Annotated in this window: 55 protein-coding genes and 7 pseudogenes (1 of these 62 running past the window's edge); 47 read left to right on the top strand and 15 right to left on the bottom strand. The window is 34.2% G+C overall.

Features of this window, described 5'->3' with window-relative positions; translation table 11 throughout:
- From AC1M36_RS07410 to AC1M36_RS07400, 3 genes are all read left to right on the top strand, one after another.
- Positions 1-238, top strand: partial view of an ABC transporter permease gene (locus AC1M36_RS07410; RefSeq protein WP_479845695.1) — the 3' end only. 2,102 nt of this gene lie to the left of the window's left edge; the window shows 238 of its 2,340 coding nt (coding positions 2,103-2,340); its start codon lies off the left edge, out of view; its stop codon occupies positions 236-238.
- A 12-nt stretch (positions 239-250) separates the two neighbouring features.
- Complete coding sequence (locus AC1M36_RS07405) at positions 251-1,018, top strand: ABC transporter ATP-binding protein (RefSeq protein ID WP_336453909.1); 768 nt, start codon at positions 251-253, stop codon at positions 1,016-1,018.
- A 156-nt stretch (positions 1,019-1,174) separates the two neighbouring features.
- Positions 1,175-1,585, top strand: a complete 411-nt coding sequence (locus AC1M36_RS07400; protein ID WP_336453906.1) for a VOC family protein — start codon at positions 1,175-1,177, stop codon at positions 1,583-1,585.
- A gap of 638 nt (positions 1,586-2,223) precedes the next feature.
- On the opposite strand, the pseudogene AC1M36_RS07395 reads toward AC1M36_RS07400, so the two are convergent.
- Together AC1M36_RS07395 and AC1M36_RS07390 are read right to left on the bottom strand one after the other, a co-directional pair.
- Positions 2,224-2,688 (bottom strand): annotated as a pseudogene (locus AC1M36_RS07395) (hypothetical protein).
- A 464-nt stretch (positions 2,689-3,152) separates the two neighbouring features.
- Positions 3,153-3,725, bottom strand: a complete 573-nt coding sequence (locus AC1M36_RS07390) for a DJ-1/PfpI family protein (protein WP_431613340.1) — start codon at positions 3,723-3,725, stop codon at positions 3,153-3,155.
- A 1,748-nt stretch (positions 3,726-5,473) separates the two neighbouring features.
- On the opposite strand from AC1M36_RS07390, the gene AC1M36_RS07385 reads away from it, so the two are divergent.
- The 22 genes from AC1M36_RS07385 to AC1M36_RS07280 all read left to right on the top strand — a co-directional run bounded on the left by AC1M36_RS07385 (position 5,474) and on the right by AC1M36_RS07280 (position 25,867).
- Positions 5,474-5,956 (top strand): MarR family winged helix-turn-helix transcriptional regulator, encoded by a 483-nt coding sequence (locus AC1M36_RS07385; protein WP_336454043.1) that lies wholly within the window; start codon positions 5,474-5,476, stop codon positions 5,954-5,956.
- A gap of 175 nt (positions 5,957-6,131) precedes the next feature.
- On the top strand, positions 6,132-6,869 hold the full coding sequence (gpmA, locus tag AC1M36_RS07380; protein ID WP_336454042.1) for a 2,3-diphosphoglycerate-dependent phosphoglycerate mutase: 738 nt from the start codon (positions 6,132-6,134) through the stop codon (positions 6,867-6,869).
- A gap of 193 nt (positions 6,870-7,062) precedes the next feature.
- Complete coding sequence (locus AC1M36_RS07375) at positions 7,063-7,803, top strand: type II toxin-antitoxin system SpoIISA family toxin (RefSeq protein ID WP_336454041.1); 741 nt, start codon at positions 7,063-7,065, stop codon at positions 7,801-7,803.
- 122 nt (positions 7,804-7,925) lie between these two features.
- Positions 7,926-8,054 (top strand): hypothetical protein, encoded by a 129-nt coding sequence (locus AC1M36_RS07370; protein ID WP_033671175.1) that lies wholly within the window; start codon positions 7,926-7,928, stop codon positions 8,052-8,054.
- Between the two features lie 70 nt (positions 8,055-8,124).
- On the top strand, positions 8,125-8,301 hold the full coding sequence (gene spoIISB / locus AC1M36_RS07365) for a stage II sporulation protein SB (protein ID WP_479845694.1): 177 nt from the start codon (positions 8,125-8,127) through the stop codon (positions 8,299-8,301).
- A 242-nt stretch (positions 8,302-8,543) separates the two neighbouring features.
- Complete coding sequence (locus AC1M36_RS07360; RefSeq protein ID WP_336454040.1) at positions 8,544-9,479, top strand: ATP-grasp domain-containing protein; 936 nt, start codon at positions 8,544-8,546, stop codon at positions 9,477-9,479.
- A gap of 251 nt (positions 9,480-9,730) precedes the next feature.
- Complete coding sequence (locus AC1M36_RS07355; protein WP_336454039.1) at positions 9,731-11,197, top strand: aminoacyl-histidine dipeptidase; 1,467 nt, start codon at positions 9,731-9,733, stop codon at positions 11,195-11,197.
- A 195-nt stretch (positions 11,198-11,392) separates the two neighbouring features.
- On the top strand, positions 11,393-11,671 hold the full coding sequence (locus AC1M36_RS07350; protein ID WP_336454038.1) for an ArsR/SmtB family transcription factor: 279 nt from the start codon (positions 11,393-11,395) through the stop codon (positions 11,669-11,671).
- A gap of 111 nt (positions 11,672-11,782) precedes the next feature.
- Positions 11,783-12,166 carry a VOC family protein gene (locus AC1M36_RS07345; protein WP_336454037.1) on the top strand — a complete coding sequence of 128 codons (384 nt, stop codon included), beginning with the start codon at positions 11,783-11,785 and terminating at the stop codon, positions 12,164-12,166.
- A gap of 1,074 nt (positions 12,167-13,240) precedes the next feature.
- A complete protein-coding gene (locus tag AC1M36_RS07340; RefSeq protein ID WP_207994510.1) occupies positions 13,241-13,492 on the top strand; it encodes a hypothetical protein in 252 nt (83 codons plus the stop codon).
- A gap of 199 nt (positions 13,493-13,691) precedes the next feature.
- The gene (locus AC1M36_RS07335; RefSeq protein WP_336454036.1) at positions 13,692-14,417 is read left to right on the top strand and encodes an ABC transporter ATP-binding protein; all 726 of its coding nucleotides are present in this window, start codon (positions 13,692-13,694) and stop codon (positions 14,415-14,417) included.
- Entirely contained in the window at positions 14,414-15,433 is a 1,020-nt protein-coding gene (locus AC1M36_RS07330) for an ABC transporter permease (RefSeq protein WP_336454035.1), read from the top strand. The genes AC1M36_RS07335 and AC1M36_RS07330 overlap by 4 nt, the downstream gene beginning before the upstream one ends.
- A 24-nt stretch (positions 15,434-15,457) precedes the next feature.
- Complete coding sequence (locus AC1M36_RS07325) at positions 15,458-16,111, top strand: TetR/AcrR family transcriptional regulator (RefSeq protein WP_336454034.1); 654 nt, start codon at positions 15,458-15,460, stop codon at positions 16,109-16,111.
- Positions 16,112-16,115: 4 nt separating this feature from the next.
- Entirely contained in the window at positions 16,116-17,084 is a 969-nt protein-coding gene (locus AC1M36_RS07320; protein ID WP_479845693.1) for a YbgA family protein, read from the top strand.
- Between the two features lie 215 nt (positions 17,085-17,299).
- Positions 17,300-18,445, top strand: a complete 1,146-nt coding sequence (locus AC1M36_RS07315) for an acyl-CoA dehydrogenase (RefSeq protein ID WP_336454033.1) — start codon at positions 17,300-17,302, stop codon at positions 18,443-18,445.
- A 14-nt stretch (positions 18,446-18,459) separates the two neighbouring features.
- Positions 18,460-19,797, top strand: coding sequence for an acetyl-CoA carboxylase biotin carboxylase subunit (locus AC1M36_RS07310; RefSeq protein WP_479845692.1), 1,338 nt, complete (start codon positions 18,460-18,462; stop codon positions 19,795-19,797).
- A 27-nt stretch (positions 19,798-19,824) separates the two neighbouring features.
- Entirely contained in the window at positions 19,825-20,040 is a 216-nt protein-coding gene (locus AC1M36_RS07305; protein ID WP_002056745.1) for an acetyl-CoA carboxylase biotin carboxyl carrier protein subunit, read from the top strand.
- A 22-nt stretch (positions 20,041-20,062) separates the two neighbouring features.
- Positions 20,063-20,974 (top strand): hydroxymethylglutaryl-CoA lyase, encoded by a 912-nt coding sequence (locus AC1M36_RS07300; protein WP_336454031.1) that lies wholly within the window; start codon positions 20,063-20,065, stop codon positions 20,972-20,974.
- A 4-nt stretch (positions 20,975-20,978) separates the two neighbouring features.
- Positions 20,979-21,767, top strand: coding sequence for an enoyl-CoA hydratase (locus AC1M36_RS07295; protein WP_336454030.1), 789 nt, complete (start codon positions 20,979-20,981; stop codon positions 21,765-21,767).
- 2 nt (positions 21,768-21,769) lie between these two features.
- Positions 21,770-23,311 (top strand): acyl-CoA carboxylase subunit beta, encoded by a 1,542-nt coding sequence (locus AC1M36_RS07290; RefSeq protein WP_336454029.1) that lies wholly within the window; start codon positions 21,770-21,772, stop codon positions 23,309-23,311.
- Positions 23,312-23,359: 48 nt separating this feature from the next.
- Positions 23,360-25,300, top strand: a complete 1,941-nt coding sequence (locus tag AC1M36_RS07285; protein ID WP_479845691.1) for an AMP-binding protein — start codon at positions 23,360-23,362, stop codon at positions 25,298-25,300.
- A gap of 159 nt (positions 25,301-25,459) precedes the next feature.
- A complete protein-coding gene (locus AC1M36_RS07280; protein ID WP_336454027.1) occupies positions 25,460-25,867 on the top strand; it encodes a hypothetical protein in 408 nt (135 codons plus the stop codon).
- A 378-nt stretch (positions 25,868-26,245) separates the two neighbouring features.
- On the opposite strand, the gene AC1M36_RS07275 is transcribed toward AC1M36_RS07280, so the two are convergent.
- Positions 26,246-26,923: an ArsR/SmtB family transcription factor gene (locus AC1M36_RS07275; RefSeq protein ID WP_336454026.1), complete on the bottom strand. Its 678-nt coding sequence runs from the start codon at positions 26,921-26,923 to the stop codon at positions 26,246-26,248.
- A gap of 95 nt (positions 26,924-27,018) precedes the next feature.
- Between AC1M36_RS07275 and AC1M36_RS07270 the strand changes: the two genes are divergently transcribed.
- From AC1M36_RS07270 to AC1M36_RS07255, 4 genes and pseudogenes are all read left to right on the top strand, one after another.
- Positions 27,019-27,639 carry a flavin reductase family protein gene (locus AC1M36_RS07270; protein ID WP_336454025.1) on the top strand — a complete coding sequence of 207 codons (621 nt, stop codon included), beginning with the start codon at positions 27,019-27,021 and terminating at the stop codon, positions 27,637-27,639.
- A gap of 92 nt (positions 27,640-27,731) precedes the next feature.
- A pseudogene (locus AC1M36_RS07265) lies at positions 27,732-27,830 on the top strand (DinB family protein); the annotation flags it as partial.
- Between the two features lie 45 nt (positions 27,831-27,875).
- On the top strand, positions 27,876-28,406 hold the full coding sequence (locus AC1M36_RS07260) for an AAA family ATPase (protein ID WP_336454024.1): 531 nt from the start codon (positions 27,876-27,878) through the stop codon (positions 28,404-28,406).
- 170 nt (positions 28,407-28,576) lie between these two features.
- A complete protein-coding gene (locus AC1M36_RS07255; RefSeq protein WP_479845690.1) occupies positions 28,577-29,344 on the top strand; it encodes a glycosyltransferase in 768 nt (255 codons plus the stop codon).
- Between the two features lie 60 nt (positions 29,345-29,404).
- On the opposite strand, the gene AC1M36_RS07250 is transcribed toward AC1M36_RS07255, so the two are convergent.
- The gene (locus AC1M36_RS07250; protein ID WP_336454022.1) at positions 29,405-30,415 is read right to left on the bottom strand and encodes a D-alanyl-D-alanine carboxypeptidase family protein; all 1,011 of its coding nucleotides are present in this window, start codon (positions 30,413-30,415) and stop codon (positions 29,405-29,407) included.
- A gap of 339 nt (positions 30,416-30,754) precedes the next feature.
- Between AC1M36_RS07250 and AC1M36_RS07245 the strand changes: the two genes are divergently transcribed.
- Positions 30,755-32,122, top strand: coding sequence for a short-chain fatty acid transporter (locus tag AC1M36_RS07245; protein WP_336454021.1), 1,368 nt, complete (start codon positions 30,755-30,757; stop codon positions 32,120-32,122).
- A gap of 182 nt (positions 32,123-32,304) precedes the next feature.
- The gene (locus tag AC1M36_RS07240; protein ID WP_336454020.1) at positions 32,305-32,622 is read left to right on the top strand and encodes an antibiotic biosynthesis monooxygenase family protein; all 318 of its coding nucleotides are present in this window, start codon (positions 32,305-32,307) and stop codon (positions 32,620-32,622) included.
- 151 nt (positions 32,623-32,773) lie between these two features.
- Here AC1M36_RS07240 and tatC read toward each other — a convergent pair whose 3' ends face one another.
- From tatC to AC1M36_RS07220, 4 genes are all read right to left on the bottom strand, one after another.
- Positions 32,774-33,502 carry a twin-arginine translocase subunit TatC gene (gene tatC / locus AC1M36_RS07235; protein WP_420792379.1) on the bottom strand — a complete coding sequence of 243 codons (729 nt, stop codon included), beginning with the start codon at positions 33,500-33,502 and terminating at the stop codon, positions 32,774-32,776.
- A 71-nt stretch (positions 33,503-33,573) separates the two neighbouring features.
- Entirely contained in the window at positions 33,574-33,777 is a 204-nt protein-coding gene (locus AC1M36_RS07230) for a twin-arginine translocase TatA/TatE family subunit (RefSeq protein WP_336454018.1), read from the bottom strand.
- A gap of 184 nt (positions 33,778-33,961) precedes the next feature.
- Positions 33,962-35,377, bottom strand: a complete 1,416-nt coding sequence (locus tag AC1M36_RS07225) for an amidohydrolase family protein (protein ID WP_479845689.1) — start codon at positions 35,375-35,377, stop codon at positions 33,962-33,964.
- 111 nt (positions 35,378-35,488) lie between these two features.
- Positions 35,489-36,709 (bottom strand): amidohydrolase, encoded by a 1,221-nt coding sequence (locus AC1M36_RS07220; RefSeq protein WP_336454016.1) that lies wholly within the window; start codon positions 36,707-36,709, stop codon positions 35,489-35,491.
- 201 nt (positions 36,710-36,910) lie between these two features.
- Between AC1M36_RS07220 and AC1M36_RS07215 the strand changes: the two genes are divergently transcribed.
- Positions 36,911-37,792, top strand: a complete 882-nt coding sequence (locus tag AC1M36_RS07215; RefSeq protein WP_336454015.1) for a LysR family transcriptional regulator — start codon at positions 36,911-36,913, stop codon at positions 37,790-37,792.
- A 417-nt stretch (positions 37,793-38,209) separates the two neighbouring features.
- Here AC1M36_RS07215 and AC1M36_RS07210 read toward each other — a convergent pair whose 3' ends face one another.
- Entirely contained in the window at positions 38,210-39,367 is a 1,158-nt protein-coding gene (locus AC1M36_RS07210; RefSeq protein WP_336454014.1) for a sensor histidine kinase, read from the bottom strand.
- A complete protein-coding gene (locus tag AC1M36_RS07205; protein ID WP_336454013.1) occupies positions 39,357-40,052 on the bottom strand; it encodes a response regulator transcription factor in 696 nt (231 codons plus the stop codon). Before AC1M36_RS07205 ends, AC1M36_RS07210 begins: the two co-directional genes overlap by 11 nt.
- Before the next feature lie 169 nt (positions 40,053-40,221).
- On the opposite strand from AC1M36_RS07205, the pseudogene yqeK reads away from it, so the two are divergent.
- The 6 genes and pseudogenes from yqeK to AC1M36_RS07175 all read left to right on the top strand — a co-directional run bounded on the left by yqeK (position 40,222) and on the right by AC1M36_RS07175 (position 43,974).
- Positions 40,222-40,865 (top strand): annotated as a pseudogene (gene yqeK, locus AC1M36_RS07200) (bis(5'-nucleosyl)-tetraphosphatase (symmetrical) YqeK).
- A 29-nt stretch (positions 40,866-40,894) separates the two neighbouring features.
- A pseudogene (locus AC1M36_RS07195) lies at positions 40,895-41,053 on the top strand (DUF3885 domain-containing protein); the annotation flags it as partial.
- 33 nt (positions 41,054-41,086) lie between these two features.
- On the top strand, positions 41,087-41,791 hold the full coding sequence (gene mtnN / locus AC1M36_RS07190; protein WP_336454012.1) for a 5'-methylthioadenosine/S-adenosylhomocysteine nucleosidase: 705 nt from the start codon (positions 41,087-41,089) through the stop codon (positions 41,789-41,791).
- A gap of 31 nt (positions 41,792-41,822) precedes the next feature.
- Positions 41,823-42,458, top strand: coding sequence for an SDR family oxidoreductase (locus tag AC1M36_RS07185; RefSeq protein WP_479845688.1), 636 nt, complete (start codon positions 41,823-41,825; stop codon positions 42,456-42,458).
- Between the two features lie 26 nt (positions 42,459-42,484).
- A complete protein-coding gene (locus AC1M36_RS07180; protein ID WP_479845687.1) occupies positions 42,485-43,333 on the top strand; it encodes a GNAT family N-acetyltransferase in 849 nt (282 codons plus the stop codon).
- Between the two features lie 170 nt (positions 43,334-43,503).
- Positions 43,504-43,974: an SRPBCC family protein gene (locus AC1M36_RS07175; protein ID WP_479845686.1), complete on the top strand. Its 471-nt coding sequence runs from the start codon at positions 43,504-43,506 to the stop codon at positions 43,972-43,974.
- An 879-nt stretch (positions 43,975-44,853) separates the two neighbouring features.
- Here the strand turns inward: AC1M36_RS07175 and AC1M36_RS07170 are convergent.
- On the bottom strand, positions 44,854-46,539 hold the full coding sequence (locus AC1M36_RS07170; protein ID WP_479845685.1) for a M3 family oligoendopeptidase: 1,686 nt from the start codon (positions 46,537-46,539) through the stop codon (positions 44,854-44,856).
- A gap of 17 nt (positions 46,540-46,556) precedes the next feature.
- A pseudogene (locus tag AC1M36_RS07165) lies at positions 46,557-47,475 on the bottom strand (DMT family transporter).
- Positions 47,476-47,599: 124 nt separating this feature from the next.
- Here AC1M36_RS07165 and AC1M36_RS07160 point away from each other — a divergent pair.
- The 4 genes and pseudogenes from AC1M36_RS07160 (at position 47,600) to AC1M36_RS07145 (ending at position 50,503) form a co-directional block, all read left to right on the top strand.
- Complete coding sequence (locus AC1M36_RS07160) at positions 47,600-48,973, top strand: aminotransferase-like domain-containing protein (RefSeq protein WP_479845684.1); 1,374 nt, start codon at positions 47,600-47,602, stop codon at positions 48,971-48,973.
- Positions 48,974-48,994: 21 nt separating this feature from the next.
- Positions 48,995-49,177: pseudogene (locus AC1M36_RS07155) on the top strand (hypothetical protein); the annotation flags it as partial.
- A gap of 18 nt (positions 49,178-49,195) precedes the next feature.
- Complete coding sequence (locus tag AC1M36_RS07150; RefSeq protein ID WP_479845683.1) at positions 49,196-50,074, top strand: SDR family oxidoreductase; 879 nt, start codon at positions 49,196-49,198, stop codon at positions 50,072-50,074.
- Positions 50,075-50,269: 195 nt separating this feature from the next.
- A complete protein-coding gene (locus AC1M36_RS07145) occupies positions 50,270-50,503 on the top strand; it encodes a DUF3947 family protein (protein WP_336454005.1) in 234 nt (77 codons plus the stop codon).
- A gap of 27 nt (positions 50,504-50,530) precedes the next feature.
- On the opposite strand, the gene AC1M36_RS07140 is transcribed toward AC1M36_RS07145, so the two are convergent.
- Positions 50,531-50,746 carry a spore germination protein gene (locus AC1M36_RS07140; protein WP_336454004.1) on the bottom strand — a complete coding sequence of 72 codons (216 nt, stop codon included), beginning with the start codon at positions 50,744-50,746 and terminating at the stop codon, positions 50,531-50,533.
- A gap of 349 nt (positions 50,747-51,095) precedes the next feature.
- Between AC1M36_RS07140 and AC1M36_RS07135 the strand changes: the two genes are divergently transcribed.
- A complete protein-coding gene (locus AC1M36_RS07135) occupies positions 51,096-51,500 on the top strand; it encodes a CHRD domain-containing protein (RefSeq protein ID WP_420792378.1) in 405 nt (134 codons plus the stop codon).
- 349 nt (positions 51,501-51,849) lie between these two features.
- Positions 51,850-52,404: an undecaprenyl-diphosphatase gene (locus AC1M36_RS07130; protein WP_479845682.1), complete on the top strand. Its 555-nt coding sequence runs from the start codon at positions 51,850-51,852 to the stop codon at positions 52,402-52,404.
- Positions 52,405-52,598: 194 nt separating this feature from the next.
- Here AC1M36_RS07130 and pdxR read toward each other — a convergent pair whose 3' ends face one another.
- Positions 52,599-54,038 carry a MocR-like pyridoxine biosynthesis transcription factor PdxR gene (gene pdxR, locus AC1M36_RS07125; RefSeq protein ID WP_479845681.1) on the bottom strand — a complete coding sequence of 480 codons (1,440 nt, stop codon included), beginning with the start codon at positions 54,036-54,038 and terminating at the stop codon, positions 52,599-52,601.
- A 148-nt stretch (positions 54,039-54,186) separates the two neighbouring features.
- Between pdxR and AC1M36_RS07120 the strand changes: the two genes are divergently transcribed.
- The 3 genes from AC1M36_RS07120 to AC1M36_RS07110 all read left to right on the top strand — a co-directional run bounded on the left by AC1M36_RS07120 (position 54,187) and on the right by AC1M36_RS07110 (position 56,458).
- Positions 54,187-55,104 carry a DMT family transporter gene (locus AC1M36_RS07120; protein WP_336454000.1) on the top strand — a complete coding sequence of 306 codons (918 nt, stop codon included), beginning with the start codon at positions 54,187-54,189 and terminating at the stop codon, positions 55,102-55,104.
- A gap of 225 nt (positions 55,105-55,329) precedes the next feature.
- Positions 55,330-55,860: an isochorismatase family protein gene (locus AC1M36_RS07115; protein WP_479845680.1), complete on the top strand. Its 531-nt coding sequence runs from the start codon at positions 55,330-55,332 to the stop codon at positions 55,858-55,860.
- A 133-nt stretch (positions 55,861-55,993) separates the two neighbouring features.
- On the top strand, positions 55,994-56,458 hold the full coding sequence (locus AC1M36_RS07110) for a GNAT family N-acetyltransferase (RefSeq protein WP_336453998.1): 465 nt from the start codon (positions 55,994-55,996) through the stop codon (positions 56,456-56,458).
- Positions 56,459-56,818: 360 nt separating this feature from the next.
- On the opposite strand, the pseudogene AC1M36_RS07105 reads toward AC1M36_RS07110, so the two are convergent.
- Positions 56,819-57,170: pseudogene (locus AC1M36_RS07105) on the bottom strand (helicase-related protein); the annotation flags it as partial.
- Positions 57,171-57,671 lie beyond the last annotated feature (501 nt).

Raw genomic sequence — 57,671 nt, 5'->3', positions numbered from 1 at the left:
GATTTTGATTTCACTAATTGGCATTGTATTAGGAACATTTATAGCGGGTACGTTTGGAGAAAAACTTGTTAGTGGATTTGGTTCGTTCATGGGTGCCTCAAATATCCAGTTTGTTATTAATCCTGTCATTTCTTATATTTTCTGTCCATTATCGCTTGTGATAGCTGTAACGATGACAACATTTATAAGTAGTATGACAATGAAAAATACAGGCGATTTAAAAAGAATGGGAGACTGAGAGGTGAATGGAATGAAAAGCATTTTACAAGTGAGTCATTTAAATAAAGTGTATTCATTGGGAAAAACAGATAAACAACATGTGCTTAAAGATATTAATCTAGAAATCAAAGAGGGGGAATTTATATCTGTTATGGGGCCATCTGGCTCTGGAAAATCAACATTGCTTTATACGATTAGCGGTATGGATAAAATGACTTCAGGAAGTGTGGTATTTAAGAATAGAGAAATCTCTAGTTTATCTGAAGAAGAATTATCAAAACTGCGTCTTCATAAAATGGGCTTTATTTTTCAGCAAAGTAACCTGCTTAAAAATCTAAATATTTTTGATAATGTTATTTTATCTGCCTATCTAGCAAAAAATGAAAGTCGAAAAAAGATAAATAAACGGGCGAGTGAATTGATGAGAAAGACAGGAATATCAGAGTTATCAAATCATGATATCACACAGGTATCAGGGGGACAGCTACAAAGGGTATCTATTTGCCGTGCACTAATCAACAATCCAGATATTGTTTTTGGTGATGAGCCAACGGGTGCTTTAAATTCAAAGGCGACTCATGAAATAATGGATATTTTAGCTGACATCAACCGTTCTGGAACTACGATTATGTTAGTAACCCATGATGCAAAGGTGGCTGCTAAGACGGAACGAGTACTTTTTATGATGGATGGGAGTATCGCTGCTGAAAAGTATCTTGGCAAGTATAAAAAAGAAAAAACTGACATCAAAATACGTGAAGAAAAGTTGCTAACCTGGCTTGGATACATGGGGTTTTAACAATAAAAATGGGAAGGTATGTATTTGAACAAAAAGAAGGAATTAAATTAGTTGACAATTCTATACTTTTCAAAGAGAATACAAGAAAGGGAATGTACGTTCGTTTCGCTAACGAGCAATTTCATATGTATCTATATAAAAGGAGGATACTTCTAATTGAAGAATTCTAAACAAAAAATTACTACTTTTTTAATGTTTGACGGTAATGCCGAGGAAGCAATGAATTTATATACTTCCTTATTTGAGCAGTCAGAAATTATAGCTATTTCTCGTTATGATGTAAATGGACCAGGCAAAGAAGGAACTGTCAGGCATGCTGCATTCACATTAAATGGGCAACAGTTTATGTGTATCGATAGTAATATGAAGCATGACTTTACATTTACTCCTTCAATGTCGCTATATGTAAATTGTGATACAGAAGAGGAGATTGATGAAGTTTTTCATAAGTTAGCAGAAGAAGGAGAAGTTCTAATGCCGCTAGCAGCTCATCCATTCAGCAAAAAATTCGGTTGGGTTAATGATAAATATGGTGTTTCTTGGCAGTTATCTCTTTCTGCAGAGTAGGTCTTCTTTTGTAAATAAAAACGTATCCTCAGTATAATGAGAGATACGTTTTTTATTTTTTTAGGATGTTGCTTATCAATCGATTTGTACGTTCTACTTGTCATTTTGGTTAATCTCTTGACCCGTTACATTTTTGATTGATAAGTGTTGCACAAAAAGATTTAGTGAAGAAGATTGTAAGAATCGAATGGATATGAAGTAGTATAAAATTTGAATTTTATTTGAAAAGGAGAACAATATAGCTAAGAAAATCCGTTTAATACGAACAATGGTAATTGAATACGTTCCGGATCCAAAACATTATGAGGAAGGCATGACAATTGAGGAAATGGCAAAATTTGATGCTGAAAGTGATGATTTAGAATCCATTTTTACAGAATTAGAGTCCGATGTGGTTAAGTGGGAGATTATTGATAGCGAAAAAGCTTAGGGATCCATGAATAACAAAAAACTGAACAAAAGCGTTATTTTATTATAGGAAAATAGGTGACTCAGCAATTGTGCCAGCCGAGTCACCCAGTACTATCGATCCAAATAATGTTCTTTTTCTATATGTAGTTATATTGATTTCCTAATGGCTAGCTCCAAAACTTCAGTTAAAGAACAAAGAAAATTATTTTAGAGAGTATTAGATTTTATTATGTTAATGCTACAACAGCAAGAGTTAAGCCTAATGTATTTAATGGATTAGAATATGGTCCTACATTAACAGTAAGAGTACTTGTTATACCTGGAGGTGTAGTAAAAATTGCGGGTGCTGATACAGAAGTGAATCCTGCAGTATATCCTAGAGAAGTACCTGAGCCAATGATTGCATTATTATTAAGATACATAGTGATACCTGCAGAATTACCTCCTGATTGAATAATAACTTGCACTTCATAGATTGCCAAATAGGTTCTTCCACCTTCAAGTAAAACAGTTGTTGGTGGTGTGAATGAGATTGCCGTACCATTAGAATTTACCACGGTATCTAGTGGAATCGCAGAATTTACAGAAACTATTGTTGGGATAGTTTAAACAACATTTAAACTATTAGCCGTGGGGGATGGACAAGAGCAAGGTTTGTGAATTTTAGAATTGTTATCATTTTGGTAATTCACAAATAATCAAACTCCTTTGTGTAAGTTGATTTTTTATCCCATATAAAACGTAGCTTTTTTGTGTATCTATGTTATTTTTAATAAGTTTGTAAAGATTAGCCGAATAGTATTGGTCAGTCAACTCTTAAAAGTATTTGATACTCTAGGGATTTCAAAGTACATCCAATAAATATATATGAATGTTTTTTCAAGGACATTACTGTAAGTTAGGAAACGTAATAAAATAGTTATTTGAATAAGAAAGTGTTTATGTAAGAAAGAGCGTGCAACAGCTCACGCTCCTTCAAGAGGAGATTCGGTGCCTTTAGAATCATTTCTCTCTCCATACACTCTACGAATGTTTGTGGAAAGTGTGCAAGAAATTGATTTAGAAGAAGTGTTTTCTATATATGCAAGAAATTAATACAAAAACGCTATTTTATAAAAAAATCAAGTCAGAAATAAATATCTGACTTGATTTGAAATTAAAAATATAAACCTTTGCCCACTGGCTGAACAGTTTCTAGCACAGTATCAACCATTTCTTCATTAATTAGGGTTCTTATAATCCAAGCTGAGAGGTCTTGTGCAGCAAAGCAACCTGCAGCAGTCGAAATATTGCCTTCGTTTACGAAACTTTGTTCAATAACGTCTACATCAAATTCTTCAAGTTGTTCTACTACGGATGGATATGTAGTTGCTTTTTTGCCAGTTAACAATTTTTTAGCTCCTAGTAGTAGTGAACCAGAACACATAGAGCCTATTAATTGTCTTTGAGGATCTACATGGATGTTATTAAGATATTTTTGATTTTTATATAAATCTTGTACACCCTTACCACTTGCAAATATTACAGCGTCAGCAGAAGGGATATCGGGTATGCTTCCTGTCATGGGTATACGTAAACCAGACATGGATACATGAGTTTTTTCTGTTCCTAATAGTTGGACCTCCCAATCAGAAATACCACCAACTAGACGTACACGATTTAATAAATCCCATGGTAAAAAAACATCTATATCAGTGAAGTTATCGAAACAGACTATTGCAATTTTCATTCTCTAACCCTCCGTAATCGAAATGTTGAAAACATTCAAATTATAACACTTTCAAGTATATTTAGTGAGGTTTAAGTTTTTTACTAACTATAGTAGATAGGAAAAAGTGTATTGGATTGTAGAGAAACACCACAAAAATTTCATTTTAAACAAAAGAGCAGCTAGCAAAAGCTAACTGCTTAACGACTCCAAGGGGGTTGGAGAAAGATTATTGTATCTACATTATTGACGGAATATTCCTTAAACAAACATAAGGATATATTTTTAATAGTTATATTTTAAAACGCGTTTAATTTAAGGTTGATTCCAAAAAAGAGAAATATTAACAAAGTACCAAGTTATTAAAAGAGCGGTTCCTATGAGAATTCCTATGAGAACACCTATAAAAATCTTTGTCTATATATTCTTCATCAATAGACCTCCTTTATGAAGAATATTAACATTTATCGGAAATTTGAACAAAATAATCCTTTGTGCGACACGTTTCCCTATAAGTGTATAAACAAGAAATGGGAGGGTTATCAAACTTGATAACAACAACTGATTGACTGAAAGTAGGAATGAAAGCCGTCAGGTTGAGCTGAAACTATTTATCTAATACTCCTACATGCAAGGCGTGATAGTAGTTACAAATTGTATGAAGCTAGGTGAAGTCGACTGAACAAAACCTAAGTGAGAAATCATATGGTAATGGATAGGTCGGGATGCTACAAAATATCTATGGTGAGAATGTCCTAAATAACGGACTGGCGAACTTGCGAATGTACGGGTCTAAATTATTAATACACAAGAAATGTGTATGTCGTCAATGACGATGTTATCTACCGAAAAGTAAGATTAAAGGATATGAAATTCGGAACATCTAACGATGAGGGTGTAAAGATAACAGGCTTACAGTAAGCGCCTAAGGATATATGTACAGCTAAGTCAAATCGGAACGTGGTAAGCAAGAAACTGTCACCAACGCCTACTAGCGGACAGATGCATATAAGGTTCTAACGAACCGAAATTGCTTCATTCTTGTGAAGGTGGGGATACAGTACCGACGAAGCATGTAACGAATGTGGAGGGATAGTCCCTAGTCTTGTTCTTTGAAAACTAAATCAACTGGATGTAACTCACAGGGTCGAGTAAGATAATGTGACTTTTCGTAAGAAAAGGGAATGAATACGTTGGTGAGTACAACATTGTTTGTAATCTAGTTGCTTTAGTATAAAAGGATAAGATGGGGCGCTGTATGCGATGAAAGTCGCACGTACAGTGCTAAGCGGGGGAAAAGATGGAGATAACTTCAAAGTCTTACCTATCGCAACGAATATAGTCCGGGTAGAAAATTAGAAGACGCCAAATCATTAGAGTGGTATGAACTATGGATAGTGCTCTTTTTATTTTAATAAAAGGACATGTGTGGAATGAAAGTATGAAAAGGTTAATTAGGTGAATGGAAAAAGCAAAGCAATCAAGTAAAAAAGAAAAGTTTAAGCACATGGAATATCGAGAATTTGGCATAGAGCATTCTAAAATTGAAGGTAAGTGATGTGAAAGGTAGTTCAATTTGCGAAAAGAAGAAAGTTAAACAAAAGTATATTGAAATTACGGCAGCATGAAAGAAGGTGCGTTGTTGATACATCAAAGATGGGTTCAATCCCTAAGTTGTTTCATTAAATGATTCTCCTTTTTAAGTTGAATAGACGATCTAATATTCCCAAGATAAATTGTGGTATAATTTACATATAGGGGGAAAGTAGATGACACAACATAAAGAAGAACAAATGAATCAGGCGCTTGCATTGTTTTATTTTGCATATAAAACATTTACAGAAAAACCAGATGAAATTATAAAAGAATATGGTATACAGCGCGTACATCACCGAATTTTATTTTTTATTGCTCGCTTTCCAGGGCTCAGTATAAATGAATTGTTATCTCTGTTAGAAATAAGTAAACAAGCTCTTCACGGACCACTTCGTCAGCTTCTTGAAAAGGGGCTTATCGAAAGTAATGAAGCAGAACATGATCGTCGTGTGAAACAACTTGTCCTCACGAAAGAAGGAGCAGAGCTAGAGAGAAAACTAAGCGACGTGCAAAGAAAACAAATGGGAAGTATTTTTTCAAAATTTGGTGAAACGTGTGAAGAACATTGGCATCAAGTGATGACAGAACTAGCAAATAGTCGTTTCGGCTTTGATGCATGGCTCTCCAAACGTGAACAACTCGTTGATCAAAAATAAGGAAATGATTCATTCCTCTGTTTTTAAAGTTTGAAAAAGAATTGGTTTTATCTATGTATTTTGGCAACTATGAGGGAATCATAGAATACATGGATAAAAAATAAACATTACTAGATACTTTATGACGTGTACGTATTGTAAAATTTAAATTGTTATTTCCGAAAGGGGAATTATGATGATAAAACTTGTACTTATTCGTCACGGACAAAGTTTATGGAATCTTGAAAACAGATTTACGGGATGGACAGATGTAGATTTATCAGAAAATGGATTAAACGAAGCACGAGAAGCAGGTGCAATATTAAAAAACAATGGATATATATTTGATGTTGCGTATAGTTCTGTTTTAAAACGGGCAATTCGAACACTTTGGATTATTCTGCATGAAATGGATCTGGCTTGGGTTCCCGTACATAAATCATGGAAGTTAAATGAGAGACATTACGGTGCGTTGCAAGGATTAAATAAAGATGAGACAGCAAAGAAATATGGAGATGAACAAGTTCATATATGGAGACGAAGTACGGATGTGAGACCGCCAGCTCTTACTGAAGATGATCCAAGGTATGAAATTGCTGACCCAATGTATAAGCTGCTTAAAAAAGAAGAATTTCCCCTTACAGAATGTCTAGAAGACACAGAAAAAAGAGTGTTGGATTTTTGGCATAAGGAAATCGCACCAACATTAAAATCCAGTCAAAAAGTAATCATTTCATCGCATGGGAATACAATTCGTTCGCTTGTAAAATATTTAGATAATTTATCGAACGATGGGGTAGTATCATTAAATATTCCAACGAGTATCCCTCTTGTGTATGAATTAGATGAAAATTTACAACCTATTCGTCATTATTATTTAAGCATGGATGGAGAAGTACCTGAAGGTGTAATTCCAAAACATATATCTTTGTAAAAAATATTTTTGGGAATTTGAAATGCAGGCTTGTCTGCATATACAATGTAGATTCATTATAAAAGACGTGGATTTCTTTTTAGTATATGCGGCGCTGCTTACTTTAGAAGGTTGTCCATGTCTTTTGTCATAATGAGAGAAAGTTGAGCATGTAATGATATCGTGAGAAGTTTTTGAATGGAGGGTGATGTGATTGACAGTCTCTAACATTCGAATTGGTTTGTTTTTTCTTGTACTAGTTTTTTTATTTCTTATCTTCTTTTATTGGAAAAATGAAGAGGTGTACGAAGAAAAAAAGCAGCTTATTCGAAAAACATGGTATGGTGTGTTTATTACTTCAGTCACAATTTATTTCATGGTGAAAGGAATTGATTTAACCCTCTGGAAAAACATTTTAATGTTCGTTGCGATGGTTATATTTGTCGATATTGCCTTTATTTTAACTCCAAATATTTCGGAGATATGGGGAGCGAAGTTTAGTGATATCGGAAAGACTGTTCAGTCCATTAAACGATCATTAATCGCTTCAAAAGCAAGGGGAGAGATTTATACGACAATCATTCAAAATGTAAACCCCACAGCATTTGGTACGATGGAGTGGAGAGCAGAGGCTGAGTATGCACAAAGTTTAAATGTATTTCTTGATACGTATGCTGAAAAAATTGGAGCAAAAATCGTTGTCTTTGTGACAGCTGATGAATTAAATACAAATTTCCGTGGCATTCGCTCTCAGTTTAGTATCACAGTACCTTTAGAACATATAGCGCAATTAAATGAACAAAAAGCTGTTCAAGTAGAAAATGTCGGTATCATACCAGCGAAAATAGTAAAAGATGTTTGTATTGTTATTGATGGTCAAAAGAACAATCTTCAAGATCGAGATTTTGAAAATGTATATAATTTAACGATTCAGCATAGTTATTTTAGTAAATAGGACAGAAGCAAAAGTTTCTGTCCTTTCTTTCATACATAAATATGGACAAAGTTCGTGAAAATGAAACATAATTGAATAAATTTGGACAATCATCCCAACACTAGCAGGTAGAGGTGATTGTAGTGGAAAAAGAATATAGCAATGAATTTTTCAAAGAAGAAACAGAGGATACAACAGATTTCTCTTTAATAAAAGGAGATACAATGCAACAAGTAGAAGAGTTAGAAGAAGAATTAAAAAGAAAAGGATAACGTCTGATTTATATTTGAGATATAATGAAGAGAGAAAGATTGTATCTTTTTTATAAAGGGGGAGGAAAAAATGCAAGAAATGAAACAACAAAAACTTGCTTTTTTTAAAGAAAAAAAAGCAGCATCGAATACAGATTTCTCTCTTGTGAAAGGTGCATTAACAGAAAATATTAATCGACTAGAAAAGCTCATGAATCATGATGCATCAAAATATATGCAAGGGAAAAAATTAAAAGAAAATGTATAAAAGCATTTTCTTTTTTTATTTCTTTTTCATTCCTGCTCCGAATTCCTCAAAATCTAGTAACTTACGAAGTACATAAAGGAGCTTTGATCTGATGGACTTTGTTATCTAGTAAAAAACGAAAGGCGCTTTGTATTGTTTTTCGCTTTTTTGTATTAAGATTAAGTTGTCTTAAAATTAGTATTTTGCAGATTACTAAAAATAGTATAATGAATACAATCACATTTTAGAAAGAAGGTATTCCCTTGAAAAAGATTTACGTTATTCATGAAAACGCAGAATGGACAAGACATCTAACGAGAAGATTGGAAGAACTCGGTCTTCCTTATGAAGAATGGCATTTAGACAAAGGGAATGTGGATCTTTCGTCTGTTCCGCCGCAGGGCATATTTTATAACCGTATGAGTGCTTCTTCTCATACAAGAAATCACCGCTTTGCACCAGAGTTTACGGGTGCTGCCCTTGCTTGGTTAGAGAGGTATAATCGAAAAATATTCAATGGAAGCAGAGCATTGCAGCTTGAAGTAAGTAAAGTCGGGCAATATATGGCACTGAATGCACAAGGAATCCGGACACCTAAGACAATTGCAGCTGTTGGTAAGGATCATATTATAGAAGCGGCAGCGCAATTTGAAGGACGTCCATTTATTACGAAGCATAACCGTGCTGGAAAAGGATTAGGCGTTCAACTGTTTCAGTCTGTTGTTTCTTTACAAGAATACGTAGAAAGTGCAGCATTTGAAGAGCCAGTAGATGGTATTACATTAATTCAAGAATACATTCAATCTCCTGAGCCTTACATTACACGTTGTGAGTTTGTAGGTGGGAAATTTGTATATGCAGTTCAAGTCGATACATCAAAAGGCTTTGAATTATGCCCAGCTGATGCTTGCCAAATTGGTGATTTGTTCTGTCCTGTTGGAGAGAAAGTCCCGGAAAAACCGAAGTTTCAAATTATTGAGGGCTTTGATGACCCAATTATTCAAAAATATGAGGCCGTTTTGGCTGCAAATGATATCGCAATTGCTGGCATTGAGTTTATTCGAAATGCCGATGGTGAAATTTTCACTTATGACATTAATACAAACACAAACTACAATGCTGACGCGGAAGCAGTTGTTGGAAAATACGGTATGCTAGAGATTGCGAAGTTTCTTGGTAGTGAATTAGAGAAAATATAATAGTTAGGAAGAAAGCTGCTGATGAAGCAGCTTTTTTGTAAGTTCCATTCGGGCGTAAATTGGTAATGAGAGGTTTTCTGTAAAATACATAATCATTCTCCTTATTCTGTTGAATTGGTATAGGAGAGTCTTGATTAGTAGGAGCGATAGCTCTACATCTTTAATAAAAAGTAACATGATGAAGCGTGGTATAATGATAACGAATAGAATGATTTAAAATTCAAAGATGTATTTAAGAGAGGAGCTTCACAATGTATTCTAATTTAGAACAATTAACAAAGCACCCGGTATTTTACCACTTTGCAGAAATTTCAAAGATTCCAAGAGGATCTGGTAATGAAAAAGAAATTAGTGATTTCCTAGTGAAATTTGCAAAAGATCGTAATTTAGAAGTTGTACAAGATGAAGCTTTAAACGTAATTATTAAAAAGCCAGCAACTGACGGTTATGAAAATGTCCCAGCAATTATTATCCAAGGTCATATGGATATGGTTTGTGAAAAAAACCAAGCAACTGTTCATGATTTTGAAAAGGATGCAATTGAGCTACGAATCGTTGGGGACATGCTGTATGCAAATCAAACGACTTTAGGTGCAGATAATGGTATTGCGGTTGCTTATGCATTAGCACTATTAGATTCGGCTGATATTCCGCATCCAGCTCTTGAGGTTGTGATTACAACAGAAGAAGAAACGACGATGGGTGGAGCCTTTGCTGTTGATGCAAAGCACTTTGATGGGAAAATATTTATTAATATCGATTCTGAAGAAGATCATAAATTATTAGTGAGCAGTGCAGGCGGAGCGAAAGCAGTTGAAACAATTTCTGTTGATTGGGAAGAAGCACCTGCTGAATTAGAAGCATACCGTTTATATGTTGGAGGACTAAAAGGCGGTCATTCCGGTATGGAAATTGATAAACAACGAGGAAATGCGAATAAAGTGTTAGGGCGCGTTCTTCATGATTTATCAAATGAGATTTCATTTAACATAAGTGACATTCATGGTGGATTAAAAACAAATGCGATTCCACGTGAAAGTGTTGCAACAATTTTATTATCTGTAAATGACGTAGAAAAGGTAGAAGAGAAAGTAGAAGAATGGACACGTATTTTCCAAGAAGAGCTACGTGCTGTAGATCCTGATGTACATGTTTCTCTTACAAAATTAGAAGAAAAAGTAGAAAAAGTATTTGCTAGAACAACACAAAGTCAGCTTATTTCTTCTTTATTCCTAATTCCAAACGGTATTCAAAGCATGAGTATGGATATTAAAGGACTTGTAGAAAGTTCAACAAATTTAGGTGTTATTGAAACATTACATAATGAAATTAAATTACGAAATGAAGTAAGAAGTTCTGTAAGTAGTTTAAAACAGCACATTACAAATGAGATTAAGCATATTGCAGAATTGGTTGGAGCAAAGTTCGAGAAGGAATCAGAGTACCCAGAATGGCCGTACAATCCGAAGTCACCAATTCGTGAATTATTTGAAAACGTGCATAAAGAAAAATACAATAAAGACGTTGAAATCTTTGCGGTACATGCTGGTATTGAATGTAGTGTATTTGTTCAAAAAATGCCTGAATTAGATGCGATTTCATTTGGACCAGATATTTTCAACGTTCATACACCAGATGAGCACATTAGTATTTCATCAGTTATCAATAACTGGGGATTCTTTGTTGATGTAATGAGAGAAACGAAATCTTTAGCATAAATAAGAATGAGCTGAACTGCCTAAGGAGGTTCTTGGGCAGTTTTTTGTTGAAAATCAGTTTATATTTCTGTAATGGTTCCAAATTACAATTATGTGACTTTAACTTGTTAAGATTGCATAATACGGTTCCTTTATCATGTAACTTTACAGTTGCTTATTGTTGACGGCAACCATATAGTTGCTTATACTTGATATATGAATTGGGACAAAGACGCTATATTCAAAGCACTTGGCGACTCGACTCGGCGGCTTATATTAGACGAACTATCCGAACGTAACGAGCTGACGTTGTATGAACTTACGGCACGTCTTATTATGAAGCACGACCTTTCCATTTCGCGACAGGCGATTGCTAAACATCTTACTACATTGGAAGATGCGGGGCTCGTAGAATCAATGCGAAAGGGAAAATATCGAGTACTTATGTTTAACAACGAACCACTTAAAAACTTACTGAAAGGATGGATAGAGTAATTTTATAATATCGTAACAGGACTTGCTGACGAATATGTGGGTTGTTTTTGCGGAAAACCAGACTGTTAGTACAGTACATGCGTCACAAATAAAAAAGGAGGCAAAAATAATATGAAAATCGTTGTTACTAGTATATTTGTACAAGATCAAGACAAGGCACTGGAGTTTTATTCAAAAAAGCTAGGGTTTGTAAAAAAGGAGGACGTTCCCGTAGGAAAATTTAGGTGGATAACGCTTGTTTCTCCTGATGATCAGGGCGGTACTGAGCTTTTACTCGAACCGAATGAACATCCTGCCGCAAAAGAGTATCAAAAGAAAATATTTGCTGAAGGCATCCCAGCAACAATGTTTGGCGTTACAGATATTAATAAAGAGTACGAACGATTATTGGAAAAAGGCGTGAAGTTTACTATGGAGCCGACAAAAATGGGCGAAGTCACAATAGCTGTCTTCGACGATACATGCGGCAACTTTATCCAGATAGTGCAGAAGTAACTTCATGACGAAGTAACCTAGTACTAAACGAATTTATTGGCAAGTTTTAAGTTAGGTGAAGTGTTTTTTATTAAAAAATAAAAAACCTTATGTTAACCCTGTCCTACTTTTAGGATGGGGTTATATGTTTATAAGGTCTAAAATTAAATGAGGTTGTTATCATTCCACAATGGAAATGTAACATTGTGAATATGTTCACTTCAACTTAGGATTCTGTTAGTTGAACAAGGAACATCAAAATAATCAAACTTTTTTATAAAAAGTAGTTCCTAAACTAGAAGGAAGCTATTGGATTGATCAATCTTTATTCAAAATAATGGATTTTAATATGCACTGAATCAAGATTTAAAGAGTGATTTCTAATCAAACTATCTTTTAAAGCAATATGTGTTGCTGCGGTATAGATAAAATAAAGAAAACTTTACAGAGCGACAATGCAGTTGATATCTGTAATTGTAGTTAAGGAGGAAGGAAGTGTAAAGTTAGTAATTTCACATACCGTATTGAAAAAATAAAAAAATACAAAATAAAACATTTGCTGAAAGATGAATAACATAATTAATAAGAAGTGCTAAAAATATATTTAATAGAACTTTTATAAGGATTTTTAACAGACTAGAAATTGTAGTCGTGCAATTAAATTAAGCTGCACGACTTTTTTATTTATCTAATGCAACTATTTTGATAGAAAATAAAAACCCAAATATATTAGTAAAAGGAACTGTTTATCACGCATTAACGGGTAGTAAGACCCCCACCTCAAGATTCAGAGAGAAATGGGGAAGAGAGGTGGGGGATCAACTGCCAGTAAAAGCCCGATTGGTAAGGGCTAATAATCAGTGGGGGATGAAGAAAATCCCCACTGATTAAAGGTTCACTTTATATGAAAAATAGGTGTTTTTAAGTACAAGTATCCATTACAATTTTGTTAAATTTGTTCTACACTACATAAAATAACAAATTTTGACGTTCTTTCTTTGATATAGTGTAAATAATTAAAATACTCAGTTTTTAATTGAATTAGAATGTTTATGGTTTGTGCATATAAAAAACTTTTTATAAAGGAGTGTACACATGCATAAAGAATTTGAAATTGAGGAATACACAGCAATTGAAGAACAAATTCATTATTATAGTCAGTGTTTATTGGTGAATCACCCTGAACAAATTGTAAAGTATTTAGAAAAAAGATTAGAAAAGTATACAGAAACATTGAAATATGCGCACTTGTATCCTGAAAAAGTCATTTTGCCTATACAGCAATTAGTAATTGAGTATTCTTTTGATCTTGCTAGGATTAGAAAGTATTTAAATTTAGAAACATAGCTTATAAATAATGTTTAAAATGAAACAGAGTCGGCAATGAGAAATTCATTCTATCGTCGACTCTGTTTCATTGTTGTATGCCGAAGTTAGTTGTTGGAAATAAGCAAAAAATAATACTTATAAATAAAGTTTGACATATAATACTTCAAGAGTAGAATTAAAGTGAGTACTCACTCATTTTAAAAGGGAGGAGATTTTATTGCAGCAACCTTCTGTGATTTTGCAAGATGTATCAAAAAGTTTTGGTAAAAAAGAAGTATTACACAATATTTCACTATCTGTATCAGACAAAGAGATTTTTGGTTTAGTAGGTCCCTCGGGTTCTGGAAAAACGACACTTATCAAAATGATTGCTGGTATTAGTGAATCAACGACTGGTGATGTAACAGCTCTAGGAACGAAAATGCCTAATTTAAATGAGATGAAGCATATTGGGTATATGGCACAAGCTGATGCCCTGTATGAAGAGTTATCAGCTTATGAAAATGCAGATTTTATTGCGACGATGTATGGATTAAAAGGAAAGAGTAAGAAAGAGAGAATAGAAGAAGTATTTACATTAGTTCAATTATCACAGCATGCTAAAAAACAAGTACAGCATTTTTCCGGTGGAATGAAGAAGCGTTTATCACTTGCTATCGCACTTCTACATGAACCTAAATTATTGATTTTAGATGAACCAACTGTTGGAATTGATCCAGTTCTTCGCAAATCTGTTTGGGAGAAATTTTATGAGCTCAAAGAACAAGGAACAACGATTATTGTGACAACACATATTATGGACGAAGCTGAATTTTGTGAACGTCTTGGATTAATTAGAGATGGGAAGTTAATTGCAACGGGAACCCCAAATGATTTAAAAGATCGAACTTCATCAGGACGGATTGAAGATGTCTTTCTATTGGAAGGAGCGGTTGAATCATGAGAGTCAGTGGTGTAATTATTCGGATTATTCGCCAGTTTCTACGAGATAAACGATCACTTGCAATGATGTTTGGAGCTCCTATGTTACTTCTTTGGTTATTATCGCTTGTGTTTACACAAAAAGATTACACTCCTCATATTGCATTAGTAGATATTCCAACGCTTATAGTGGAATCAATGAAAAAGCAAGACGCTACCATTTATGAGTATAGTAAAGAAGACGCACGTTCTAAGTTGGAAAATCAACAGATAGATGCCATTATAACTTTAGAAAATGGAAAAATAAATGTATTACTGGAAGGTAGTGATTCTTCAAAAAATCGTGCCGTACTACAAGTACTGCAAAAGGGTACAGAAAAAAATGAAATGCCTGGTATGAAACCAAAAATTGATTTTTTACATGGTTCCGCAGATTTTACGATTTTTGATGGACTAGGACAGGTATTAATTGGCTTTTTCACATTCTTCTTTGTCTTTATTTTATCAGGAGTTTCCTTTGTACGAGAACGTTTAAGTGGGACGTTGGAAAGACTGCTATCTACTCCAGTTCGCCGCTGGGAAATTGTTGTTGGTTATATAGTTGGATTTGGTATTTTTGCGTTTATACAATCCGTTATTATTGTAAGTTTCTCTGTTTATATTCTTGATTTATATGTAGCAGGATCGCCTTGGCTTACGTTATTAATTACGTGTATGCTGTCACTAACAGCATTAACACTAGGTACTTTTTTATCGGCATACGCCAATAACGAATTTCAAATGATTCAGTTTATCCCACTTGTCATTGTGCCGCAAATTTTCTTTTCAGGATTGTTTCCAATGGAATCAATGAATAAGTGGCTACAAATGCTTGGGAAGTTATTCCCGCTCACATATGGTGCTGATGCGATGAAACAAGTGATGATTCGTAATCAAGGATTTACTGAAATTGCAAGCGATCTTGGTGTGTTACTTCTTTTTGCGCTATTATTTGCAATAGGGAATGTATATGCTTTGAGGAAACATCGTAGAATATAATTTTTATAAAAAGGGGCATGATGAATGAAAAATGATTGGTTGGAAGAGTTAATCGCTGGTGCAGATACAGATAAGCGTAATGAACGACAGATGCGTATATTAGAAGCGGCGGTTGATATGTTTGGACAAAAAGGATATGCATCCACTTCAACAAGTGAGATTGCAAAGCGTGCCGGTGTAGCGGAAGGAACAATCTTCCGCTACTACAAGACGAAAAAAGATTTACTATTGGCGGTTGTCATGCCAACTTTAACAAAGTTTGCTGCTCCATTTTTCGTACAAGCTTTTGCAAAAGAAATACTGGAGAATACGTATGAAACGTATGAAAAATTTTTAAGAAAAGCAATTCAAAATCGATTTGAATTTGCTAGAAAACATTTTCCGATGTTAAAAATTTTAATACAAGAAGTACCGTTTCAACCAGAATTAAAAAATGAAATACAACAATTAGTAGAGAAAGAACTTTTTTCTCGCTTTAAAAAAATAATTGTACATTTTCAGGAACAAGGACAAATTATTGAAATGCCAACTCCTTCAGTTATTCGATTTACTTTATCAGCTATAATGGGGTTAATTTTAACTCGATTTTTACTATTACCTGAAGAAGACTGGGATGATGAAGCAGAAATTGAAAATACAATTCAATTTATATTATACGGATTGACCCCACGGAGGTAATAAAATGCGACAATTTGCAAAACCAACAGTTGTTGTAAGTAAATGCCTAGAATTTGATGCTTGTCGTTATAATGGGGAAATGATTTCTGATATTACAATTCGAAATTTACAACCGTTTGTTACATTTATTCCAGTATGCCCTGAAGTAGAAATCGGATTAGGAATCCCTCGTGAAACGATTCGAGTTGTTGAAGATAGAGGAATTCACAAACTTGTACAACCTTCAACAAAAGAAGATATAACAGAGAGAATGCAAAGTTTTTCTGATCAATTTTTAAGTTCTTTACCAGATGTTGACGGTTTTATTTTAAAGAATCGTTCTCCAAGTTGTGGAACTAGAGATGTGAAAATTTATACAGGATATGAAAAATCACCAGTAAAAGAGAAGGGTACTGGTTTGTTTGGTGGCGCTGTATTAAAAAAATTTTCGCATATTGCAATAGAGGAAGAAGGTAGATTGTCGAATTTTATTATCCGCAAACACTTCTTTACTCGGCTGTTTACAGTCGCTAATTTTAAAACATTAAAACAAAATAGAGACTTGAAAGATCTCATTCATTTTCAGTCTGATTATAAATATTTATTTATGGCATATAATCAAGTGAAACAGAAAGAATTAGGGCGTATTATCGCGAATCAGAAAAAGGAAAAGATTGAAGTTGTTTTTGAAAATTATGAGAAGACTTTGCATGAATTGTTAATGCGCACACCGCGCTATACATCGAATATAAATGTATGTGAGCATATTTTTGGATACTTTAAAACGAAGTTAAAGAGACAAGAAAAAGAGCATTTTTTGGAATTGCTTCACAAGTATGCTGAAAAGAAAATTCCACTTAGCAGTTTGCTTACAATCTTAAAATCATGGGCGATTCGATTCGAAGAAAATTATTTATTACGACAAACATATTTTGAACCGTATCCAGAAGCGTTAGTGGAAATATCAGATTCAGGTAAAGGTAGAGATTATTAAAGAAAAATCGCATAATTCGACACAATTATTCCTATGTTGTTGTAGAACAATGTAGGAATTTTTTTGTGCATGAGTACAGATTCTGTTTTAAAATTAAGTTATGACAGAATTATAGCAATTATCTAACTACTATTCTTGTCTTTTAAAAAGTAATGTTTGTAGTACAGACTCGCACGCTGTCGAAACTCAATATTCGATAAGGGGTGTGTAGCGGAATGGAATTTACTCTAACTCGCGAAAAACAAATGATTAAAGAAATGGTACGTGACTTTGCCGAAAAGGAAATCGCACCAAAAGCTGTGTACTATGACAAAACAGCTGAATTTCCATATGAAACGTTTCAAAAAATGGGCGAACTAGGATTATTAGGAATCCCATTCCCAGAAGAGTATGGAGGTTCTGGCGGTGATACTCTATCTTACGCGTTAGCTGTTGAAGAAATTGGCCGTGCTTGTGGCGGTACAGGTTTAAGTTATGCTGCAACAATTTCATTAGGTGCTTCTCCAATTTATTACTTTGGTACAGAAGAACAAAAGCAGAAGTATTTAGTACCAATGGCATCCGGAAAAACATTAGGTGCTTTTGGTTTAACTGAACCGAATGCTGGATCCGATGCAGGTGGCACACAAACAAAAGCATTTTTAGATGGCGATGAATATGTGATTAGTGGCGAGAAGTGTTGGATCACAAATGCTGAGTATGCAAATACAATTATTGTAACCGCTGTCAATGGTGTTGAAGAAAGTGGTAAAAAACGTATTTCTGCATTTATTGTGCCAACAAATAGTGAAGGATTAACGATTTCAAGTCCATACGATAAGATGGGTGTTCGTGCTTCTAATACTTGCGAAATCGTACTTGATAGCGTTCGTGTGCCAAAAGAAAATATTCTTGGTGATGTAAATAAAGGATTTAAACAATTCTTATATACACTTGATGGAGGGCGTATTTCAATTGCAGCATTAGCTGTAGGGATTGCACAGTCTGCTTTTGAGCGTGCACTTCAATATGCAAAAGAGCGCCAACAATTCGGAAAAACGATTTCTAATTTCCAAGCGATTCAATTTAAATTGGCAGATATGGCTACTGAAGTGGAATTGGCACGTAATTTAGTACATAAAGCAGCTTGGTTAAAAGATCATGATAAACCTTTCGGTAAAGAAGCAGCTATGGCAAAGTTATTTGCATCTGAAGCAGCAAGTCGTATTGCGAATCAAGCCGTGCAAATTCACGGTGGATATGGTTATATGCGTGAATATGAAGTTGAGCGTCATATTCGTGATGCAAAACTTTTAGAAATTGGTGAAGGAACTTCTGAAATTCAACGTCTCGTAATCGCAAGACATTTAGGGTGTAGATAAAAGGAGGACTCACTATGTTTCAAAAAATATTAATCGCTAATCGCGGGGAAATCGCAGTTCGAATTATTAAAACTTGTCGAAAGCTTGGAATTCGTACCGTTGCTATTTATTCCGAGGCAGATGAAAATGCACTTCATGTAAAACTAGCAAATGAGGCTTATTTAGTTGGTGGCCCACGTGTTCAAGAGAGTTATTTAAACCTTGAAAAGATAATTGAAATTGCTAAGAAAACAAATGCGGAAGCGATTCATCCGGGATATGGATTATTGTCAGAAAATCCTTCCTTCGCGATTCGCTGTAAAGAAGAAGGGATTGTATTTATCGGTCCTTCTGAAGAAATTATTGCTAAAATGGGAAGCAAAATTGAATCACGTTTGGCAATGCAAGAGGCAAATGTTCCAGTTGTACCAGGCATTACAACAAATATTGAAACTGCTGAAGAAGCAATTGAAATCGCAAAACAAATTGGTTATCCATTAATGTTGAAGGCATCCGCGGGCGGCGGAGGCATTGGAATGCAGTTGATGGAAACTGAGCAAACGCTCACCAAGGCGTTTGAAAGTAATAAAACGCGTGCGCAAAACTTCTTTGGTAATGGTGAAATGTACTTAGAACGATATATTGCAGACGCACATCATATCGAAATTCAGCTTTTAGCTGATACTCATGGAAATACAGTGTATTTATGGGAACGGGAGTGCTCTGTACAGCGTCGAAATCAAAAAGTGATTGAAGAAGCACCGTCTCCATTTTTAGATGAAGAGACACGTAAAGCAATGGGAGAAGTTGCTATACAAGCAGCAAAAGCTCTTGGTTATACGAATGCGGGTACTGTTGAATTCCTTGTAGATGACAAGAAAAACTTCTATTTCTTAGAAATGAACACAAGATTACAAGTGGAGCATCCTGTTACAGAAGAAATTACTGGACTAGACCTTGTAGAACAACAATTACTTATTGCATCTGGTGAAAAACTCTCCTTTACACAGGAGGATATAAATCTTAGTGGTCATGCCATTGAAGCACGTATTTATGCGGAAGATCCAAAAACATTCTTCCCATCACCTGGGAAAATTACGGATATAACATTACCAGAAACAGTGCGCATTGATCACTTTTTAGAAAATAATGTGACAATTACACCGTTTTATGATCCGATGATTGCAAAAGTAATTGCTCATGGTGAAACGCGTGAAGAAGCAATTCGAAAATTACAGGATGCACTTCAAAACTTGAAAGTAGCAGGTATTAAGACAAATACATCCATGCTACTCCAAGTGCTAGAAGATGAAGTCTTCCAAAGTGGTATTTATACAACAGGTTTTGTAACAAAACAACTTGTAAAAAAATAAGGTTCATGAATATTAAAGGGGGAAAAAATGATGACAAAAGTGTATGCATCGATGGCAGGTAATGTTTGGAAAATTGTTGTGGGAGTAGGAGATACAGTAGAAGAAGAACAGGATGTCGTCATTTTGGAATCTATGAAAATGGAAATTCCAATCGTTTCAGAAGAAGCTGGCACAGTCATGAAAATTAATGTGCAAGAGGGCGATTTTGTAAATGAAGGAGATGTATTAGTAGAGATTGAATAGGGAGAAGAAGGGGTGAAATGTATTGAAGCTACCTACTTTTGCTGTCATTAAAGAAGTGGGACCACGTGATGGTTTGCAAAATGAAAAGCAAATTGTTGGCACAAAAGATAAAGTGAAATGGATTCAATTACTTTCAGAAGCTGGATTATCATATATTGAAGTTTCCTCTTTCGTTCACCCAAAATGGATTCCTGCTTTAGCTGATGCGGGTGATGTATTCGCAGAGTTAAAGCGGAATTCAGATGTTACATATGCTGCGCTTGTTCCAAATCAAAATGGTTTGGAACGAGCTCTTTTGCAAAATGTAGATGAGGTGAATGTTTTTTTATCAGCAAGTGAGTCACATAATAAAAGCAATATCAATAAGTCCATTAAAGAAGCATTATCTGTCGTGCAAGATATTACAAAGCAAGCACAGTTCGCAGGTAAAAGAGTAAGAGGTTACGTTTCTACTGTTTTTGGTTGTCCTTATGAAGGAGACGTGAGCATTGATGCTGTAGATGAACTATGTAATCAACTCTTTTCATACGGTATTTATGAAGTTTCTCTTGGAGATACGATTGGTGTAGCAAATCCATTGCAAGTAGAGCGTGTGTTAGAGCATTTACTAAAAAAATATGATTCTTCTCAATTTGCAATGCATTTTCATAATACGTACGGGATGGCGCTTGCGAATGTTGTTAAATCATTAGAGTACGGCATTACAACATTTGATAGTTCTTGTGGCGGTCTTGGCGGTTGTCCTTATGCACCAGGAGCATCAGGAAATATCGCGACTGATGATTTAGTACATATGCTCCATAAAATGGGCGTACAAACAAATATAAATGAAGAAAAATTATTAAGGGCTAGCCAATTTATTCAAAGCAAGCTAAATATTCAATTGCCAAGTCATGTGTATAAAGCATTGCAACATAAAACAATAAGTAGGTGATCAAATGCTACAATTACAAAACATTTCAGTAGAGTATGTAACACCACATATCGTAAAAATAACATTAAATCGCCAGCAACAAGCAAACTCATTATCTCTTGCACTATTAGAAGAGTTGCAATCTACATTAAGTCATATTAATGAGAATTCCAATGTTCGTGTTGTCATTTTAACAGGCTATGGTGAAAAAGCATTTTGTGCTGGAGCAGATTTAAAAGAACGTGCCAATATGAATGAAGATCAAGTACGTCATGCAGTTGGGATGATTCGTTCTACAATGGATATGATTGAGCAATTATCACAACCTGTTATTGCTGCAATAAATGGAATTGCACTTGGTGGTGGTACCGAATTAAGTTTAGCGTGTGATTTTAGAATTGCAGCAGAAACAGCGAGCCTTGGACTCACTGAAACATCTTTAGCTATTATCCCAGGAGCTGGTGGTACGCAGCGTCTGCCAAGATTAATTGGTGTCGGCAGGGCAAAGGAATTAATTTATACGGCGAGACGCATTTCAGCGCATGAAGCAAAGGAATATGGAATGGTCGAGTTCGTTGTACCAGCTAACTTACTAGAAGAAAAAGCAATTGAAATAGCAGAACGCATTGCTAGTAACGGCCCAATTGCTATTCGATTAGCAAAACAAGCAATCTCAAATGGTATACAAGTAGATTTGCATACCGGATTACAAATGGAAAAGCAAGCGTATGAAGGCGTAATTCATACGAAAGATCGATTAGAAGGATTACAAGCATTTAAGGAAAAACGTAAACCGATGTATAAGGGGGAGTAACTGTGCTAGAACAAAAACAACAATCGAATTCATTTGCAGAACGTGTTGAAACAATTAAACAAGGCGGAGCACCAAAATATCATGAGCAAAATAAAGCGAAAGGAAAAATCTTTGTTCGAGATCGTTTAGCTCTTCTATTTGATAACGGTGAGTATGTAGAAGATGCATTATTTGCAAATTGTGAGCAAACAGGTTTACCAGCGGATGGTGTTGTAACGGCAACAGGGAAAATACATGGCCGCACTGTATGTGTTATGGCAAATGATTCAACAGTTAAGGCAGGATCTTGGGGTTCTCGTACTGTTGAAAAGATTTTACGTATCCAGGAGACAGCAGAAAAATTACGTGTACCACTTTTCTATCTCGTTGATTCTGCAGGTGCACGTATTACTGACCAAGTTGAAATGTTCCCAGGCCGCCGCGGCGCAGGACGCATTTTTTATAACCAAGTGAAGCTATCAGGTAAGGTGCCACAAATTTGTTTACTATTTGGTCCATCAGCAGCTGGCGGTGCTTATATTCCAGCTTTCTGTGACGTTGTTATGATGGTGGAGGGAAATGCTTCTATGTATTTAGGTTCTCCGCGTATGGCTGAGATGGTTATTGGTGAAAAAGTAACACTAGAGGAAATGGGCGGCGCTCGTATGCATTGTTCCGTATCAGGATGCGGCGATGTTTTATGTAAGACAGAAGAAGATGCAATTGCTCAGGCAAGACAGTATATTTCTTACTTCCCAAGTAATTACCAAGAAAATGCTCCTAAGGTAACACCTCAAGAACCAAAGCAATTCGAAAAAACGTTAGAACAAATCATCCCAGAAAATCAAAATGCACCTTTTAATATGAAAGATCTTATTAATCGTATTATCGATGAAGGTTCTTTCTTTGAAGTAAAAAAATTATTTGCACAAGAACTTATTACAGGGTTAGGACGAATCGATGGGAAACCTATTGGTATTGTTGCAAACCAACCACGCATGAAAGGTGGCGTATTATTCCACGATTCTGCCGATAAAGCAGCGAAGTTTATTAATTTATGTGATGCGTATCATATTCCATTATTATTCCTTGCCGATGTACCTGGGTTTATGATTGGAACGAAAGTTGAAAGAGCTGGTATTATTCGTCACGGTGCAAAAATGATTTCTGCAATGAGTGAAGCGACAGTACCGAAAATTTCAATCGTTGTTCGGAAAGCATATGGTGCTGGTCTATATGCAATGGCAGGTCCAGCTTTCGAGCCTGATTGCTGTCTTGCTTTGCCGACGGCTTCTATTGCTGTAATGGGACCTGAAGCTGCCGTTAATGCTGTATATGCAAACAAAATTGCAGCGTTGCCAGAAGAAGAACGTGCGAGCTTTATTGCAGAAAAACGTGAAGAGTATAAACAAGATATTGATATTTACCGTCTAGCATCTGAAATGGTAATTGATGGTATTGTTCATCCGAATGATTTACGTGAAGAGTTAAAGAAACGCTTTGACATGTACATGAGTAAATATCAAGTGTTTACAGATCGAAAACATCCAGTTTATCCAGTATAAAAGCCCTATTTAGGGCTTTCTTGTTCGAAAAATGAGGAGGGGAAAACATTGAAGCAAGCCGTTTGGTTTCCAACAGAAGAATATAAAGACAAAACACGTTTATACGGGTGGATGAAATCGCTTGGTTATGAAGATTATGAAGCATTTTATGATAAGTCAATTGAAGAAACTGCATGGTTTTGGGGGGAAGCAGAACGTGCAGTTGGTTATCAATGGATGAAGCCGTATACAGAAGTATTAGATTTAGCAAACGGTACACCGTTTGCACAGTGGTATAAAGATGGGACATGTAATGTAGTAGAATCTGTGGTATCTCGTTGGCTTGCAGATGAAGAGACAAAACAACAACTTGCCCTCATGTACGAAGGCGAAGATGGCACAACAAAATCATTTACATATGAAGAACTTGATAGTTGGGTGAGTCGTGTTGCCAATGGATTGAAACATATGGGTATTGAGAAAGGTGATCGCGTAACAATTTACATGCCAATGATTCCAGAGACAGTTGTTGCCATGCTGGCAGTAATGAAAATAGGTGCGATTATTTCCCCGATTTTTTCTGGGTTTGCAGCTGATGCAGTTATGACGCGTGTACAAGCAGCAGGATCAAAAATGATTATTACAGCCGATGGATTCTCACGTCGCGGTAAAATTGTTTCTTTAAAAGATGAGGTCGATAAAGCGTGCGAACATTGTCCATCTGTTGAAAAGGTTGTTATTGTTCGTCATGCTGGAAATGATTTTATACCTCACAATTATGATGTTTCATGGAGTGTTTTAGAAAAAGAAAAACCATTTACACATGCTGAGGAAATGAAAAGTGATGACCCGCTTATGCTCATTTATACATCTGGGACGACTGGCAAGCCGAAAGGAACGGTACACACGCACGCTGGGTTTCCTCTGAAATCGGCATTTGATGCAGGGTTTGGTATGAACATTAAGCAAGGTGATCGTGTATTATGGGTGACTGATATGGGCTGGATGATGGGGCCGTTTTTATTATTTGGCTCTCTTATTAATGGGGCAACAATGGTCATGTACGAAGGTGTTCCAGATTATCCAGAAGCAGATCGATTATGGGAAACGGTTGATCGATATCAAATTACTCATCTTGGGATTTCACCGACATTAATTCGAGCATTGATGGCAAAAGGTGATGAATATGTAAAGAAACATTCTCTAGAAAGTTTAGAAGTATTCGCATCAACGGGTGAACCTTGGAATCCAGATCCTTGGATGTGGCTTTTTGAAACAGTTGGAAAAGGGAAAGTACCAATTTGTAACTATTCAGGTGGAACAGAAATTTCTGGAGGAATATTTGGGAATGTCCTAGTTAAACCAATTGCACCGATTAGTTTTAATGCACCTTTACCTGGAATGGCAGCGGTTGTATTAGATGAACAAGGTAGTCCAATCCGTGATGAAGTTGGAGAATTATGTTTAGAAAAACCATGGGTTGGAATGACGAAAAGTTTCTGGGAAGATGATGAGCGCTACGTCAATACGTATTGGTCACGTTTTGAAAACAAATGGGTACATGGTGATTGGATAATCTATGACGGAGAGCAATATATTATTACAGGACGTTCTGATGATACATTGAATATTGCTGGGAAGCGTATTGGGCCAGCTGAATATGAATCGATTATTGTAAAGCACCATGATGTAATCGAAGCAGCAGCAATAGGTGTACCAGATGATGTGAAAGGCGAGGTTTGTCACTGTTTCGTTGTTTTACGGGAAGGAACAATATTTACAACGGAACTCAAAAAAGAATTGATGAATTTAGTAAATTCACATATTGGGAAGGCGTTATGCCCAAAAGATATTCACGTTGTAGAAGATTTGCCGAAAACGCGCAATTCAAAAGTGATGAGACGAGTAATTAAAGCGGCGTATTTAGGTAAGGAATTGGGTGATTTATCTTCTTTAGTAAATCCAGAGGTTGTTTCATATATTCAAGGATTAAAAGCTAAACAAATATAATAATAAAAAATGAGTTCTTTATAAAGAGCTCATTTTTTTATTGTCTTTATTTTAAACAAAATATAGGACAGTTGTTTGTTTTCTTGTATCTATGTGTTTGTCTCTATCACTTTATTTCTTTTTACATAATTTATAGTAAAAGGATAAAGGGGTGAAATTATGGGTTGTCGTGAAGGTTGGTATGAAAAAAAATATTCTAAGTGTAGTGATTCAAAAAGGCGTTCTAAATGCTGGAATGATCATGATGATGACTGTTGGAAAGAATTTAAGGAGTGCAAAAAAGATCGAAATGAAAAATGCGATTGTTGTTGCACAACTGGTATCTTCCAGACACTAAGAGCATTAAGAGGTAGAACTGTAGTTATTGCACTTAGAGGTGTATTAACAACAATTACTGGTACTGTTGTATCGGTAAATTGTGATGTTGTTACTCTAACAATAGCAGGCCCTCCAGTTGCAACGCTCACACTATCTCTTTGTGAGATAATTGCAGTACTTGAAGTGCCACCAACTCCTGCTGCAGAAGTTCCGGCAGAGTTTCGTAATCTTTTAAATGGTAATAACTAGCTTATTATGTTTAAAAAGAGGTTGTTTACTTTGTAAATGGCCTCTTTTTATATCATTCTCTAAATTTTGAAAGTGATCTTATATGAGATAAAATTGGAATTCATATTAATTAGTTAATATATGAGTAATACATATGTTTTTGATGATTTTTACAATTGTACAAGCACTTTTCATTCTCTTACATATAGTATTGAATAGAGTTCATTATTTTCATGGATTCTACGACAGCTCCACCCCCTAACAAGTAACACGGCTACCATAATCATATTAGATTCTATCATTTATGATGACTGGTAAGAAGTAAAACTCGTAACCTTTGTAATATAGGGAAGCGAGTTTTCTTCTGTATATGAGGGGATGGATTTTTTTATAGAAGCTTTACTTTATAAGAAATGTACTAAATATTTGTTGCTTGCCTAAAGGAGTTACATATACAGCTCTCGTTTCCAAGGCTCTTGTAATCCATTTGCGTTCTATCATTCTTTCTAATATTGCATTTCCTAAGGATCCTGCTATATGATGTTGCCGTTCACTCCAGTCTAAGCAACACTTTGAAAAAAACCTTCTTTTTTTATGTAACGAATCTAAATCAATACCAAAACTTACGAAAAATTCTTGTCCTTTTTTCGTTACTTTAAATTGTAAATCTTCCTTAATTAATATGTTGTTATTTAAAAGCGAATTTGTAATTTCAACACCTAACTTTCCAGCTAAGTGGTCATAACAAGTTCTGGCATATTGAATTTCTTTAGACTCCTTTGATTGCTTAAAGGATCGAATTGGTTCTGGAGGAGTTAGATATAGTATTTTTTCTAATGATTCTGCTATTTCATGATTGGCTATTTTGTAATAACGGTGTCTACCATGTTTTTCAACATCTATAATCTGTGCTTCATATAGTTTTTGAAGATGAAAACTAGCTGTTTGTGGTTGGATTTTTGCGGCATTTGCTAATTCAGTAGCTGGATGTGGACGACCATCCAAAAGTTGAACTAGAATTGTTGCTCGTGATGTATCGCTAATAAGATAAGCTATTTTTGCTACATTTACATTCATTTGCATCACTCCTTATTTTACATCCATATTTCGATGATAATGGAATTATTTGTGTTTTACAATGTAAATGAAGAAATAAGAATAGGAGTGATTTTATGGATTTCTCATTTCAACAAGGTTCCTGTAAAGAAATTAAACCAAAAATTTTATATTACGGAATGCCAATTTATTTATTATCAACATTAAATGAAGATGGAACAACAAATATAAGTCCAATGTCTTCTTCATGGGCTTTAGGTAACTATATTATTTTAGGTGTTGGACTTGGAGGGAAATCAATTGAAAATCTTGAAAGAAATAGAGAGTGTGTAATTAATTTACCTTCTTCATTGCAGTGGGAGCAAGTAGAAAAAATTGCGCCTTATACAGGGGTGGAAAATATCCCGGTTTATAAACAAGAAATGGGATTTACATATCAAAAAGATAAATTTACAATAGCCGGTTTTACACCATGTGATTCACAATTCGTAAAGCCAAAGCGTATTCAAGAATGTCCACTACAAATTGAAGTAAAGGTAAAAGAAATTCGAATTCCTGAATATGATCCTTTCTTTGCAATTGTTGAAGCGGAAGTCATTCGTGTTCACGCGCATGAAGAGATTATAAAAGGAGAAAATCATATTAATCCACAAAAATGGAGTCCGTTATTTTATAACTTTAGACATTATTTTTCAATAGGAGAAGAGTTAGGAAGGAATTATCGAGCAGAAAGTTAAAAATACGTGTTTTCAAGTAGAGGTGTAAGAGAAATTGATTGAACTTAAATATTTTGAAAGAAGCGATTTTAAACAATTAATTGATGCCCTGACATGAAATCCATCATATTGGTCAATTATCTATTTGGGCAAGAGAGTTGAATTTTCAGCCTGTTTCAGCAAATTTAATTAGAAGAGGTTTAATGGAGTAAACAGAGAAATCTATTTTGTAAAAAATCTATAAAGTGGTGGTTGTCTTGAAAAGTATTATACCTAATAAAATTCATATCATTGGTTCTGTTGGAAGTGGAAAAACAACCTTAGCAAGAGGATTGTCTTCTCAACTAAATATTTCTTATTATGAGTTAGATAATATTGTTTGGAGAAGGACTAAAAATGGAGATGTAAGAAATACACCTGAGGAAAGAGATGAACAACTTTCTACTATTGTACATTCAGATGCTTGGATTGTTGAAGGTGCCCATCATCAATGGGTATCACAAAGCTTTCAAAGTGCAGAATTAATTATATTTTTAGATGTAAGTGTAGCTAAGAGGATAGCCAGAATAATAAAAAGATTTATTTTGCAGTTACTTAATTTAGAAAAGGCTAACTATACACCTACATTTGAAATGTTTATGAAAATGTTTAAGTGGACAAATGATTTTGAAAAAAATAGTAAAAAAGAGATTCTAAATATGTTGAGACAACATAAGGATAAGTTAGTTATTTTAAAAGATAATACAGAGATTGAGTTATCAAGAATAGGAATACCAATTTTGTATTGAACGATTTTATATAATGATGGTTGTCATAAAGCCAAAAACACCGAGACGTTATGCGAAAATCTTGAATTTTGGTGTTTTTTATTCACATTGATAAATCGATGTGAATAAAAAATTTGTTCTATAGTAAGAGAATGAATTAATATAAGGAATTTGTACTGGAGAGATGTGATATGGATAGAGGGAGTTGTTTTACACAGGGAGATAGTGAACAAGATATTAAGTTTTCTATTATAATACCCGCACATAATGAAGAAAGGTATATTGCTAGATGTCTTGATTCCATTGTGGCTGCATCAAAACTTTATAAAGATCAGGTTGAAGTTATCGTTGTACTAAATCGCTGTAGTGATCGAACAGAAGAAATTGCACAGTCATATTATTGCATAACTGTACAAGATGAAAACAAAAACCTTTCTAAAATAAGAAATGCTGGTGCAAAAATAGCTAGAGGAGAAATCATTGTTACAATAGATGCAGATAGCTGGATGAGTGAGAATATGTTGAGTGAAATAGAAAAGCATTTAATGACTGGAAAATATATAGGTGGGGGCGTTAAAGGAAAGTTTGAACGTATTTCACTAGGAATTATAGTATCGGGATTATTTTTAATTATTCCTCTCATTTTTAAATATGGGTTCATATCAGTTGGGATGTTTTGGTGTTATAGGAAAGACTTTAATGCAATTGGTGGTTTTAATGAAAGTTTGTTAATGGCTGAGGATGCAGAATTTGCGATGCGTTTAAAAAAACATGGTAAGACGTGTGGGAAAAAATTCACTACGATAAAGAAAGCTTATATGACAACTTCATGTAGAAAATTTGATGAACACGGTGATTGGGCATTGATAAAGAGACCTCAAATTATTTTTGCATACTTAAAGGGGACAAATAGAAAATATGCAAATGAGTTATATTATGAAAAAGAAAAAGAAAACTAGAGATAAACCGACTTGTTTTGAAAATGCAAGTCGGTTTTTTATGTAAAAGAGGCTTTGAAATTAAAAATCCTCTGAATCTTTTTTTTGTATATGTACTAATAGTAAAACAGCAATAACAAGAAAAATTATTAGTGTTTGTAAAAATAGATTTTCAAACTGAAGCATAGATATCCAAGATTTCACATAATCTTTAATGGATTGAAGAGATGGAAGATGAGCAGGCTCGGAACCATAAGTAAATAGTTTTTTGGTTTCGATAAATGCGCTATTTTCTCCATTTGCCTCTATTACAATGGAAATAAATCTTTTGTTTCCCTGTTTTACTGTGCCCGCAAAACTATATCCAGCGGTACTTGAAAAGCTAGTTTGTAAACCATCGACACCTTTAAATTTCACATTGCTATCAAGTGAATACAACATTTTATTTGTATTGAAAACATGTATATCTTTGAAAGTGAATTGATAAGAGGTTAATTGAGCGATTTCCAATATCATAGGATAATCTGTTATTAAATGCTGGGCTAATTGTGAGGCATCTAAGACTGTTATTTTAGATTTTTCTTCTTTATTCATTATGCCAGTTGCATTGGCGAAATAAGTTTTATTAGATAATCCCAATTGTTCCGCTTTTTCATTCATTAAATGCGTAAAGTTTTTTTCGTTTTTGGAAATATGTTCTGCTAAAGATACAGCCGCGCGATTGTCAGATGCAAGAACCATTGCATGAAATAAATCGAGAACTGTTATTTGATCTTTAGTAGTTATATCAATATTATTTCCTTCGGTTTGAGTAGAATGATTACTTATTTTCACATGATCATCCCATTTTATTGTTCCTTTATGTATTTGTTCTAGTACAATATACTCTGTCATCATTTTTGATAAACTAGCTGAAGGAAAAGGGGTATCTTCATTTTTTTTATATACAATTTCTCCTGATTTTGCATCTATTAAAATAGCTGATTGCGCTTGAATTGAAGGTCCATTTACATAGAAATAAAAATAAAAAACAAGAATTGCAGTAATAAGAAAAGACAAGATAAGAAGCATCAATTTCTTGAAATGTTGCATAAGCGATCCTCCTTGTATATCGATATTACTAGTGTAAAAATTAATAGTTAACTAGGGGGAAAGAAAAGTTAAAGAATTTCTAAAGAATTATAAGGAAAATATAAAGATTGGATAATTATGGTCATGATGAGGGAGGAAATGTACTTTCATTCATATTTAAACATAAAGAAGATTAGGCATTAGAAGACAGAAGTAAATTATGAGATAGAAATAGCAGTTAGAGATGAAAAATCCCTTTGAGTCCAGTGGGGAAAGAATCTGTATGCATAAAGGAATTTATCTCCTTTTGTGGAATGTTATTCATATTTACCTAATTAAAATTTGGAAAGGAGAATATTTATGAAGCATTCCCTGTTGGAGAAGAATACAAATCCAATAAAGAAAGAATCATTACTTACAAGGTGTGCAAATGTATTTTCGAGGTGGTCTCAGAAATATGTCCCGGATGCCTTTGTTATCGCTGTGCTGCTCACTTTATTCACTTTCATGGTAGCCTTGTTGATGAACCCTACAAAGCCATACGCAATCGTAAAATCTTGGGGGGATGGTTTTTGGACTTATTTAACTTTTACAATGCAAATGGTATTGCTAATGGTTACGGGGATGACGTTAGCTTCCGTCCCGTTTATTAATAGAGGTTTGCAGTCTGTTGCCAAGTTAGCCGACACACCTCAAAAGGCTTATACGATGACATTTTTGATCAGTGCAATTGCATACTATATCAATTGGGGATTAGCAGTAGTTGTAGGAGCAATCATTGCGAAGGAAGTAGCGAAAAAAAATCCAGATGCACATTTTCCATTACTCGTTGCAGCCGCTTATGCTCCGACAGCCTTATATAGCGCAGGCCTCTCCAGTTCCATTGGCTTGACAATTGCCACAAAAGATCATTTTCTTGCAGATATGATTGGAATTATTCCTACCTCACAAACAATCTTTAGCTACTCTACTCTAATTATTTTTTTCACTCTATTCATCACGATGCCAATTATTATCGTACTTATGGCTCCAAAAAGCGGAATTATTAGGTATAAAGCACCCGAAATAGATACAAATTCTTTTGTAAAACCACCTCAAAAGGATTTAACTACTGCGGAAAAATTGGAATGGACACCGGTTTTAGGAATAGTATTAGGTATGATCGGCACGTTGTATTGTGTGTATGAATTCATGAATGGTCGTAGCTTAGATTTAAATATCATTAATTTGTTTTTCTTATCACTCGGTTTACTACTACATGGTTCTCTTGGCAATTTTGCACAAGGATTCAAAGAATCCGCGCAATCCATTTCTCCAATTATCCTACAGTTTCCGTTTTATGCAGGAATTATTGCTGTTTTAGGAAGTTCAGGATTGGGAAGCTCTATCATCGAATGGATGGCATCCATTGCGTCAAAGGATACATTTGATATTTTTACATATTGGTCAGCGGGATTGGTGAACTTATTGGCGCCATCTGGCGGAGGGCAATGGGCTTTGCAAGGACCACTGCAGGTCCCAGCAGGGTTGAAGCTAGGTGTAGATCCAGCTACTATCGCTATGGCGGTAGGATGGGGGGACGCATGGACAAATCTGATTCAGCCGTTCTGGGCACTACCTCTATTAGGAGTGCTAGGGTTGAAAATTAAAGATATCATGGGCTATTGTTTTATTCTCTGCATTTGGGTCGGGATTGTTACAAGTTTATTGATGTTATTTGTATATTAGCTTGAATAGGAATACGCATTGCTATCAAGTCAAGGTATTGAAATATCCTTAAAATGAAAGTAAAACTAATCTAAAAGTACGGGAGGGATATTTATGAACAACCTAGATTTCAGTATCAATTTTCCGGATATACATGATATTTCATGTAGAAAAGGTGATTTTTTACTTCAAGGGGGATGTAGATGAAATCTAATAAAGTAATAGTGTGGATTAATGTATTTACTGCCAAACCAGGTAAACTAGATGAATTAGTTGCTATCCAAGCTGAAGAATTACTTAACTTTAAGAGGAAAGGTATTCCTGGTTGGATTAGTAGTCGTTGGCATCGATCTGTTGATAATAATAAGGCAATTATGATGACTACTTTTGAGAGTATTGAATATCATAAAAACTGGTTAGAGAAAAATGACTTCTCCGAACATTTAAACAAGATTAAGCACCTAATTGAAGGAGTAGAAGGTGGGTACTATACGTTAGTGGAAAACATTGAAAATATGTAAACCATTTATCCCGCACTAACGGCCCAATTGGTGAGGGCTGATTAAAGTTTCACTTTATATTCTAGATCTTTATTTTTCACCTTGATAGTGAAAATTCGATATACTGTAAAAGCCCATGGAAAAACTCCATGGGCTTCATCAAGTTGAAAAATTAAACATATTCGTATGTTTTTTTGTTCCTTTCTTTAGCACTTAGCTGCCGTTTGTATACAAATTTAGATAAGCTGAGGCTTCCCTCATATAAGAGTAGTAACGGTATAGCTACAAGGAAATCTGATAGAAAATCTGGCGGCGTAATTAAAACTGCAACGACTATTAATAGAAAATAGGCGTATTTTCTAATTTTTTGCAGACGGTATGGATTGATAATTCCCAAACTTGTTAAAAACATAATAACAACTGGTAATTCAAATAGAAATCCAAAGGGCAAAGTCATATGAAGCAAAAATTGGAAATACTTCTCCGCTGTAAAGAAAGTAGTAAACATATCATTTGATAGTGATATTAAAAAATTTAATACAAGAGGAAGTAAAATATAATAACCAAAACTAATCCCCAATAGGAATAGAATCAAAAGTGCTGGAATATAAGCGATTGTAACCTTTTGTTCTTTTGGTGTTAACGCTGGACGTACAAACAACCAAGTTTGATGTGCAGCAACTGGTATAGTAACCGTGCCGGCAGCGATTGCGGAAATTGTTAAATAAACGAGTAAGATATCACTTGGTCCTAATAGAGCTAGCTTAAATGGCAAATCTTTGACCAGTGTATGATAAATATCTTGTACATATATAAATGTTAGTATAAAAAACAGCAAAAAAGCAACTAAAGTGATAATAATACGTTTACGTAACTCTTCAAGGTGCTGAACGGTTTTCATATTTTTATCTTCCAATATTAATCACCCCATGAAATAGGAGATGTAAGACATACTCTACATCTCCTATTCATCTATTTGTCTAGTTTTTCTTTCTTATTAAGATTTTTTTGTAACTCATCTGTGTCATCTGTGATAAGATCTCTAGTAGATTTTTTAAATTCTCTTAATGTTGATCCGAATGCTCTTCCTAGTTCCGGTAACTTAGAAGGGCCAAAAATAATCAGGGCGAGTATTAAGACGAGTAATAATCCTGGGATTCCAATATTCTGAAACATAAGATCCTCCTTAGTATTGAATTTTATAATTCCTTTTACATGCTTATAGCAATGTTAGGAAACATTTCGGAAAAAGCATCTTTAGGTGGAAATTATTGTGTAGTTTTTCCGCCTTTCATTCATTTTCATTTACTCGGTTGCATACCAAACAAAGCTTTGTCAATTTTATTCGTATTCGCATCGATTAGTTTTTTGCTTTATCAAGAGAACCCGCAGACAGAGTACCTTTATGTAGCACGGCAGCGCGCTTTGGCAGCCGGGCTACTGCTTCGGCCGAACAGCTTGCTGGAACGAGTACGGCGGTAGCAGCATCGCCAACCTTTGGCCAAACTTGCTTACCGGACTCATCTAATGGCGTAATGCCACCGGTAGCAAGAGAAAGTGCGCGAGACAAGTTGTATTCGTAGGACCATCCATACAGCTCTGCAGCAAGATGGGCTTTTTGCAGCGTGTCACCAATCCCGAGCGGGGACCAGTGATCTGTAATACTGTCATTGCCAAGCATGACATTCACCTTTTGCTTTTGAAGAAGTGGAATCGGCATCGTATTTTTGCCTATTGGAACAGTTGACGCAATCGAGATGCCCAGTGAAGCAAGGCGGTTTGCCATTTCGATGTCGGCGCCGGCTGTCAGCGAGGCGAGAGAGAAGGCATGGCTGATTGTCACTTTGCCCTGCAGACCGGCTTCTTCAGTTAAATCTGCTAATCGACGAATTGCTTTCAAGCCTGTATCGCCGCCTTCATGAAGGTGAATATCAATGCCTGCCTTGTAGTCCACCGCAATTTGGACCATAGTTTGCAGCGATTTTTCCATATCTACGTCAACCAAAGTTGGATCTAATCCGCCAACATGTGTCGCTCCGAGTTGCATAGCTTCTCGTAGCAATCCCTCTGTATTGGAACGAAGTAAGCCGTGTTGAGGGAAGGCGACAATTTCGTACGATAGCTTATCTGAATAGTTCGCTAAGGCGCGCTTTAAACTCTCGAGATTTTTGAGGCCAACGACGGGATCAATGTTGCAGTGACTTCTGGCAAATGTTGATCCGTAGCTGAGAATCAATTCAATTAATTTTTCCGCACGCTCTTGGGCAGTTGGCAGCAATTCAAGTAGCAGCGTCTGTTCAACTTCAATCATGTCAAAAATGCTTTTTCTTTGACTTGCAGCTCTCCAAGGACCACCAAAAAAGGTTTTATCCAAATGAATATGCATATCTTTAAAGGAAGGAAGCAGCAGCATGCCTTTTGCATCATAGCGATCGATATTCTTTTTATAAGGAACTTTTGTATCTAATATTTTTGTAATAATACCTTTATCGATTTGAATATTGCAGAGTACGGTATCTGTTGCGACAACCTGACCATTTTCATATCTATATCCGCTTTCTAATCGCACATTCAACAGCATGTAGGAGCTATTTTTTTTCGGGTTTTTGATGTTGTGATCATCTTTCTTTTCTTTTGCGTCTGCGCTTACGCTTATAGTTTCAGGAACAAATAATCCCATTGCGTCCGTGACGCCGAGAACTGCTGTAGCCCCTCCAATTTTGCAGACGTTACCTAGAAACTTTCTGCGAGAAAAACCTTTGTTTTCTTGATCCATCTGGAACTTCCTCCTTTTATAAGCTTTGCATGGAACCTAAATAAGATATGCATTTTATCACTTAATCGCTGCATTAAAATAAACTATCAAGCTCTTGCTTTTCCCACTCAGTTAAAGTAAACCTGTAACGATTTTCCCTTTAAACATAGTGGCTGCGCGCTTTGCTCTTCTTGCAATAGCCTCAGCGGAGCAGGATGCTTCGACAAACACGATATTTGCATCGTCTCCGACTTGCGGCCAAACTTGTTTCCCTTCATGATTGAGCGGTGTCTTTCCTCCCGTAATAAATCCGAGAGTTTGTGCCAAGGACTGTTCATCTACCCAATTTGAAATTTCCGCTAAACGGCTGGTGCGTTCGAGAATATCACCGTTGCCAAATGGCGACCAAACATCAAAAATATTGTCACATCCGACGGCAACGTCCACGCCTCTACTATGTAATAACCCTACAGGAGGGAAACTTCTGTCAATTGGAACGCTCGTGATAATTGAAATTCCTGCATCAGCCAATAGTTCTGCCATCTCACTTGCTTGATGTAGCGGAATATCTCCTAGACCAAATGCGTGGCTAATAGCGACTTTTCCTTGCAGACCGGCTTCTTTTGTAAGGGTAGCTAGCCTTTTCATCGTTAAAATACCAAGATCATTGGCATCATGTAAATGTAAATCGATACCTGAATTTCCTTCAACAGCAATCTCAATCATCTCTTGTAATGATGCTTCGATATTCCCATCAACAGTCGCCGGGTCAACACCACCAACAAGAGAGGCACCTTGGCGAATTGCTTCTCTTACTAGATTCCCTGATTGCGTGCGCAATAAACCGTGCTGCGGGAAAGCAACAATTTCATAAGATAACTTGCCGTCAAATGTTTGTAATACCTTTTGAATAGCTTCTAAATTTTGCAAACCGATTTCTGGATAAATATCTACATGCGTACGAATATGGGTAGCTCCAGCTTTTAAGAAAGTCTCCAGTAGATGTTCCGCCCGCTCCTGAGTAGTAGTAGACAAAGAGGGAAGAACCTCTTTTTCCATTTCAAGTCGTTCAAAAATACTGTTTACAGGTGTTACTGCTCTCCAACGATCACCCACTATCGTTTTATCCAAATGACAGTGTTTTTCAATAAACGATGGAAGTATTAATAGCTGCTTCACATCTACTTTCGGTAGACGATCTTGAAAAGGTTCATCAGTCGTAACAATTTTTGCGATTTTTTCATTGTCAATAAGAAGGTGGTAAGAGCCTGTTTTTGTTCCTATAACGGTACCATTTTCAACGTGATGACCGTTTTCTAATTTGGCATTTATTAACCAAAAAGCGGAGTCCATAGAGTATCCCGTCCTTTCTTTTATAAATAATTAAAATGGTCTTTTTTCCCTTGAGGAATTCCAATAAGTCAGGGAATATTACAAGAGAAATCTAAAAAAGATTCATAAGATTATGATAAACTAAAGAAGAATATATGAAAAATATAAAAAAAATTAATTTCACTTAAGTTTTTCGTATACACAAGGGAGTGTTTTCTATTTATGGATATAAGACAACTGCGTTATTTTATTGCGATTGTAGAGGAAAGACAAATTTCGGCTGCTGCTCATAGGCTTCATATTTCGCAACCTCCGCTCAGCCAACACTTAAAAGCGATGGAACAGGAACTAGGAACTAAATTGGTTGAGAGATCCGGAAAATTTTTAGAAGTAACGCAAGCAGGTCAAGCTTTATATAAATATGCATTAAAAATGACGCAGTTATTAGAAGAAGCAAAATCGGAAGTAAAAGAAGTGGGGAATGGAATAACAGGTAGGCTGACACTTGGTGTCAATACTTTATCAGTAGTCGAATTACCTCACTTGATGCAACAATTTCATGAAAGGTATCCTAGAGTTACGTATAAAATTCAACAAAATGAATCAGCTCAGCTTTGTCAGCTAGTGAGAGATAGAGTAGTAGAGTTGGCGATCATTCGCTTGCCGCTGATGTTGGACGACTTTTCTGTTATCCATCTTCATACAGAACCGTTCTATTTTATTACTTCAAAAAAACAGCAATTAGCTAATCATAAAGTTACTTTGGAGGAGATAAAAAAATTACCATTAATCTTGCCTAGTACAGAGGGATTAGGGGTATACAATATGATTTTGGATTTATTTTCTAAATATCAGTTATGCCCGAATATCATTGCTGAATGTTCTGATATATCTGTTCTATTAGATTTAGTTGCGTCTGACTTTGGAGCCTCCATCGTTCCGGAAACCGTAATTCAGCGATATAAAGATTATCCTATACAAGCTTTTCAAATTGCTGATACAGATTTAGCGGCCTCTACAGGATTAATTTGGTTGAAGTATCATGAATTATCAAGTATCGCTCAAAACTTTGTTAATTTATATAAGTTTATATTGAAAAAATGACATATGTGTAAAGTTTGAAAAAACTATATAAAGCAGCGATTATCACTGAAGCAGAGACTTCTCAATAAAGCAAATTTTCAATTCTTATTAGGCAATCATTTTGATTACAGTAAATAATGGTTCAGAGGCAATAACCCTACATATTCATATTTTAATATTTTACAACAAAGGGAAGGGACTATCATTTCTCCAATAGCTACCAGAGGGGATGATAGAGAGGAGGGAAAGTAAAGAGCATTTCCTTGAAATCGTGAAACAATATATATTAGATGACTCAGAGTATTAAAATGCCAGTTAGGATGATACTATCTCGAAATGATTCTTTTTGAGATAGTATCATTATTTTGTTGTATTAAAAAATACAATACTTTTTTTGTTTTAGTAGATAATTTATTTGGTTATTGAGACGAAATATTTTTATTGTTTATATGGTAGAAGCTTTACAGTAAATATTGTTTTTTCATCATTGCTATATACTTCAATCGTTCCATTATGAATCTCTACAATACTTTTGGCGATGGCCAAACCAAGGCCCGATCCTCCCGTATATGTAGAACGGGATTTTTCAACACGATAGAAACGTTCAAAAATATGTGGTAAATCTGTACTTGGGATAGGCTGGCCGTAATTGGTAATATCGATTGCAATCATTTTACCGTTTTGATACGCTGTTATATCAATGAATTTCCCATCATTTCCATAAGTCATCGCATTCATAATTAAATTTTCAAATACACGTACCAATTTATCTCCATCAGCAAGTACCATTAGTTTTTCTGACGGAAATGAAGGTCTACATTCAATATTCGCTTCTTGAAATTGCATACGGAATTGAACTGATAGTTGACCAAGCAATTCAATTATATCAATAGGTACAGTATTTAGTTGTAACTCTTTATTTTGAACACGGGTATATTCAAATAAGTCATTCATTAACATGTTTAACCTGGTTACCTTATCATAAATAACTTGAATATAATGACGTAATTCTACTTCATCCCTGTAATTATCATGATGAATGAGATTAACATAACCAACTATGGACGTTAACGGTGTCCGTAAATCATGTGATACGTTTGTGATCAGTTCACTTTTTGCTTGTTCGGTTTGACGCTCTTCTTCAATCGAAATTTTTAACTGTTCTACAATGCGATTAACACCAGTTGCTAAATCTTCTAAATAATCATGTTGTAAAATAGATACTTTATGATTAAAATTACCATCTGCAATATAACGAATTTCTTCAATCATTTGCTTTATACACACTTCATAATATAGTTTTTTTTCGTGACGATAAAAAATATAAACATAGAATGAAAAAATGGAGAATAAAAACAGATAGGATCCCATCATTGTCCAAAGAGACTCTTTTAATCCCCTATACTTTTCGTATCCGACAATCCTGACAAATTCTCCACTTAATGCTGTTAATGTAAGGGAACTATCAATTACACTTGTAACAAGACGGGATATGACAACCTCAGTAATTGGTGTAAGTAAAATAGAAACTAAAAGCCAAAATGCAATTTTCCATTTTGGGATGACCTTCAATATATCAAACGTTTCATTTTTCAATTTTATAACCCACTCCCCAAACAGTATGAATGAGTTTTTCACTATTTGTTCCTGTTTCAAGTTTATCCCTTAAGTTGCTAATATGAACCATTACAGTTTTATTAGAACCATAACCATCTTCATTCCAAACACGTTCAAATATTTCTTCTGAACTAAATACTCTACCCGTATTACTAGCAAGTAAATATAAGATATCAAATTCAATAGATGTAAGTTTAATATACTCCCCATTTACTTTAACAGTATGATTATGCTTATGTATTTCCACAGAACGAATCCGAATAATCCCATCTTCTTGTATTTGCGACGCAGCGTACTGGAAGGAGGATCTACGCAATAACGCTTTAACTCTAGCGATTAATTCTAATGGATTAAAAGGTTTAATCATATAATCATCAGCACCTGTCATAAGACCTAGGATTTTATCCATATCTTCGGCTTTTGCGCTTAGCATAAGAATAGGCACCGTATTTTCTTCTCTAACTTGCTGACAAACTTCTAATCCATTACGCTTCGGCATCATGATATCTAAAATCATAAGATCAATTTGATGAAGCGAGAGCATATGTAACGCTTCATCACCATCATAGGCTTTATAAATGTTATAACCTTCATTTCGTAAATAAACGGCAAGCAATTCTACAATCTCTTTATCATCATCAATAATTAATATATTTCTTTCCATCGTATGTTTAATTCCTCTCTCTACATTTCATCATCATTAATATAATAACAAACATTTAGGTGTTTGGAAGTTAAGATTATATAAAATTTCATGTAACGTATGGGAAAGGATTTAAAAAACATATCACGAATAAAAATAAGAGGATGCTTTGTTTCTTATCATATATAGAATGTCAGTTTTGTTAGGAGAGAGTAACGTGTTACATAAAAAACTAGCTACATTTGAGCCAAGTGGAGATTGGGAAAAAGATATAAAATTTTTTTGTTAGAATATAATCATTTGTTTATTTATGAACATTCAGTGCGGGTTGCAAATGAGGCAAGGAAAATAGCAAAAAGATTTCAACTCAATGAAGAACAAGCTGCTATTGCTGGTTATTTGCATGATATTAGCGCAATATACCCTAATAATGAACGCATTAAAGTTGCTGAGGAATTAGGGATAGAGATATTACAAGAGGAACGAGAATTTCCCATGATTATTCATCAAAAAATCTCAAAGGTTATTGCAGCAGAGATTTTTAAAGTTAAGAATGAAACCATATTAAAAGCAATCGGTTGTCATACAACACTACAAAAAGATGCGTCTCAAATTGATCTTGTATTATTTGTTGCAGACAAAATAGAGTGGGATCAAAAAGGGACACCACCTTATATTTTAGAACTTCAGTCAGCTTTAGAAAAGTCCCTTGAGCATGCGGCTTTTGTGTATATTTCATATTTATGGGAAAGAAGAGAGACTCTTAAGGTTTTACACCCATGGCTAGAGGAAGCTTATTGGGATTTGAAATATAAAATAAATAGAATGGCTTAAAAATTAGAAAGAATGTAAGAATGAATTTAGATGTATTTTTTATAAATGTGACTAAAGATATTATTATGTTTATTTACGATGATAGAGGATGTGAGGTGATTGCGAAGAATAAAGAAATGATACGAGATTTATATATAAAATACAGAGAGTGGATTCCATGTTATGAAAGAGAAAGTATGGATGAATGATTCAAATGAAAATAGGAGGAAGTGAAAAATGTAATGAAACGTATTGCAATTGTATCAGCATGGGAACCAGAGCTTACATATTTGCATCAACATTATCCAAGTCATCGTGTAGAAAAACGAGCGGCTTGGGAATTTCATTTTCATTCTATAGATGAGTTAGAAGTAATATCTGTAATTACAGGCGTTGGAAAAGTAAACTGTGCGAGTTGCGTACAGTTACTAATAAGTGAATTTAAACCTGAACAGTTATTTATGACAGGTATTTGTGGAAGTTTATCCGAAAAAGTAAAAAATGGTCATATTGTTGTTGCACTTAATACTCTACAGCATGATGTAACAGCTGCGGGAACAGGAACAGATAGTTTCGATTTATATACTGGCAGAACAGCTCCTATTGAAACAACGCAATATCTCGTAAGGAAAATAAAAAAAGTACGCTCTTATGACCCAGTACATTTCGGGACCTTCATATCCGGAGATCAGCGTATTCGAAGTACGGAAACAAGATATTTATTACATACTGTATATGGTGCAATAGCTGTCGATCAAGAAGTAGCAGCTTTTGCATACGTATGTCATGTGAATAAAAAGCCTTTTCTTTGTTTAAAAGCAGCTTCAGATCAAGCGAATGATAGAACAGTAGAAGAACAAAAGATTTTTAAAATGTTCGCTTGTGAGAGGGCATGTGAATATTTACTTGCGTTTTTACGTGTATACGAAGTAACGACAGTTCGTTAATACATTAATGTTTTATTAAAGGAGCCTAGTCATGCAAATAATAAATAAAATAGCAATTATCGGCGCAAATGGAAAGGCTGGTAAATACCTTGTAACTCAAGCACTACAAGAAGGGTACTTTGTCCGTATTCTTACACGAAACCCACAAAAGTTTAAAATATCGCATAAACATTTGGAAGTTGTAAAAGGAGATGCACGCGACCTGTCTGCAATACGTCAGTTACTGCAAGCTTGCGATGCTGTTATTAATGCAGTGGGGCAGCCTAAAAAAGAGTCATATATATTTAGTACAGTTACAAATCATATTTTAGAAGTAATGAGAGAATACAGGATCAAGCGATATATTCTTATTTCTGGAGGATCAATGGATGTACAAGGAGATGCTAAGAGTGTATTAAATAAAATAGGGGCAATGTTATTTCGTCTGTTTCTTTCAGATATGATGAAAGATAAGTATAAAGAACTGCAACTGATACGAGATAGTAATGTGAATTGGACGATTGTACGATTACCTTTTGGTGTAGACGGGGAAGGGATCGGTAAAATAAAAGAGAGTCTCAGAGATTTACCAGGAATTACGATTCAAAACGGAGATATTGCGCCGTTTATTATAAAACAAATTCATGATGAAATGTATAGTGGGAAATGTCCATTTATTTCAAATTAGTAGGAAAGGTAGATGGAAATTTTAATATGATTCAATATAAAAAGTGTAGCGAAGTAAATATCGATTTCGTATACGAAGCTTTTCGAGATGGTTTTTCTGATTATCTTATAAAGATGGAAGTTTCAAAAGAAGACTTCATAAAAAGATTTTTCGGTCCAGAAGGAAATAAACTTGAGCATTCTCATATTGCATTAGATGAAAATAAACCAGTCGGTGTTATACTTGGCGGAATCAAAAACTATGAAAGCATACAAACAATGAGATGCGGCACATTAGCGGTTCATCCTGATTTTCGCGGGACTGGCATTAGTCATAAATTATTTGAACTTCATAAAGAAGAAGCGATAAAAAACGGATGCCAGCAGCTTTTTCTTGAAGTCATTGTCGGTAATGATAGAGCGATTCAATTTTATAAGAAGCTAGGGTATGAAAAAGTATCTGATCTGTCTTACTATAATTTAAAGGAACTTTCTAATTTGACAAGTCAGACTCTACAAAATGTTGAAATAAAGCAAACTAAGTTTAGCGAATTTCAAAACGGAATACAAAAATGGTTAAACTTCCATATAAATTGGCAAAATGATATCGATTATATAGAGAAAACTGAAAATACATATTATGGAGCCTATATTAATAATGATTTAAAAGGATGTATATGTACTAGTGCTAATGGTAAAATTAGTTGTTTGTTTGTTGATAAAGAATATAGAGGCGTTGGAATAGCTACAAGTCTGTTGCAAACAGTGAGTAAAGAATTACAGCTGTCCAGTCTTTCTATTGGATTTCCTAATAATGGTTTACTTGAAGGGTTTGTAAAAAAGTGTGGATTCGAAAAAAGTTCGTTGGCTCAGTATGAAATGTATTATACATTGTAACGTTTAAATGAAAATAGAAAAATCCTTCAGTTTCATACTTTAAGCGAAACTGAAGGATTTGCATTTTTATAGAATCATATGTTTTTTATTTGCTTTTTCATGTGTTTGATGTGATACTAAAATATAACGAACGTATGTTCTTTAAAGCGGATTTAATTGGAGGTATGATAATGTTAGCTCTAATAGAGAAAATAAATAATGAATATGTAGCCCAATTTAGTCGCCCATTACATTATTCGGTAGAACAAGTTTGGGCTGTATTAACAGAGAATGAGAAGCTAGCAAGATGGATGCCGAACCTTCACATAGAGGATTTGCGAAAGGGAGGTATGATAAAGTTTGATATGATGGATGGTTCTGAAGAATGCATTGATATCGATATTTTGGAATGTCAAATGAATTCCGTATTGGAATTTACTTGGGGAGAAGACCGAGTTCGATTTGAAATACATAAAAATCCTGAAGGTTGTCTATTGATTTTAAGGGAGTTCATTCATGAAATAAACAATCACACCCCAAAAGACTTATCTGGATGGCATATATGCTTAGAAATGTTTTCTTCCGTATTAGATGGACATGATATGAAGTTTCCAAAAGATGAGTGGGAAAAATGGTATGAAAGATATAAAGTTAGTAGTTAATAAAATTAGAAATAAAGACGTAAATTAATTATATTATTATGTAATAATTATAGGTTAAAAATATGTTTATCAATAAATAAAAATATTAGAAGAAGTGTTAATAATGATAAAAATACAGAAAAGGTGTGGGGAAAGTTTGTTATCAGATAAAAAAATGAAGGGATAAACGAAACAGCACATGTATTGTGATTTTTTTGTTTAATCATGATAATCAACTCGCTTTAGAACTGTTTAATGAAGCTGAGAAAGAAAGTGATTCTGAAACACTCGAACCAGCCATTGAAACGATCACCTATTGTCGTAAGAAGAAATGCGGTCATAGGGATGAGTCTGTCCACAACCTTTTGGAGGCATTGAGAATGATCATTCTTGACTGTTAATTGATTGGAAAATTGAAGAGGGGTGTTCCTTAATGACAAATAGTAGTATGGATCCGAGGGTGCCTTTTTAATAATCTTTCAGTCTTAACCTACATACTATTTTGTGAATAAATGTTTGTTTCTATATGCAACTAAATTGGTAATGGCAAGCGCTATTCCACACGCAATGAAAGTTCCTCGAACACCGACATAGCCACCCGAGCAATCCCATTAACAGTGAGGTTATGCCAAATGTACCTGTTGTAACAGTTCCGATAGAAGTATAGACAGTTACTAATTGTTCTTTTGGAACGCTATTTCAGCAATTAGAAAAAAGTGTACCGGATACTGATTATAAGTAGAGTGTATTTCTTTACAGACTGTTGCCGAGCATTAAATTTACTTCATGAAAGATAAGGTTTCTATAATTTTTTTATGTAAACTTAAATTAATAAACTTAGACCCTAATTTTAAAATTAGGGTCTAAAGATAAAGGAACATGCATCGTATTCTTAATTACTTATATTTTTTCTAGTAATTCTAATTCTTCTTCTACAAAACTTATTACTTCTTTTATTGTTTCACCAGAAAAATCAAATTGAATTCCAGCGGCTTCATATATTTCTTTTACAGATTTAGAGCTACCTAAAGATAAAGCTTTTTTATAGTTTTGTAATGCTTGCTGAGGATTTTCTTTATATTGTTTATACATTTGCAGAGCGCCAATTTGTGCAATTGCATACTCAATATAATAAAAAGGCACTTCAAAAATATGCAGTACAGATAGCCATTGTGCGACTATCCAACTTTCATACCCATCTGTATTTACTGTGCTTGAATTATATGTTGTAGAGAGCTCTAAAAACTTAGCATTTCTTTCTTCAGCGGTATGATTTGGATTCTCATACAACCAGTGTTGAAATTGATCAATGATTAGAGTAATTGGTAAATACTCTATAATTTGTGTTAATTGTTCTTGCTTAGCTTGCTTGAGATCTTCTTTATTACTATAAAAAACATCCCAGTTATCCATTGTGAATAATTCCATTGTCATACTTGCTAATTCAGCAGTCTCCATTGGTAAATGTTGATATTGGTGTATTAAAATATCTTTCATTAAATCATGATGAATACAGTGACCCATCTCATGTAAGAAAACAACAGTATCATCTTGTGTTTTTGTTAAATTCATAAAAATAAATGATAACTTAGATAGGGGCAAATATTCACAGAATCCACCTGGTGCTTTTCCTTTTCTACTTTCTAAATCTAGATGGTTATGCATCTTTTCTAGAAGAGCTGAAAAGCTTGAATCAAGCTTAGTAAAAAGCGCTTTACTTTTCTCTATTAATTCCTTTTCATTTTTTACAGGTTGTAAAAGTTTATGGTCTGCAGGTACAGCACGTATATCCCACGGACGTAATGTATCTACCTGAAGCTTTTTCTGTAATTCCTTATGAATTTTTTCTTGAAGCGGTACAACGTATTTACGAATAGATTCAGCAAATTGATTACATTGCTCAGCAGTGTAATCAAAACGCTCATATTTTTTAAACATGTAGTCACGATAATTCGTTAAACCCACATTTCTAGCTTTTATTGTCCGAATAATAATTAAGCGATTTAAGATTTCTTGAATCTCATTTTCTACGGATAGAAATTTTTCAGAGATAGCAGTCATTGCTTTTTGACGAATGCTTCGATCTGGATCTTGTAGATAGACATTTAATTCAGACAGATTTACTTCTTCACCATTCCACATGGAAGCGAGGTTACCAGTGATTTCAAAATATCTTGTTATCAACTCATCTTCAGTAATTTCTAAACTAATATTTTCTTCGTTAAAGAGTTCTCTAGTATTTTTAATTTTTTTATCTAAGAATTCAAACTGAGAAGGATTTAACTGTGAGCGGTAGGGTGAGTCATAATATTTTTGGTCTAATAGATTTTTATAACGTTTTAATATAGGCTGTACGTACTTTTGATTAAAGTCAACAGTGTTTTTTGCCTCTATATCATTCGTATTTCGTTGAAAGGCGATATAATGTTTCATAAGTTGTTCATTGATAGAATTTAAAGTCTGTGATTGTTGTATTAACCAATTCTCAAGCTCTTGACTAGAAGATATTGATATATCTAATAGTACATCCAATTTTTTTATTAATTCATCTATATTACTAATATTGATAGGTATTGTCTGCTGCATGAAATATCCCTCACTTTTTATTTACTAATAGAGGTATTCTTTTCTTTCTTATAAATTCCTTTTTTACCCCAAAAGTTGGTGCCGACTATACCAAGGATGATCAGCATAGCTCCAACGATATGATAGTATGCGATTTGTTCGTGTAAGAATAATATCCCTGCAATAATCATGATAAGAGTAGATAGATTACTAAAGACACTCATCTTAGCTGCTTCAATATAAGACAATGAATAATTGAGTAAGAATGCTGTTAGCAAGGAAGATAGTAATCCTAAATATAAAATGGATAAAAGAAATGTCCCGTTTGTAAATGGTTTAAAGTATACATTTACGGTGCCTTTATTTATATGCTCAATGATAGCTATTAAATTGAAGCTAAGAAAACCAATCATTGTCATCATATATGTTAAGTCTATTAACTTAAATTTTTTTGTCATTTTCCTAGCTAATACATTGTAGCAAGCAGAGGATAATGCTGATAACAGAATAAGGATAATTCCAATAAAGCTAGTTTCATGCGTTTCCATACCATTCATTACAAATATATAAATGATGCCCATTACAGAAATGAGTACAGATATTTTTTGCCATACATTTGTATATTCTTTTAAAAAGTAAGAAGCTAAAATCATTGTAAATATAGGTATAGCAGCTTGTATAATTCTATACTAAACCGAAAGCTTGAAAAGCGAAAAATAGTGCTGGATAAAATATTGCTATTGGCAAAATTGCAAGTATGGTTTTGGATGAAATATTTAGCTTTACAAAACCAAATATGACAGGAATAGTCGCTATTAAAAAAGCAACCGTAAAACGATGAGCAAGTGTATCAAGGACGCTTGTAACTGTTAATGCTAATTTCACAAACATAAATGAAAAACCAATAATAAATGCATATAGTAATGCGGCTAAATATGCTTTCGTTATATTTTTCATAATTTCACCTCATATAGTCAATTTGTTACTGGCCAGTATATGTACATGGTAATCTTTCTGAGTCAGTGCTACAATGTGAACAAATATAAACTGTACCGGTACAAAATAGACATGGGGGATAATCATGTATAAATATTTAAATATATTAAATGATTTAGAAAGCATGATCCAAAAAGGAGAGATAAAAGAAGGAAAGAAATTACCGTCGATACGCTCACTTGTGACACAATATCAGTGCAATAAAGCAACAATTATACGTGCGCTTCATGAATTAGAGAAGCGTCATATTATTTATTCCGTACCTCAAAGTGGCTATTATGTAGTGAAGAAAATGGCGAATTATGAAGTAGATGAAACGGAAAAAATTGATTTTGCTTCATCAGCTCCGGATCTTGATGTATTTCCTTACTTAGATTTTCAGCATTGTATTAATAAGGCGATTGATACGTATAAGAATGATTTGTTTATATACGGTACACCTAAAGGGTTACCATCTTTAATTTCAGTTGTACAAAAACAACTAGCAAATTATCAAGTTTTCACAAAAGAAGAAAACATCTTTATCACTTCAGGAGTCCAGCAAGCACTAGCAATATTAACTTCGATACCATTTCCAAATCAAAATAAAGCAGTACTTATTGAACAACCTAGTTATCATCTATACATTGAATATCTAGAAACAAATAGAATCCCTGTAATGGGTATAAAACGTACTGCTGAAGGTATTGATTTAATTGAGTTAGAAAGGATATTCGAAACGGAAAAAATTAAGTTCTTTTATACAATTCCAAGATTTCATCATCCACTTGGCACTTCATATTCTAAGACAGAAAAAGAAAAGATTATTTCTCTTGCAAAGAAATACAATGTATTTATAGTAGAAGATGATTATTTAGCAGATTTAGAACAAAATCAAAAGGAAGATCCACTATATAGTTACGATAATTCCTCACATGTAATATATCTAAAAAGTTATTCAAAGATTATTTTCCCGGGTTTACGTGTAGGCGTGGCAGTTATTCCTCCTTCTATTGCAGAAGCGTTTCATACATATAAAAAACTATTAGATATTGATAGTTCAATGATTTCGCAGGCTGCTTTAGAAATTTACATAAAAAGCGGGATGTTTGAACGACACCGGCAAAAAATTAGGTTGTCTTATTATGCTAGGTCTAAGGTATTATCTGAAATACTTGAAGAAATTTATAAAGAAAATCACCATCTATTTACATATAAAAAAGGGAACAAAATAGGAATACATACGTGTTTATCATTACAAAAAAATATTGTTACGGAAACGCTTATTAAAAAATTAAGGCAGAATCAAGTATTTATAGAGACTGTTGATAAAAATTATTTGACTTCTTTCCATAAAGAAAAACTTTTAAAATTAAATGTATCGAATGTGAAAGAAGATAAAATTGAGGTAGGAATTCATAGAGTAATTGAGGAAATGAAACAAGTGAATGATGTGGATTTCCATTTTAAGGAAGATTAATCCTTCATATAGACAGATATAAAAATTTATGAAGATTCGATTACAAATAAGGAACGTGCTATTTCAAATTCACAAGGCGAGTTCAAATTTTACACGGGTGTTTGTGGTAAGATTACGTTACAATTTGTTACTTCAGATGGAGAAAAATATACAAAAAAATATGATCGAGAGCATGTACCTAAATTGATTGAATTAAAAAATTAACATTAAGGAGAATTTTATATGAAACCATTACAAGGAAAAGTTGCAGTCGTAGCGGGGGCAACACGTGGTGCTGGAAGAGGCATTGCGATGATGCTTGGTGAAGCGGGCGCAACTGTATATGTAACAGGAAGAAGTACAAAAGGTAATTTATCATCAATGGGAAGAACGGAAACAATTGAAGAAACAGCAGAACTAGTTACAAAACAAGGAGGAAAAGGGATTGCCGTCCGAGTTGATCATACAGTCGAAGAAGATATAAAAGAACTCTTTGAAAGAATTCAAATAGAACAAAGCGGGCAGCTTGATATTTTAGTAAATGATGTTTGGGGCGGTGATCCGCTTACTGAATGGGAAAAACCGTTTTGGGAACATAACTTACATAACGGATTACTAATACAACAACGTGCTGTCCATTCGCATATGATGACGAGTTATTATGGTGTACCGCTTATGGTGAAGAACAAGAGGGGACTCGTAATTGAAATTACAGATGGTGTAGATTATCAATATCGTGGAAACCTATATTATAGTTTATCGAAAATCTCAACAATTCACTTAGCGGAAGCGATGGCGAAAGATTTAGAGCAACATGGTATTACTGCTGTTGCGGTAAGTCCTGGCTTTCTCCGTTCTGAAGCAATGTTAGATTTATTTGGTGTAACAGAAGAAAACTGGCAAGAAGGTGCAAAGAAAGATCCTCACTTTATCGCATCTGAAACACCTTTCTTTGTAGGGAGAGCAATTGCCGCTTTAGCAAGTGATACGAACGTTCATAATAAAACAGGAAAAGCACTTAGCTCATGGGAGTTAGCGAGAGAATATGGATTTAAAGATATTGATGGAAGACAACCTGATTGGGGAAAATATTTTGAAGGGAATGTGTTAAAAGAACAATGAGTATTATATAAAATGAAAAGAAGGCTAAAAACTCTGTATATATCGGTTTTTAGTCTTCTTTTTATTATTATGAATTTTCTTCCGGTGGTGGGTAAAAGACTGTTAGATCTTGTTATTACTTGGAACTTTTTGAAATGCATATCCATAGTATATAAAACAGTATGTGGATAATTAGATAAGAAGGGGTAAATGAATATGAATGTTCCATATTTTAATAATAAAATTCGGGTCCCTGCTGTAACATATACTGCAGCACAAGGTACACTTCAGTCTGTTCATCAAGCACTACACGCGCAGGCACACACCTTACAGGTGCAAGGTATGCATTTTGACTACCCAGTTATATCATATTATTATCCTACGTATATTATTATTCAAAATGGAATGTATTTTTCAACGATTCCATTTGGTGCTGTGTACAATTTATAAAAATTGATTTTATTCCTTTTCATACGATTAAGCTGTTCCAATTTGATTTTGTTCTGCAACATCAGAATCAAATGTATTTGTTGTACTTACACCGTTAAAAGTACTAGTAACAAAAGCAACATTAGATGATCCGGAGCCGTTATACGCTTTTGTATTCTCTTTCGGAGAAACGTTATAAAAATCACCTAAGTTTAAAGGATCGTTACTATTTTGAACGACAAGATTTCCGACAATGGAGGGCATATTCTTCACCTACTTTATTAGGGATTATTTAAAAAACTATATGATTTATTTTTTTAAAAGTGAATCATAGTACAAGTGAGTTTAAATGGAGAGCATTCTACGCATTTTGAAAAATCAAGAAGAATTAATTCAATCATGGTGTGCTGCTTTTGAAAATGGAAGATGCTAAGAAGCTTTAGATTTGATTTTAGAGGTGCAGTAACAATGGCAAAGTTTTATAAGCGTTATTTAGAAAGAAAACGTGTAGGATTTGTATGTTCACATTCCTTTTATAGTGAAAATGAACAAGCTGATTTTTTATCTAATGAATAATATATAGCATCAAATGAATAAGGAAGTGAACCACGTCTTGTCCAAATGTTTTATTGCTAAATTAACAGGTCGAGAGGAAATACCTCCTGTTTGTACAGCTGCTTTTGGAATAGCGCAATTTAGATTTAACAGTGATTTTACGAGACTTCAATTTAAACTGGTAGTACATGATATAGAACAGGGAACCGCTACCCATATTCATTTAGGAAGAAGGGGAGAAAATAGACCTGTTGTTTTTTTATTTGGACCAGTTACACACGGAATTAGCGTAAATAGAGGAGTCGTAACAGGAGTGATTACAGAAAGTGATCTTATTGGTCCTTTACAAGGTATGTCTTTATTAGGACTTGCAAGAGAGATGGATACCGGTAATACTTATGTAAACGTTCATACAGAAAAGCATCCAGCTGGAGAAATTCGAGGGCAAATAAAAAGGTTTTAAAATTTCTTAGACGTATGTAAAGTTTGTTTCTGCTTATAAGTATGCTGATAAAAGCCTTTAGACATAATTATGACTAAAGGTTTTTGTTGTGGGGAAATGTATACAGAACCGACATTTTTAATTTTATAGGAGGTAAAATTCATGGAAGATAATAAAAAATCAATCCTCGCTTTTATCGTGTTAGTTTTAGGTTTAGTATTCATTGTTGGAGGGATGGTTTATAGTTTGTGGGGGCCATTTTAAATTTATTTGTGACTAACTGACCCTAGGTAATCTAGTCATAACTTGCTTTTTATTAGTTAAGTTAAAGGACATTATATATTTCTGAAAATAAAGGAGAACAGTTGCAATGAATTATATGCTATTTAAAGCGATTAATCGTCTTGCTGGACGAGGAACTACTATGGATACGATAATGGTTTTTATCTCACAGAAGACTCGATATTTATACCTTTTCATATTAATATGTATGTGGTTTAGAAATAATTTCTACAAAAAAATTATTTTGTATGCAGGAATTTCAGCAGGAGTCACTTTATGTATAAACCGTATCATCCAATTTTTTTATTTTAAACCTCGTCCTTTTATTGTCCATCGCGTTCATTTGCTTATCCCATCAAAGAATAATTCTTCGTTCCCAAGTAAACATACTGCTTTAGTTTTTGCTGTAGCAACTTCCATTTTACTTCGTGAACGTTTCGTTGGTTCTATTATGTGGGTATTAGCAGTATTGACAGGTTTTTCACGTATTTGGGTAGGGCATCATTATCCATTCGACATAATCGGTAGTGCTGTTATAGGTAGTCTAACAAGCATAGTTATTGATAAAAATACATATACATTTCAATCCTTTATTACTTGGATTATAAAAATGTACTCATCGTTTACAAAATTATTTAAATAAAAAAGGTAAATCAGTCGTTTCTTTTGTTTAGTGGAGTAAGAGAAGGAGCAAATTGAAAATCTTTTTTTGAATTTGGGAAATATAGTAGATAAATAAGGATTGGCTAGAATAACGAAAAACAAGTACATGCTAGGGAGTGCTAGTATATACTTGTTTTTCGTTTTTATGTACTATGTGAATAATAAAGAGTTTGATTAATAATCATTTTGAAACTTGTATATTACTTCACGAAGTTTTTTCAATCCAATCAGAGTATCTTGTTCACTTAATATAGAATAGCTGATACGTAAATGATCATGTTTCGATTCATGAACAAAACAAGCAGTTCCAGGTAAAAAAGAAATGTTAGCTTCATTTGCCTTTTTTAGTAATGCAAATGAATTCATTGAATCCGGAAGAGAAATCCATAAATTAAAACCGCCTTGTGGTTTTTGGAAGTGAATCGTATCTGCTAGAGGGGAAAGTATCTCTACTGCAGTATCGCGTCGTATTTGTAAGGCAGTTCGCAACTTTGCTAAATGATTTTTCATTCTTTCAGTTCGTAAAAAAGGTTGAATAGCTTTTTGAGTTAACAATAGGCTTCCTATATCCATCAAAGCTTTTACAGCATTTAGCCAATCAAAGACAGGCCCCTCCGCTGCTACTGCTGCGATACGTAGACCTGGCGCTAATGTTTTACTGAATCCTTTTAAATATATGACATACCCGTTTGTATCAAAGATTTTAAGTGGAGCCGGAATTGTAGCCTCATCAAAATATATTTCTCCAAACGAGTCATCTTCAATTATAAAAAACTGATATATCTCCGCCAGTTCTATAAGTTCCATTCGCCTTTGTTTACTCATAACAGTACCTGTAGGATTTTGAAAAGTAGGATTTACATATAGTAAAGTTGGCGTCCTTTTTTGACAAACTTCATCGATTAAATCAGAACGAATCCCTTGTTCATCAAGCTCAATTGGTATGATTTGAGCGCCTTTATTTACAAACACATCAATTGCTGCACCATAGCACGGGCTCTCTATTATAACTGTATCACCTGGTTTTAATAAAGTTTGAGCGATTAAATCAATTCCTTGCTGGGCGCCACTTGTAATTAATAAATTAGAATGGTCTACAGATAGTTTTTGATAGTCCTTTAAATATTTTGCAATCTCTAATCGAAGTCCTTCATCTCCTTGAACTGGTCCATAAGTTGCTAATATCATTTGATCTTTATCTATTATTTTTTGTATTTCCTCCGAAAGAAATGGATTCGGTAATAGGCGAGGGTAAAGAATAGCTTGTGAAAAATCATAATACTTTCTATGTTGATTCATTACATATTGAGATCGAATGACATTGATTGATTTCGTATGTTGCCAATCATACGGTAGAGATTGAGATTTACGACGCTCGTGTTTATGTATATAGACGCCTTTCCCTTGCTCAATATATACATATCCTTTCGTTTCTAACTTCTTATAAGCTTTACGGACGGTTAATATACTTATTTGTAAATCGTTCGCCATAGAGCGTAATGAAGGTAAAAAATCTCCATTTGATAGCAGTCCACTTTGAATCCGTTCAACGATTTGCATATAAATTTGTTGATAGAATGGTATGTTAGATTCTTTCCGCAATATAATCTTCATTATCTCACCTAAGTTTCTTTTTAATTTAATTAAATCTAAAAACATATGTAGGAGCAACTATAGATTTATCCAACTGTTATATACCTTGATATACTGTTATACACTCCTTCCTTTATACTCACCTTAATAATCAAAAGGAGGAAACGTAATGGTCATTTTTAATTATATTTTAATTTGTATTATTTTCGGGACAACATTTTTAACGATTAAAATTGGGATTGAAGCGGGAGCACCACCGTTATTTTCAGCGGGAATCCGTTTCTTTTTAGCAGGTGTTATTTTAATTATCATATTTATGTTAAAACGGAAACATATCATGCCATACTTGTTATCAAAAAGAATTATGTACGCTGGTTTTTGTTTAACCTTCATGACATTTGCAACTTTGTATTGGGCAGAACAGTATATTTCTTCTGGATTAGCAGCTGTTCTTTCGGCAACAGGACCAATGATGATTTTATTATTACAAGTAAAGAAAAATAAAACAAAATTACAACGAGAACAATTTCTTGCTTTCATCATAGCGCTTATAGGCGTTATTTGTATCTCTTTACCAGGGATGCACCAACAACTTACTTTTATATGGAGTATAGCTTGCGTTATCATATTAGTCGGCGAATTCTTTTATGGTCTAGGTTCCATCCATTCAAAAGAAATACTTTCAGATTTGCCAAAAGTATCCCCGTTTCTCATTAATGGTATCCAAATGTTTTACGGTGGAATTTTTCTATTGATTACTTCTATTTTTACAGAACAGCCCAATCCAGCTATATTAACATCTTGGAGTGTACAATGGCCTATTTTGTATCTCATATTTGTTGGTTCAATTGGTGGGCACGGACTCTATTATTGGCTCTTATCAAAGACCAATCCGGTATTTCCATCAACTTGGCTATATGTATCTCCTTTAATTGCTGTTATTACAGGATACGTATTTTTAGGGGAGCCAATTAATCCACTAATGGGAATTGGAGCGTGTCTCATCTTGATTGGGGTATTTTTAGCAAATCGTTCTACACTTGAGATGTACTTTAAACAGGGGAAATTATTGAAAAAAGAAATGTGACATGATTGTATTTTGATTGTGGGATAAAAGAATCTTAATGCACTTGTAAATAGCGAAAAAAACAAACTATTAGATAGAATTAGAATATTTTATATGTTATAATTATATATCGTTTTTGTAAAATGGCCCTATATATCAAAGGGCTTTTTTAAGTTGTACAGTAGAAAATAATACATATTAAGGACAAGCAAAACTTAAATTAGTAGACGAATAGGGGTGGTTCACTTGAAACAAGCATTAATCGTTATCGATTTGCAAGAAATCTTTTTCTCAGAGGAAAAAAATTACTTATATCAGCATGAACAGTTGCTTAAAAATGTGAATACAGTCATTAACTGGGCAAAAATAAAGGAGATACCAGTGGTTTTCATTCAGCATACAGATCAAAATTCATCAGATGAAATGGCAAAGGGAAAGCATGCCTGGGAATTACATAAAGGACTGCACCGAGAAAGTAATGATATTGTTATAGAAAAAATCACATGGGACGCCTTCTATCAAACTACTTTAGAGCAAACTTTAAAAAAATTAGGTATAGAGCAATTAATTTTTGTGGGTGCTCAAACTGAATTTTGTTTAGATACAACTATACGAATCGCCTATAGTAAGGGATATCAACATAATTTGCTAGTAAAGGACGCACATAGTACATTAAATAGTAATCAACTTAGCGCAAAGCAAATTATAGAACATCATGAATCTGTATGGAATAACCGTTTTGTACAAATACAGCCGCTTGATTTATATAAGTTATAAGAGGAATCATAAAGCTTTTCCAATTTCATTAAACAATTGGAATAAATTAGAGTACCAGCATCAATTAAAAAGGTAGTATATTTGTGAATTTTAAAATAAGCACGAAGAAAATATGGATAGGAAGGGAAGTTTTATGGAGATAAAAATAGATGATTTAACCGGTACTGCAGTAGAAAAATTATTGATGGATCATCTGCAAAGCATGGCACTACATTCTCCTCCAGAAAGCAGACATGCTCTAGATTTAGACGGATTGCGAAAAAAAGATATTACATTTTGGAGTGCATGGGAAGGTAATGATTTAGTTGGATGCTGCGCACTTAAAGAACTCAATAGTCAACATGGAGAAATAAAATCAATGAAAACATCTTCATTGCATTTAAGAAAAGGTGTTGCCAAGCGGCTTCTTCAACATATAATTGAGGAAACAAAGCGGCGTGGTTACCAGAGGCTAAGCTTAGAAACAGGATCTATGGGTGTGTTCAAACCAGCTAGAAGTTTGTATACAAGTATGGGATTTCAATATTGCAAACCGTTCTCGGAATATAAAGAGGATCCAAATAGTGTGTTTATGACAATGGAATTGATATGTAATTAAATAGTTTTTAATAGATATATCTGTTTTTCAAAGTTATATAAATTAAGTGTTAGTTTAAGATGAATTTCAACTATTTATAAAAAAGACGTACCGAAAAGCCCCCTTTGGATAAAATTATCTAAAGGGGGCTTTTCAGTAACAAAGGTATTTAGTTATATTTACAGCATAGCATCCCATGAACTTTGCCATTGTAGGATATACCATGCTGCTCTTCCGTTATTTTCATAGGGTCCTCGTGAGAAAAAGTAAAGACCATTTTAGATTTCTCATCTTTCATGTACAAGATGTAAATAGTATCGTTGATTTGTTCTTCAAAAACTCTAAAGATGAATTCGTAATAAAAATACAATCTCCTCGTTCTCAAATTAAATTATCAATATCCTCATCAAATATCGAGTTTGTATTTGATGAGGATAACATAAAGCCACTTAATTCTTGTTTTTGACTTATAACATTATCAACCTTCTCCTCTAATGTATTTACTGTGATGAGTTTATGAACTTGTACAAAGTTTTCTTGGCCAATACGGTGTACCCGGTCAGTCTGCTGGATTCCACCAACGATCAAGATGTATAACATGGTTAGCAGCCGTAAGATTTAAACCTGTTCCTCCAGCTTTCAAAGAGAGAATAAAAATTGGTGCTTGTCTGCTTTAAAAATCTTCTACCATCTTTGCCTGTTCCTTTTGTGGAGTACTCCCGTTCAAGAATAGATGTGCATTTATACGCATCTCAATCGTGTGCCAATACCAACCATGGGGTCCAAATTTTGAGAAAGAAACAAAGGATTTCGTAAAATAGGTTATTCTAGATGCAAAAAAAGATCCAAGAAATATAGGTTCATCAAAAGTATTAGAAAAAATTGAAATGACTAAAGAAGGTAGAATTCGTGAAAGTTTATTAATAAAAGATGGCTGGCGTGATTCTCTTTTATACAGTATTTTAGAACAAGAATGGGAAAAAATTAATCAATAAGTTTATATTGCGAGTAAGTGTTTTAGTACAATGAGGATAATAAAAGTGAAAAAACTTTTTTATAAAAATCGAACACAGATTTGTTAGAGAAGAATCCAATTTAACCAGTCTTTGATATGCTCCCCCTTAAGTAGACAGATAAAAAATAAAAATCTGTTTATCTAAGAGGGCGTTTTTATGTCACGAATAAAATATTCTAAAGCTGAAAAATTAGCTATTTTAGCTCTTTATAAAGATGG

Source organism: Bacillus sp. Medicinal_06, assembly GCF_056711665.1.
Note: the sequence above shows the minus strand (reverse complement) of the source record. Positions and strands in the feature narration are given on the sequence as shown.

Coding starts and splice junctions, on each gene's coding strand:
- AC1M36_RS07145 (WP_336454005.1), top strand. CDS start 50,270: ATGAATGTTCCATATTTTAATAATAAAATTCGGGTCCCTGCTGTAACA.
- AC1M36_RS07215 (WP_336454015.1), top strand. CDS start 36,911: ATGGATATAAGACAACTGCGTTATTTTATTGCGATTGTAGAGGAAAGA.
- AC1M36_RS07160 (WP_479845684.1), top strand. CDS start 47,600: ATGTATAAATATTTAAATATATTAAATGATTTAGAAAGCATGATCCAA.
- AC1M36_RS07170 (WP_479845685.1), bottom strand. CDS start 46,539: ATGCAGCAGACAATACCTATCAATATTAGTAATATAGATGAATTAATA.
- AC1M36_RS07405 (WP_336453909.1), top strand. CDS start 251: ATGAAAAGCATTTTACAAGTGAGTCATTTAAATAAAGTGTATTCATTG.
- AC1M36_RS07220 (WP_336454016.1), bottom strand. CDS start 36,709: ATGGACTCCGCTTTTTGGTTAATAAATGCCAAATTAGAAAACGGTCAT.
- AC1M36_RS07245 (WP_336454021.1), top strand. CDS start 30,755: ATGAAGCATTCCCTGTTGGAGAAGAATACAAATCCAATAAAGAAAGAA.
- AC1M36_RS07305 (WP_002056745.1), top strand. CDS start 19,825: ATGATGACAAAAGTGTATGCATCGATGGCAGGTAATGTTTGGAAAATT.
- AC1M36_RS07350 (WP_336454038.1), top strand. CDS start 11,393: ATGAATTGGGACAAAGACGCTATATTCAAAGCACTTGGCGACTCGACT.
- AC1M36_RS07385 (WP_336454043.1), top strand. CDS start 5,474: ATGACACAACATAAAGAAGAACAAATGAATCAGGCGCTTGCATTGTTT.
- AC1M36_RS07280 (WP_336454027.1), top strand. CDS start 25,460: ATGGGTTGTCGTGAAGGTTGGTATGAAAAAAAATATTCTAAGTGTAGT.
- AC1M36_RS07320 (WP_479845693.1), top strand. CDS start 16,116: ATGCGACAATTTGCAAAACCAACAGTTGTTGTAAGTAAATGCCTAGAA.
- tatC (WP_420792379.1), bottom strand. CDS start 33,502: ATGAAAACCGTTCAGCACCTTGAAGAGTTACGTAAACGTATTATTATC.
- AC1M36_RS07225 (WP_479845689.1), bottom strand. CDS start 35,377: ATGGATCAAGAAAACAAAGGTTTTTCTCGCAGAAAGTTTCTAGGTAAC.
- gpmA (WP_336454042.1), top strand. CDS start 6,132: ATGATAAAACTTGTACTTATTCGTCACGGACAAAGTTTATGGAATCTT.
- AC1M36_RS07275 (WP_336454026.1), bottom strand. CDS start 26,923: ATGAATGTAAATGTAGCAAAAATAGCTTATCTTATTAGCGATACATCA.
- AC1M36_RS07345 (WP_336454037.1), top strand. CDS start 11,783: ATGAAAATCGTTGTTACTAGTATATTTGTACAAGATCAAGACAAGGCA.
- AC1M36_RS07255 (WP_479845690.1), top strand. CDS start 28,577: ATGGATAGAGGGAGTTGTTTTACACAGGGAGATAGTGAACAAGATATT.
- mtnN (WP_336454012.1), top strand. CDS start 41,087: ATGAAACGTATTGCAATTGTATCAGCATGGGAACCAGAGCTTACATAT.
- AC1M36_RS07325 (WP_336454034.1), top strand. CDS start 15,458: ATGAAAAATGATTGGTTGGAAGAGTTAATCGCTGGTGCAGATACAGAT.
- AC1M36_RS07310 (WP_479845692.1), top strand. CDS start 18,460: ATGTTTCAAAAAATATTAATCGCTAATCGCGGGGAAATCGCAGTTCGA.
- AC1M36_RS07390 (WP_431613340.1), bottom strand. CDS start 3,725: ATGAAAATTGCAATAGTCTGTTTCGATAACTTCACTGATATAGATGTT.
- AC1M36_RS07250 (WP_336454022.1), bottom strand. CDS start 30,415: ATGCAACATTTCAAGAAATTGATGCTTCTTATCTTGTCTTTTCTTATT.
- AC1M36_RS07340 (WP_207994510.1), top strand. CDS start 13,241: ATGCATAAAGAATTTGAAATTGAGGAATACACAGCAATTGAAGAACAA.
- AC1M36_RS07150 (WP_479845683.1), top strand. CDS start 49,196: ATGAAACCATTACAAGGAAAAGTTGCAGTCGTAGCGGGGGCAACACGT.
- pdxR (WP_479845681.1), bottom strand. CDS start 54,038: ATGAAGATTATATTGCGGAAAGAATCTAACATACCATTCTATCAACAA.
- AC1M36_RS07110 (WP_336453998.1), top strand. CDS start 55,994: ATGGAGATAAAAATAGATGATTTAACCGGTACTGCAGTAGAAAAATTA.
- AC1M36_RS07120 (WP_336454000.1), top strand. CDS start 54,187: ATGGTCATTTTTAATTATATTTTAATTTGTATTATTTTCGGGACAACA.
- AC1M36_RS07140 (WP_336454004.1), bottom strand. CDS start 50,746: ATGCCCTCCATTGTCGGAAATCTTGTCGTTCAAAATAGTAACGATCCT.
- AC1M36_RS07295 (WP_336454030.1), top strand. CDS start 20,979: ATGCTACAATTACAAAACATTTCAGTAGAGTATGTAACACCACATATC.
- AC1M36_RS07175 (WP_479845686.1), top strand. CDS start 43,504: ATGTTAGCTCTAATAGAGAAAATAAATAATGAATATGTAGCCCAATTT.
- spoIISB (WP_479845694.1), top strand. CDS start 8,125: ATGCAAGAAATGAAACAACAAAAACTTGCTTTTTTTAAAGAAAAAAAA.
- AC1M36_RS07180 (WP_479845687.1), top strand. CDS start 42,485: ATGATTCAATATAAAAAGTGTAGCGAAGTAAATATCGATTTCGTATAC.
- AC1M36_RS07130 (WP_479845682.1), top strand. CDS start 51,850: ATGAATTATATGCTATTTAAAGCGATTAATCGTCTTGCTGGACGAGGA.
- AC1M36_RS07240 (WP_336454020.1), top strand. CDS start 32,305: ATGAAATCTAATAAAGTAATAGTGTGGATTAATGTATTTACTGCCAAA.
- AC1M36_RS07315 (WP_336454033.1), top strand. CDS start 17,300: ATGGAATTTACTCTAACTCGCGAAAAACAAATGATTAAAGAAATGGTA.
- AC1M36_RS07230 (WP_336454018.1), bottom strand. CDS start 33,777: ATGTTTCAGAATATTGGAATCCCAGGATTATTACTCGTCTTAATACTC.
- AC1M36_RS07330 (WP_336454035.1), top strand. CDS start 14,414: ATGAGAGTCAGTGGTGTAATTATTCGGATTATTCGCCAGTTTCTACGA.
- AC1M36_RS07355 (WP_336454039.1), top strand. CDS start 9,731: ATGTATTCTAATTTAGAACAATTAACAAAGCACCCGGTATTTTACCAC.
- AC1M36_RS07205 (WP_336454013.1), bottom strand. CDS start 40,052: ATGGAAAGAAATATATTAATTATTGATGATGATAAAGAGATTGTAGAA.
- AC1M36_RS07185 (WP_479845688.1), top strand. CDS start 41,823: ATGCAAATAATAAATAAAATAGCAATTATCGGCGCAAATGGAAAGGCT.
- AC1M36_RS07270 (WP_336454025.1), top strand. CDS start 27,019: ATGGATTTCTCATTTCAACAAGGTTCCTGTAAAGAAATTAAACCAAAA.